Origin of the sequence: Enterococcus raffinosus (genome assembly GCF_001886185.1) — a bacterium.
Classification (GTDB): Bacteria; Bacillota; Bacilli; order Lactobacillales; family Enterococcaceae; genus Enterococcus_A; species Enterococcus_A raffinosus.
This window is the reverse complement of the sequence record NZ_JXLA01000022.1, coordinates 1-57,671: the sequence shown is the minus strand read 5'-3', so window position 1 is coordinate 57,671 and position 57,671 is coordinate 1. Positions and strand designations below refer to the sequence as shown.

Annotated in this window: 57 protein-coding genes (1 of these 57 running past the window's edge); 20 read left to right on the top strand and 37 right to left on the bottom strand. The window is 39.8% G+C overall.

Features of this window, described 5'->3' with window-relative positions:
* The 5 genes from RV13_RS12735 to RV13_RS12715 all read right to left on the bottom strand — a co-directional run.
* Nucleotides 1-1,525, bottom strand: the 5' portion of a protein-coding gene (locus RV13_RS12735; RefSeq protein ID WP_060789077.1) for a heavy metal translocating P-type ATPase. 593 nt of this gene lie to the left of the window's left edge; the window shows 1,525 of its 2,118 coding nt (coding positions 1-1,525); its start codon is at nt 1,523-1,525; its stop codon lies beyond the left edge, outside the window.
* Nucleotides 1,526-1,537: 12 nt separating this feature from the next.
* Entirely contained in the window at nt 1,538-3,673 is a 2,136-nt protein-coding gene (locus RV13_RS12730) for a heavy metal translocating P-type ATPase (protein WP_373278372.1), read from the bottom strand.
* 39 nt (nt 3,674-3,712) lie between these two features.
* Nucleotides 3,713-3,922, bottom strand: coding sequence for a copper chaperone CopZ (gene copZ / locus RV13_RS12725; protein ID WP_010745648.1), 210 nt, complete (start codon nt 3,920-3,922; stop codon nt 3,713-3,715).
* Nucleotides 3,923-3,950: 28 nt separating this feature from the next.
* Nucleotides 3,951-4,391: a CopY/TcrY family copper transport repressor gene (locus tag RV13_RS12720; RefSeq protein ID WP_060789079.1), complete on the bottom strand. Its 441-nt coding sequence runs from the start codon at nt 4,389-4,391 to the stop codon at nt 3,951-3,953.
* 157 nt (nt 4,392-4,548) lie between these two features.
* Nucleotides 4,549-6,606 carry a heavy metal translocating P-type ATPase gene (locus RV13_RS12715; protein ID WP_060789080.1) on the bottom strand — a complete coding sequence of 686 codons (2,058 nt, stop codon included), beginning with the start codon at nt 6,604-6,606 and terminating at the stop codon, nt 4,549-4,551.
* A 247-nt stretch (nt 6,607-6,853) separates the two neighbouring features.
* On the opposite strand from RV13_RS12715, the gene RV13_RS12710 reads away from it, so the two are divergent.
* The 4 genes from RV13_RS12710 (at nt 6,854) to RV13_RS12695 (ending at nt 8,275) form a co-directional block, all read left to right on the top strand.
* Nucleotides 6,854-7,492, top strand: a complete 639-nt coding sequence (locus RV13_RS12710) for a TetR/AcrR family transcriptional regulator (protein WP_060789081.1) — start codon at nt 6,854-6,856, stop codon at nt 7,490-7,492.
* Nucleotides 7,493-7,566: 74 nt separating this feature from the next.
* The gene (locus RV13_RS12705; protein ID WP_060789082.1) at nt 7,567-7,818 is read left to right on the top strand and encodes a hypothetical protein; all 252 of its coding nucleotides are present in this window, start codon (nt 7,567-7,569) and stop codon (nt 7,816-7,818) included.
* Nucleotides 7,819-7,856: 38 nt separating this feature from the next.
* Nucleotides 7,857-8,057 (top strand): hypothetical protein, encoded by a 201-nt coding sequence (locus RV13_RS12700; RefSeq protein WP_060789083.1) that lies wholly within the window; start codon nt 7,857-7,859, stop codon nt 8,055-8,057.
* A gap of 17 nt (nt 8,058-8,074) precedes the next feature.
* Entirely contained in the window at nt 8,075-8,275 is a 201-nt protein-coding gene (locus RV13_RS12695) for a hypothetical protein (RefSeq protein WP_060789084.1), read from the top strand.
* Between the two features lie 50 nt (nt 8,276-8,325).
* On the opposite strand, the gene asnS is transcribed toward RV13_RS12695, so the two are convergent.
* From asnS to RV13_RS12665, 6 genes are all read right to left on the bottom strand, one after another.
* Nucleotides 8,326-9,624, bottom strand: coding sequence for an asparagine--tRNA ligase (gene asnS / locus RV13_RS12690; protein WP_060789085.1), 1,299 nt, complete (start codon nt 9,622-9,624; stop codon nt 8,326-8,328).
* 39 nt (nt 9,625-9,663) lie between these two features.
* A complete protein-coding gene (locus RV13_RS12685; RefSeq protein WP_060789086.1) occupies nt 9,664-10,851 on the bottom strand; it encodes a pyridoxal phosphate-dependent aminotransferase in 1,188 nt (395 codons plus the stop codon).
* Nucleotides 10,852-10,877: 26 nt separating this feature from the next.
* On the bottom strand, nt 10,878-11,381 hold the full coding sequence (locus tag RV13_RS12680; protein ID WP_060789087.1) for a cell wall elongation regulator TseB-like domain-containing protein: 504 nt from the start codon (nt 11,379-11,381) through the stop codon (nt 10,878-10,880).
* Nucleotides 11,382-11,435: 54 nt separating this feature from the next.
* Entirely contained in the window at nt 11,436-14,189 is a 2,754-nt protein-coding gene (locus tag RV13_RS12675; RefSeq protein ID WP_010745639.1) for a helicase C-terminal domain-containing protein, read from the bottom strand.
* 271 nt (nt 14,190-14,460) lie between these two features.
* Nucleotides 14,461-14,661 (bottom strand): cold-shock protein, encoded by a 201-nt coding sequence (locus RV13_RS12670; protein ID WP_010745638.1) that lies wholly within the window; start codon nt 14,659-14,661, stop codon nt 14,461-14,463.
* Nucleotides 14,662-14,852: 191 nt separating this feature from the next.
* Entirely contained in the window at nt 14,853-15,956 is a 1,104-nt protein-coding gene (locus RV13_RS12665; RefSeq protein WP_010745637.1) for a baeRF6 domain-containing protein, read from the bottom strand.
* A gap of 591 nt (nt 15,957-16,547) precedes the next feature.
* Here RV13_RS12665 and RV13_RS12660 point away from each other — a divergent pair.
* Nucleotides 16,548-17,087, top strand: a complete 540-nt coding sequence (locus RV13_RS12660; protein WP_010745636.1) for an SHOCT domain-containing protein — start codon at nt 16,548-16,550, stop codon at nt 17,085-17,087.
* Nucleotides 17,088-17,122: 35 nt separating this feature from the next.
* Here the strand turns inward: RV13_RS12660 and RV13_RS12655 are convergent, their stop codons facing one another.
* The 11 genes from RV13_RS12655 to dnaX all read right to left on the bottom strand — a co-directional run bounded on the left by RV13_RS12655 (nt 17,123) and on the right by dnaX (nt 25,813).
* A complete protein-coding gene (locus RV13_RS12655; protein ID WP_010745635.1) occupies nt 17,123-17,467 on the bottom strand; it encodes a P-II family nitrogen regulator in 345 nt (114 codons plus the stop codon).
* Between the two features lie 20 nt (nt 17,468-17,487).
* Nucleotides 17,488-18,702, bottom strand: coding sequence for an ammonium transporter (locus RV13_RS12650; RefSeq protein ID WP_010745634.1), 1,215 nt, complete (start codon nt 18,700-18,702; stop codon nt 17,488-17,490).
* Nucleotides 18,703-18,853: 151 nt separating this feature from the next.
* Nucleotides 18,854-19,714, bottom strand: coding sequence for a 16S rRNA (cytidine(1402)-2'-O)-methyltransferase (gene rsmI / locus RV13_RS12645; RefSeq protein ID WP_035016309.1), 861 nt, complete (start codon nt 19,712-19,714; stop codon nt 18,854-18,856).
* A gap of 146 nt (nt 19,715-19,860) precedes the next feature.
* A complete protein-coding gene (locus tag RV13_RS12640; protein ID WP_028021248.1) occupies nt 19,861-20,208 on the bottom strand; it encodes a DNA replication initiation control protein YabA in 348 nt (115 codons plus the stop codon).
* Complete coding sequence (locus tag RV13_RS12635; protein WP_010745631.1) at nt 20,208-21,020, bottom strand: PSP1 domain-containing protein; 813 nt, start codon at nt 21,018-21,020, stop codon at nt 20,208-20,210. Before RV13_RS12635 ends, RV13_RS12640 begins: the two co-directional genes overlap by 1 nt.
* Nucleotides 21,021-21,046: 26 nt before the next feature.
* Entirely contained in the window at nt 21,047-21,985 is a 939-nt protein-coding gene (gene holB / locus RV13_RS12630) for a DNA polymerase III subunit delta' (protein WP_010745630.1), read from the bottom strand.
* 1 nt (nt 21,986) lies between these two features.
* On the bottom strand, nt 21,987-22,316 hold the full coding sequence (locus tag RV13_RS12625; RefSeq protein WP_010745629.1) for a cyclic-di-AMP receptor: 330 nt from the start codon (nt 22,314-22,316) through the stop codon (nt 21,987-21,989).
* A 12-nt stretch (nt 22,317-22,328) separates the two neighbouring features.
* Entirely contained in the window at nt 22,329-22,973 is a 645-nt protein-coding gene (gene tmk / locus RV13_RS12620; RefSeq protein WP_010745628.1) for a dTMP kinase, read from the bottom strand.
* A 63-nt stretch (nt 22,974-23,036) separates the two neighbouring features.
* A complete protein-coding gene (recR, locus tag RV13_RS12615) occupies nt 23,037-23,633 on the bottom strand; it encodes a recombination mediator RecR (RefSeq protein ID WP_010745627.1) in 597 nt (198 codons plus the stop codon).
* A 28-nt stretch (nt 23,634-23,661) separates the two neighbouring features.
* Nucleotides 23,662-23,976 carry a YbaB/EbfC family nucleoid-associated protein gene (locus tag RV13_RS12610; protein WP_082718843.1) on the bottom strand — a complete coding sequence of 105 codons (315 nt, stop codon included), beginning with the start codon at nt 23,974-23,976 and terminating at the stop codon, nt 23,662-23,664.
* Between the two features lie 91 nt (nt 23,977-24,067).
* On the bottom strand, nt 24,068-25,813 hold the full coding sequence (dnaX, locus tag RV13_RS12605) for a DNA polymerase III subunit gamma/tau (protein WP_010745625.1): 1,746 nt from the start codon (nt 25,811-25,813) through the stop codon (nt 24,068-24,070).
* Between the two features lie 182 nt (nt 25,814-25,995).
* Here dnaX and RV13_RS12600 point away from each other — a divergent pair, with 182 nt between their 5' ends.
* The 4 genes from RV13_RS12600 to RV13_RS12585 all read left to right on the top strand — a co-directional run bounded on the left by RV13_RS12600 (nt 25,996) and on the right by RV13_RS12585 (nt 30,562).
* On the top strand, nt 25,996-27,231 hold the full coding sequence (locus RV13_RS12600; protein WP_010745624.1) for an SPFH domain-containing protein: 1,236 nt from the start codon (nt 25,996-25,998) through the stop codon (nt 27,229-27,231).
* Nucleotides 27,232-27,261: 30 nt separating this feature from the next.
* On the top strand, nt 27,262-28,335 hold the full coding sequence (locus RV13_RS12595; RefSeq protein WP_010745623.1) for a TFIIB-type zinc ribbon-containing protein: 1,074 nt from the start codon (nt 27,262-27,264) through the stop codon (nt 28,333-28,335).
* Nucleotides 28,332-29,126, top strand: coding sequence for a TPM domain-containing protein (locus RV13_RS12590; protein ID WP_010745622.1), 795 nt, complete (start codon nt 28,332-28,334; stop codon nt 29,124-29,126). Before RV13_RS12595 ends, RV13_RS12590 begins: the two co-directional genes overlap by 4 nt.
* Nucleotides 29,127-29,269: 143 nt before the next feature.
* Nucleotides 29,270-30,562: a serine hydrolase gene (locus RV13_RS12585; RefSeq protein WP_010745621.1), complete on the top strand. Its 1,293-nt coding sequence runs from the start codon at nt 29,270-29,272 to the stop codon at nt 30,560-30,562.
* An 85-nt stretch (nt 30,563-30,647) separates the two neighbouring features.
* Here RV13_RS12585 and RV13_RS12580 read toward each other — a convergent pair whose 3' ends face one another.
* Nucleotides 30,648-31,133, bottom strand: coding sequence for a GyrI-like domain-containing protein (locus tag RV13_RS12580; RefSeq protein WP_010745620.1), 486 nt, complete (start codon nt 31,131-31,133; stop codon nt 30,648-30,650).
* Nucleotides 31,134-31,338: 205 nt separating this feature from the next.
* On the opposite strand from RV13_RS12580, the gene RV13_RS12575 reads away from it, so the two are divergent.
* Nucleotides 31,339-32,532, top strand: a complete 1,194-nt coding sequence (locus tag RV13_RS12575; RefSeq protein WP_010745619.1) for a YdcF family protein — start codon at nt 31,339-31,341, stop codon at nt 32,530-32,532.
* A 43-nt stretch (nt 32,533-32,575) separates the two neighbouring features.
* Here RV13_RS12575 and RV13_RS12570 read toward each other — a convergent pair whose 3' ends face one another.
* Complete coding sequence (locus tag RV13_RS12570; RefSeq protein WP_010745618.1) at nt 32,576-34,924, bottom strand: ABC transporter ATP-binding protein/permease; 2,349 nt, start codon at nt 34,922-34,924, stop codon at nt 32,576-32,578.
* Nucleotides 34,925-35,054: 130 nt separating this feature from the next.
* Between RV13_RS12570 and RV13_RS12565 the strand changes: the two genes are divergently transcribed.
* The 3 genes from RV13_RS12565 (at nt 35,055) to RV13_RS12555 (ending at nt 37,171) form a co-directional block, all read left to right on the top strand.
* Nucleotides 35,055-35,729: a response regulator transcription factor gene (locus tag RV13_RS12565; protein ID WP_010745617.1), complete on the top strand. Its 675-nt coding sequence runs from the start codon at nt 35,055-35,057 to the stop codon at nt 35,727-35,729.
* Nucleotides 35,726-36,775, top strand: coding sequence for a sensor histidine kinase (locus RV13_RS12560; RefSeq protein ID WP_010745616.1), 1,050 nt, complete (start codon nt 35,726-35,728; stop codon nt 36,773-36,775). The genes RV13_RS12565 and RV13_RS12560 overlap by 4 nt, the downstream gene beginning before the upstream one ends.
* Nucleotides 36,776-36,862: 87 nt before the next feature.
* Nucleotides 36,863-37,171 carry a hypothetical protein gene (locus RV13_RS12555; protein ID WP_010745615.1) on the top strand — a complete coding sequence of 103 codons (309 nt, stop codon included), beginning with the start codon at nt 36,863-36,865 and terminating at the stop codon, nt 37,169-37,171.
* Between the two features lie 32 nt (nt 37,172-37,203).
* Here the strand turns inward: RV13_RS12555 and RV13_RS12550 are convergent, their stop codons facing one another.
* A complete protein-coding gene (locus RV13_RS12550) occupies nt 37,204-37,521 on the bottom strand; it encodes an AzlD domain-containing protein (RefSeq protein WP_010745614.1) in 318 nt (105 codons plus the stop codon).
* Nucleotides 37,514-38,269 carry an AzlC family ABC transporter permease gene (locus RV13_RS12545; RefSeq protein WP_010745613.1) on the bottom strand — a complete coding sequence of 252 codons (756 nt, stop codon included), beginning with the start codon at nt 38,267-38,269 and terminating at the stop codon, nt 37,514-37,516. The genes RV13_RS12550 and RV13_RS12545 overlap by 8 nt, the downstream gene beginning before the upstream one ends.
* Nucleotides 38,270-38,729: 460 nt before the next feature.
* On the opposite strand from RV13_RS12545, the gene RV13_RS12540 reads away from it, so the two are divergent.
* A complete protein-coding gene (locus tag RV13_RS12540) occupies nt 38,730-39,419 on the top strand; it encodes a YoaK family protein (protein WP_010745612.1) in 690 nt (229 codons plus the stop codon).
* A gap of 78 nt (nt 39,420-39,497) precedes the next feature.
* On the opposite strand, the gene RV13_RS12535 is transcribed toward RV13_RS12540, so the two are convergent.
* From RV13_RS12535 to RV13_RS12525, 3 genes are all read right to left on the bottom strand, one after another.
* Nucleotides 39,498-40,013, bottom strand: a complete 516-nt coding sequence (locus RV13_RS12535; protein ID WP_010745611.1) for a VanZ family protein — start codon at nt 40,011-40,013, stop codon at nt 39,498-39,500.
* 27 nt (nt 40,014-40,040) lie between these two features.
* On the bottom strand, nt 40,041-40,856 hold the full coding sequence (locus RV13_RS12530) for a DUF4097 family beta strand repeat-containing protein (protein WP_010745610.1): 816 nt from the start codon (nt 40,854-40,856) through the stop codon (nt 40,041-40,043).
* A gap of 87 nt (nt 40,857-40,943) precedes the next feature.
* Entirely contained in the window at nt 40,944-41,894 is a 951-nt protein-coding gene (locus RV13_RS12525) for an aromatic acid exporter family protein (protein WP_010745609.1), read from the bottom strand.
* Nucleotides 41,895-42,062: 168 nt separating this feature from the next.
* On the opposite strand from RV13_RS12525, the gene RV13_RS12520 reads away from it, so the two are divergent.
* The 5 genes from RV13_RS12520 (at nt 42,063) to RV13_RS12500 (ending at nt 46,033) form a co-directional block, all read left to right on the top strand.
* Entirely contained in the window at nt 42,063-42,524 is a 462-nt protein-coding gene (locus RV13_RS12520) for a DUF441 domain-containing protein (protein WP_010745608.1), read from the top strand.
* 115 nt (nt 42,525-42,639) lie between these two features.
* Nucleotides 42,640-44,382, top strand: a complete 1,743-nt coding sequence (locus RV13_RS12515) for an ABC1 kinase family protein (RefSeq protein ID WP_010745607.1) — start codon at nt 42,640-42,642, stop codon at nt 44,380-44,382.
* 263 nt (nt 44,383-44,645) lie between these two features.
* Nucleotides 44,646-45,221: an alkaline shock response membrane anchor protein AmaP gene (gene amaP, locus RV13_RS12510; protein ID WP_010745606.1), complete on the top strand. Its 576-nt coding sequence runs from the start codon at nt 44,646-44,648 to the stop codon at nt 45,219-45,221.
* Between the two features lie 11 nt (nt 45,222-45,232).
* A complete protein-coding gene (locus tag RV13_RS12505; protein WP_010745605.1) occupies nt 45,233-45,421 on the top strand; it encodes a DUF2273 domain-containing protein in 189 nt (62 codons plus the stop codon).
* A gap of 75 nt (nt 45,422-45,496) precedes the next feature.
* The gene (locus tag RV13_RS12500) at nt 45,497-46,033 is read left to right on the top strand and encodes an Asp23/Gls24 family envelope stress response protein (protein ID WP_010745604.1); all 537 of its coding nucleotides are present in this window, start codon (nt 45,497-45,499) and stop codon (nt 46,031-46,033) included.
* A gap of 87 nt (nt 46,034-46,120) precedes the next feature.
* Here the strand turns inward: RV13_RS12500 and RV13_RS12495 are convergent, their stop codons facing one another.
* The 4 genes from RV13_RS12495 to RV13_RS12480 all read right to left on the bottom strand — a co-directional run bounded on the left by RV13_RS12495 (nt 46,121) and on the right by RV13_RS12480 (nt 50,012).
* Nucleotides 46,121-47,071 carry a P1 family peptidase gene (locus tag RV13_RS12495; RefSeq protein ID WP_010745603.1) on the bottom strand — a complete coding sequence of 317 codons (951 nt, stop codon included), beginning with the start codon at nt 47,069-47,071 and terminating at the stop codon, nt 46,121-46,123.
* A 90-nt stretch (nt 47,072-47,161) separates the two neighbouring features.
* The gene (locus RV13_RS12490) at nt 47,162-48,166 is read right to left on the bottom strand and encodes a nucleoid-associated protein (RefSeq protein ID WP_010745602.1); all 1,005 of its coding nucleotides are present in this window, start codon (nt 48,164-48,166) and stop codon (nt 47,162-47,164) included.
* A gap of 102 nt (nt 48,167-48,268) precedes the next feature.
* A complete protein-coding gene (locus RV13_RS12485) occupies nt 48,269-48,940 on the bottom strand; it encodes an ABC transporter ATP-binding protein (RefSeq protein WP_010745601.1) in 672 nt (223 codons plus the stop codon).
* Nucleotide 48,941: 1 nt separating this feature from the next.
* Nucleotides 48,942-50,012 (bottom strand): ABC transporter permease, encoded by a 1,071-nt coding sequence (locus RV13_RS12480; protein ID WP_010745600.1) that lies wholly within the window; start codon nt 50,010-50,012, stop codon nt 48,942-48,944.
* Between the two features lie 113 nt (nt 50,013-50,125).
* Here RV13_RS12480 and RV13_RS12475 point away from each other — a divergent pair, with 113 nt between their 5' ends.
* Nucleotides 50,126-50,716, top strand: coding sequence for a TetR/AcrR family transcriptional regulator (locus RV13_RS12475; RefSeq protein ID WP_010745599.1), 591 nt, complete (start codon nt 50,126-50,128; stop codon nt 50,714-50,716).
* 88 nt (nt 50,717-50,804) lie between these two features.
* Here the strand turns inward: RV13_RS12475 and thrS are convergent, their stop codons facing one another.
* The 4 genes from thrS to RV13_RS12455 form a co-directional block, all read right to left on the bottom strand.
* Entirely contained in the window at nt 50,805-52,712 is a 1,908-nt protein-coding gene (gene thrS, locus RV13_RS12470; RefSeq protein ID WP_010745598.1) for a threonine--tRNA ligase, read from the bottom strand.
* 371 nt (nt 52,713-53,083) lie between these two features.
* Nucleotides 53,084-55,765, bottom strand: coding sequence for an ABC transporter permease (locus RV13_RS12465; protein ID WP_010745597.1), 2,682 nt, complete (start codon nt 55,763-55,765; stop codon nt 53,084-53,086).
* 134 nt (nt 55,766-55,899) lie between these two features.
* A complete protein-coding gene (locus RV13_RS12460; RefSeq protein ID WP_010745596.1) occupies nt 55,900-57,243 on the bottom strand; it encodes a PFL family protein in 1,344 nt (447 codons plus the stop codon).
* 12 nt (nt 57,244-57,255) lie between these two features.
* The gene (locus RV13_RS12455) at nt 57,256-57,525 is read right to left on the bottom strand and encodes an ACT domain-containing protein (protein WP_010745595.1); all 270 of its coding nucleotides are present in this window, start codon (nt 57,523-57,525) and stop codon (nt 57,256-57,258) included.
* Between the last annotated feature and the right edge of the window lie 146 nt (nt 57,526-57,671).

The following is a 57,671-nucleotide window of genomic DNA, read 5'->3' as shown; positions in this document are numbered from 1 at the left end:
TCGTATTTCCTTGTGCTTGATAATCCTTCAGCTTTTCTTGATCAACGCTTAGTTTCCGCTTTTCTACTTCCTTCTGGTTGGCCAAAATCACTTGATGTCCTTCAACCGAGCCGCTTACGCCGATCCCTTTTAAAGTCGACACATCCTGTGCTTGATAAGGTTCGATCTTTTCAGACTTCAAGTAGTTCATGACACCCACCGCTAACGGATGATTGGTTTGACTTTCCAAAGCACCAATGTATTTTAGGACTTCTTCTTTATCCATATCAGTCAGCACTTCCACACCAGTTACTGTAAATTTTCCTTCTGTCAATGTTCCCGTCTTATCAAGGAAGACATAATCCAATTGATTTCCTTGCTCTAAGGCCTGTCGACTTTTCAGCAATAGCCCATTTTTTGCAGCCAAAGAAGTCGAGCGTGCAATAACTAAAGGAATCGCCAACCCTAAAGCATGAGGACAAGCAATAACGAAGACTGTCACCATTCGATCCAAGGCTTCTGGCAGGTCTGCTACGATCAGCCAAGCAATAAACGTTAAAATCCCCGCAGCTAAGGCAACATAAAACAGCCATTTTGCCACTTTATCAGAAATAGATTCTAGTTTTGATTTTTCTTGCTGAGCTTCCTTCACCATCGTCATAACTTTGGCCAAGTAGCCGTCTTCACCGGTTCCTGTTACTTTTACTTGAATGGTTCCGTCACCATTGACTGAACCACCAATAACTTTATCACCGACGTTTTTCTGAACACCTTTCGATTCCCCTGTCACTGCTGACTCATCGACGATTGTGGAGCCATCCATGATTTCTCCATCCGTTGGCATCTTATCTCCGGCGCGAACCAATAACCGGTCGCCAGAATGAATGTCCTGCAGCTTCACTTTTTTCGTCGAACCATCTGCTTCAAGCTTATTGACTTCATCTGGCAGCAATTCTGCTAATTTCTTCAAGGCATTGCTAGCATTCGATACCGCACTCATTTCCACCCAATGCCCTAATAGCATAATGACAATCAAAGTAGCTAGTTCCCAGAAAAAGTCCATTACATGCTCATGAGGGTTTATCTTATTGACAATAAAGGAGTACAAGCTATAAATATAAGCTACGGATATCCCCATCGCGATCAAGGTCATCATAGCAGGACTCTTCATTTTCAATTCCATTTTGGCACCGCTCAAGAAAGGCTGACCGCCATAAATAAAAAGAATCGTGGCTAAAACCAATACGACCCATTCAGATCCAGGAAAAGTAAATTGGAATGGCAGCTGCATCCCCATCATAGGGGATAGCACGATGATGGGGATCGATAAAACAAGCGAGAGCCAAAACTTCTGTTTGAAATTCCCCATATGCATCGAATGATCCATTCCTCCATGATCCATATCCTGATGATCATGTCCACCCATTCCATGATTCATATTGTGATGATCGTGGTCATCCATCCCATGATCCATCTCGTGATGTTCATGCATTGAATGATCCATTCCCATTGATTCATTCATTTGTTTTTGTTCTCCCTGTTTCATCAGAAATCACTCCTACAATTTTTTCTGATTTAAACTAAGCGAGTTTAGCAGTACACTAACCGAACTAAAGGCCATGGCACCACCAGCGATGATCGGATTCAAGAAGCCTAATGCCGCAAAAGGAATACCGATCACATTGTATAAAAACGCCCAGAATAAATTTTGTTTGATTTTTCTTAGTGTTAACTTGGATAAACGAATACTTTTTTCAACCGATAGAAGATCGCTGTTCATTAAGGTAATGTCCGCTGTCTCCATGGCGATATCCGTTCCGCTGCCCATCGCAATCCCGATATCTGCCAAAGCTAGTGCAGGAGCATCATTGATCCCATCTCCTACCATACCTACCGATTCGTTCTTCCCTTGGAGCTCTTTTACAACCTGTGCTTTGTCTTCAGGTAAAACCTCAGCGACAATATCAGACTCTTGAAGTCCAACCTGGGCTCCAATAAAACGAGCTGTCTGAGGATTATCCCCCGTCAGCATTTTTACATTGATTCCAAGCTGATGCAGCGCGTCAATCGCAGCTTTAGAAGAATGTTTGACTTGATCCGTTACTGAAATCATCGCCAGAACGCGTTCCTGATCGGTTAAAAACATGACTGTTTTTCCTTCCTCTTCTAACGCTAGCACACGTTCTTTGGAAAATGAAATATTTCGCTCCTTCAATCCCCGTTTTGACCCGACAAAATAAGAGGTCCCGTCGATTGTTCCAGTCACTCCCTGTCCTGTCAAACTCTCAAAATTTTCAACTGGCAAAAGCTCTGTCTGCTCTTTCCCATACTGATAGATTGCTTTGGCTAAAGGATGTTCAGAGTATTGTTCCAAACTCGTTAAGTAAGCCAAGGCCTGCGGATCAGAAGAGTCAAAATCTGCCACCACAGGTTTTCCCTCAGTAATTGTTCCTGTTTTATCTAAGACAATCGTTGTCAAATGAGCAATTTTCTCCAAGGCACCGCCGCCTTTGATTAAAATACCGGATTTTGCCCCTAAGCCGGTCCCAACCATGATCGCTGTTGGCGTTGCCAGACCTAATGCGCAGGGACAAGCGATTACTAGAACGGAAACACTGTGGACGATCGCTTGTTGCCAATCGCCGGTGAATAAACCCGTAGCAAGCAATGTAAGTAAAGCAATTCCTAAAACTGTTGGAACAAATACCTTTGAGATTTTATCTGCGATTTGTTGGATTGGTGCTTTTTCTCCTTGCGCATCTTCCACCATCCGAATGATTCGTGAAAGGACCGTCATACTACCGACTTGAGTAGCATTAAACTGGATACTGCCTGTCGTGTTAACTGTTCCGCCAAACACCTGATCGTCAATTTGCTTATCCACCGGTAAGCTTTCACCAGTCAGCATACTTTCATCAATCGTCGTTTGACCAGCAACTATTTTTCCATCTACTGGAATCTGTTCCCCCGGCCGTACCCGCAGCAGATCACCTGCCTGCACTGTCTCGATCGGTACCTCTTTTTCTTCGCCGTCAACGATGATCGTTGCCGTCTTCGCCTGTAAACTCATGAGCTGTTTAATCGCATCGCTTGTTTTTGTTTTGGCTTTTTGTTCTAAATACTTTCCTAGCAAAATCAAAGTAATGATCATACCGCTGCTTTCAAAGTATAGATCGGAATTGTATGGATTAAAGAAGCCATTATAAACACTCAAGGCAAAGGCCGCCGTTGTTCCCATCGCTACCAAAACATCCATATTCGGAGCTTTAGTTTTCAAAGCATGATACGCGCCGCGATAAAAACGCATTCCGACACCAAATTGAACGGGTGTTACTAAGATCAACTGAACCCAAGGCAGATGAAGAAAATGAACCCAGCCCGCATGACTTCCTAGCAGCATCGCAATCATAGCGATCATCAGCGGTGCAACTAAAACAGCACTCAAAATCAGATCCCGTTTCATTTTTTTTAGACGCGCCGCTTTTTCCTGCTCAATTTTTTGTTTATGGGCATCGTCAAAAAGAATCGCGCCATAACCAATTGCTTCGACTCGTTGAATTAAGTTTTCTGCCGTCAATGTCTCATCAAATTGAACGGTGGCCTTTTCCGTAGCCAAATTGACATTCGCTTCTAATACACCTTCTGTCGCCTTCAATTCCTTTTCTACTCGAGCAGAACAGTTGGCACAAGTCATACCTGTGATCGCGAATGTTTCTACTGTTGCCTCTGCCAATTAGATCACCTCAGTTTCATACCCTGCTTCGGTCACTGCCGCAGCGATTTGATCTGCTGAAACCTGTGCTTCATCAAATTTTACAACCCCTTGATTTTTCTTTAGGTTGATTTTTACTTTATCGATCCCATCCAATTGATTGATCGCCTTTTCCACGTTCGCTACGCAGTGATTACAGCTCATTCCGTTGATTGCAAATTGTTTTTTCATGATTGTTTCTCTCCTTATAATTGTTTTTTTATTTATGGTGATTGCATTCGCATTGTCCAGGAATGCAATTACATTCGATTTTTTCAACAGTCTTCTTATTTACTAACTGCTCTTTGATCAACGCCACATCTGCATCCGTCAATTCTGCCTCGGCTACAAGCTCAGCAATGGTTTCCCCGATTCTCTTTGCACAGATATGAGAAAACAAATTTTCTGTCGCACTTTTAACTGTCTCGCCTTCGCTAATTGCAGGATAATAAATATATTTTTTTCCTGACTGTTCCGTTCGCACAGCTTCCTTTTTTACTAGGCGACCTAACAAAGTCTTGATTGTCGCAGGCTTCCATTCCATCGTTTGCCCAAGAATAGCAATAATTTCCTGTGCTGTAGTAGACCCCTGTGTCCAAATCACCCGCATGACTTCCCATTCCGAATCACTAATCTTGATTGGTGTAACCGTCATAGTCATAAGTATCACTCCTTTCGTTTACATTTGTAATCCACACTTTTAGTTTACAATTGTAATCGTTCGCCGTCAACCAATAAGACAGCTTTTTTTCAATTATTTTTTATGGAGCACAAAAAAAAGCTTTGCAGCAACGATTGCCACAAAGCCTTTGTATTAATTATTTGATTTTCAAACAACGCATTGCATTCAAAACAGCGATCACAGTTACACCGACATCTGCAAAAACAGCGGCATACATAGTAGCAAAACCTAATGCACCTAGGATCAGGACGAGAATCTTCACACCGATTGCAAAGACAATGTTTTGTTTAACGATTCCCATTGTTTTACGCGCGATACGAATCGCAGTAGGAATTTTCGCCGGCTGATCGTCCATAATAACCACATCTGCCGCTTCAATCGCTGCATCGGAACCAAGTCCACCCATAGCGATCCCAATATCCGCCCGCGCAAGTACTGGTGCATCATTCATGCCATCACCGACAAAAGCTGTTTTTTGTTCACGTTTCAATTCATCTTCTAAATGAAGAACTTTATCTTCCGGTAACAACTCACTATAGACTTGATCGATACCGATTTTCTTGCCGATTGCCTCCGCAATTCCACGGTTGTCCCCAGTCAGCATCACTGTCCGCTTCACACCAAGATTTTTTACTTCAGTCAAAGCAGTCGTCACATGATCCTTCAATTCATCCGCTATGACTAAATGTCCAATGTATTCTTCATCCATTGCGACATAAACGATCGTTCCGATTTCATTAACCGCTTGGAAGGAAATATCATATTTCGCTAATAGCTTTTCATTTCCAACTAAGAAGTGATGTCCTTCAATCTCAACAGAAATACCAAAACCGGCAATTTCTTCCAGTTGGCTAACTGCTGCCAAAGGCTGATCCACATATTTTACGATTGACTGTGCGATAGGGTGGCTTGAACTTTGCTCCGCACTCGCGACATAGCGTAAGAAATCTTTTTGATCAATCGTTGTTTCAACTGTTTGGACTTCAAAGACACCTTTTGTTAAGGTTCCTGTTTTATCAAAAACCAACGTTTCTACATTGGCTAAGGTTTCAATATAATTACTGCCTTTGATCAAGACTCCAGCTTTACTTGCCCCTCCGATCCCACCAAAGAAACTTAATGGAACGGAGATAACCAATGCACAAGGACAAGAAATAACTAAGAAGGTTAAGGCACGATAAACCCAATCATAAAAAGGTTCGCCCGTAACAAGTGGTGGAACCACCGCCAACAAGACTGCCAATCCAACCACGATTGGTGTATAGTAGCGTGCGAAACTGGTAATAAAATTCTCAGCCGGTGCTTTTTTACTGCTGGCATTTTCTACCAAATCTAAAATCTTGCTAACTGTCGATTCGCCAAAGGTGGTTGTGACTTCTACCGTCAATTGCCCACTTTGATTAATGAAGCCACTAAGAATCTGTTCATCAGGATGGATACTGCGGGGAACAGATTCTCCAGTTAAGGCTGACGTATCCAACATGGAGTTTCCTTCCTTCACAATCCCATCCAATGGAACCTTCTCCCCTGGCTTAATCAAAATACGATCACCAACTTTGATAGCTTCTGGGGCAACCTTTTTGATTTCGCCATTTTGAATTAAATTTGCTGAATCAGGACGAATCGCTAATAATGAAGTGATTGATTTTCTTGATTTCGCTACGGCATAATCCTGGAAAAACTCTCCTACTTGATAAAATAGCATCACCGCAACAGCCTCCGGATACTCACCAATCGCAATCGCTCCAACCGTTGCGATCGCCATCAAGAAGTTCTCATCAAAGATCGCTCCATGGAAAATATTCGTAATAGCTGTCTTCAAAACATCATATCCGATCCATAGATACAGAATCAGATAGGCAATCAGCTTCCAAGGCATTGGTGGTGTAAAGATCGCAAGTAAGGCTAAGGCAGCAATTGCCACACCAATCTGAATAATCTTGCCTTTAGAGCTTTCTTCTACCTTTTCGGTTTGGACACTGTTAACTTCAACATCAGGCTCTAATTTATTAACAATCTCTTTTGCCTCATCGCTGATTCGATCAATATCTTTTTCTGGAGCGACAATCGTGAGCTTCGTACTCATAAAATCAACCTGTGCTTTCTCAACCCCAGTAATTTGTTGGACCGAACGTTCAATTTTTGCTGCGCAGTTTGCACAATCTAATCCATCTAATCGATATACTTTTTCCATGAGATACCCTTCTCTCTAATTACATATGAATGTTTCTTCATGTTTATTATATATGAATGATCACTCATGTGTCAAGCATAAAAAGAAAGCTTTTTCAAAAATAATTCAGCTTTAAAACCCTGATATAATAGGGTTTATAAAATAAAATAATTTTTTATGCGAAAAAGTATTGACAACTAGACCATCGGTCGGTATTATAAAGATACAAACAACGACCGACAGTCGGTTTAGAGAAAGGAGTTAGTAAATGCGTATCGTAAAGGAACATGATGAACGAAGAAATGAAATCATCGCAACTGCCGAAGAATTTTTCCTAACAAAAGGATTCAACAAAACTACAATCAATGATATTTTGAAACGAATTGGCATCGCTAAAGGAACCTTCTACCATTACTTCGTTTCTAAAGAGGAAGTTTTAGATGCCGTTATCGGACAAATCATTGACCAAGAAATCCTTCGAGCCAAAGAGATTCAAAAGTCCAATGCTACAGCTTTACAGAAGCTGATCACTTTTCTTTCACAGAATAGTTCAGAAGATACTCGCAAAGAAGAAATCGTCGATAAGTTTCAAATGCCTGAAAACGCACTAATGAAACAACGAGCGCTTGAAGGAACGATCAATCAAGTTTGTCCATTCTTAGCAGAGATTATTGAAGAAGGAAAACAACAAGAAGAATTCAGAACAGACTTTCCACTTGAAAGCATTCAATTTCTTATTGCAGGAATTCAAACCATGTTTGACAACATTGAAAAATTGGCGCCTGAGACAATCCAAAGCCGAGTCATTGCTGCTACCGATCTGATCTATAAAGTCTTAGATATTAATCCAACCGTCTACCCTTATGATGAGACAATGACAGAATTACAAAAAATCTTTATCCCATAGCTCAACAAACACTGTTGAGTTTAACTATTAAACTAATTTAGACCGACAGTCGGTCAAGAAAAGAGGAACCCATCATGAATCACACACAAACAATCAAAACATTAGCTAGCCAAACAAACGAATCGATCCACACCGTTGAATGTATCACAAAAAGTTATGAAAACTATTGCGATAAAAACATCACCCGCTACTCTCGAAAACATTTAACCGACATCGTTGAATTTATCAGTAATGAAACCTTGATACCAGTCGAAACCTGTTCAAAAGTAATGACACAATTCTTTAAGTTAGTAAAAAAAGAACTCAAAGGTAAATTTTTCAAATAAACTATCCCACAATAAAACCATAAAAGGAGAACATTAACATGAAAAAACTAACTATTATTGCATTGACACTGATTACTCTTGGGGCTGCTTCTCAAATCGTTGAGAAGAATATTGACAAAGAAGAAGTGAAAACTGTGGTTACGACTAACCTCAAAGAGCATGACGAAACAGACAGTGACATTGATTTTGGACATGACCACGATGAAGAAAATACTTTCGCTGAAAAAATCGGATTTTAATTAGGAGGAGATTTAACATGAAAAAACTAACTATTATTGCATTGACTTTAATCACTCTTGGGGCTGCTTCTCAAATCGTTGAGAAGACTATTGACAAAGAAGAAGTGAAAACCGTGGTTACGACTAATTTGAAAGAGCAAGACGAAAAGAACGAAGAGCTCTATTTCCAACATGACAACGACGAGAAAGCATCTTTAATAGAAAAAATTGGGTTTTAAACAAAGAAAAAACGCCGAGACTCTTCTCAGCGTTATTTCTTTGTCTTCTATTATGGGTAAATTCGGTTTAATAAACGAGGGAAAGGAATAGCTTCACGCACATGGTCAATACCAGCAATAAATGTTATTGTCCGTTCTAGCCCTAGACCAAAGCCAGAATGTGGTACCGTTCCATATTTACGTAAGTCTAAATACCATGAATATTCTTCTTCGTTTAGACCTGTTTCACGAATTTGTTCTAACAAGTAATCGTAATCCGTCGCACGTTCTGATCCGCCAATGATTTCGCCGTAACCTTCTGGCGCGATCAAATCCGCACAGATGACAACATCCTCACGAGTTGGATGTGGTTTCATGTAGAAGGGCTTGATTGCCTTTGGATAATTCAAAATGAAGACAGGACGATCGAACGAGTTTGCGATAAAGGTTTCATGTGGCGAACCAAAATCTTCTCCCCACTCGATATCATCAAAACCATTTTTCTTCAGCAACTCAATAGCATCATCGTAAGAAATTCGTGGATAAGGAAGTTCGGTGTAATTCTTTAAAATTTCTTTATCCCGACCCAAAACATCTAGTGCGTAGTCACAGTTATCCAGAACATTTTGTACTAAGTAGGCTACATACTGCTCTTGAACTTCTAGACTATCTTCTTGATGCATGAATGCCATTTCAGGCTCAATCATCCAAAATTCGATCAGATGACGACGCGTCTTCGATTTTTCTGCGCGGAAGGTTGGCCCAAATGAGAAAACTTTTCCTAACGCCATAGCCGCTGCTTCCATGTACAATTGGCCACTTTGAGATAAATACGCTTTGTGATCAAAATAATTCGTCTCAAACAAGTCACTAGTTCCTTCAGGAGCAGAACCTGTTAAAATTGGCGGATCAACTTTTACAAATCCATTATTGTTGAAGAATTCGTATGTCGCACGGATCACTTCGTTACGAATTAGCATGATGGCATGTTGTTGTGATGAACGCAACCAAAGATGACGATGGTCCATCAAGAAATCTACCCCATGTTCTTTAGGTGTGATTGGGTAATCATGGCTTTCACCAATGACTTCGATTTCCTTTACCCCTAACTCATACCCAAATTTTGAACGAGTGTCTTCACGGATTTCTCCAGTAACGATGATGGATGTTTCTTGTGTCAATTCTTTGGCTAAATGAAAGACCTCTTCAGATACTTCACTTTTCACAACAACGGCTTGGAAATACGCTGTTCCATCACGTAATTGTAAGAAAGAGATTTTTCCGCTTGAACGTTTATTAGCGACCCAAGCGCCGATTTTTACTGTTTCGCCAACATGATTCTTGGCATCGATGATTTGAATTTGTTCCACAAATGTCTCTCCTAACATATTTATCCCGAAATGATGTTTTTACTTCTTACTATTTTCAATAAAGCGGCGAATCCGCACAACAGCTTCTTCTAAATCCTCCATACTAGCTGAATAACTCATTCGTACACTGTCAGATGATCCAAAACCTTCACCTGTGACTAAGGCAACCTGCTCTTGTTCTAGCAAATCATTGACCCAAGTCGTCACGTTGTCGTAACCACCCATCTCCATCGCTTCCTTGATGTTCGGAAACAGATAGAATGCACCTTGGGGTTTTTTTAGATTAAATCCTGGTAAATCAGCTACCTTTGGATAGATCGTATTTAACCGTTCTTCAAACGCTTGACGCATTTTCTCAGCTGTCTCTTGTTCACCAATCAAAGCCTCTACTGCTGCCACTTGGCTAACGGCCGTTGGATTACTGGTGGCCTGTGACGCAATTGAAGTCATACCACCAATGATTTCTGCATTCCCAATCGCATAACCAATTCGCCAACCGGTCATAGAATAGGTTTTTGATACACCGTTGATGATCACTGTATGATGGAATATCTCGTCAGATAAAGAAGCAATGTGCGGTGCTTCGTTCCCATTATAAACAAGATGATCATAAATATCATCCGCGACAATCAATAGCTCGTGACGGACTGCCCATTCTCCAATTTCACGCAATTCTTCCTCTGTATAAATCATTCCCGTAGGATTTGATGGTGAATTTAGAATAACTGCCTTCGTCTGCTCAGTGCGAGCATCTTCAAGCTGCTCAATCGTGATTTTATAATCATTGTTTAGGTCTCCATTGACAAAGACTGGATTCCCTTGAGCTAATTTGACTTGTTCACCGTAACTCACCCAATAAGGAACTGGGATGATCACTTCATCTCCCGCATCCAAAATCGTTTGAAACAATGTATATAATGCAAATTTTGCACCGCTTGTCACGATAACGTTTTTGGGTTCAATCGTCAAATCATAATTTTTCTTAGTGAAATCAACGATTGCAGACTTCAACTCAGGTGTTCCACCTGCAGCGGTATAAAAACTTACTTTTCCGCTTTTGATCCCGTCAATCGCGGCTTGTTCAATATTCTCCGGTGTTGTAAAATCCGGTTCTCCGACAGTCAAACTAATGACGTCTAATCCTTGGGCTTTCAATTCTTTGGCTTTAGCGGTCGCTGCTAATGTGACGGACGGTTCTAAGTTTGTTACACGCTGTGATAATTTCATAACTGATAACTCCCCTACCAAGATTTTTAGATTTTTTTGATGGCTTTGATCGTCTTGCCGTCATTGAAGGCCAGCAAGTAATAATGAATCGCGCCTTGATCGTCTTTTGCCGTGATTTCCCAAGCTGTTTGATCACGGTAAATGCCCAAATTGGCCTTTTCAAAAACCAAATCTGGGTAATCACTCTCAAAGCGTTTTTCCGCTTGTTGTTCCGTTAGCCCATCCTTTTGATTAAGGACGCGAATTTTTTCACCCGATTTTGGAACAATCACAATGATCGATTCGCCGGTGTTATTTTCACCGGTAACGGTAAAATAAGTCTTTTCTCGGTTAAACCAATAAAATTGATCCACCGTTTTTAAGTCGGCATATTTCTCTGCCATTTGAACAGCTTCTTTTTTGGCCTGGTGCATCGGACGATTTGAACGGATAAAAATCATGGTCGCTGCCACAATAATGATCAATAAAAAAGTCACGATTCCTAATAGCCAGCGATTGAGCTTCTGTTGTCCTGCACTATTCGTATCCAAAATCATACTCCTCTCAGACAAGCTACATTATACCAAAAGAAGGGCGTTCACTCATTAATTCTCTTCACTTTTGTCAGAATTTAAAAATTGATCAGTTTCTGCCAAAATTTCTTCTAGTGGTAATTGTTTGATCGGCAATTCTTTAGGTAACGCCTTCCTCAATTTTTCCCCGTACTTGGCAGTGATGAAGCGCTGATCTAAAAGCAGCATAACTCCCTTGTCATTATCTGATCGAATCAGGCGCCCAAGTGCTTGTCGTAAACGCAAAGCAGCATGGGGAACTGCCTCTTGGAAAAATGGATTTATCCCTTCAGAGGCCAAAAAATCATTGCGAGCCTTAACCTGCAGCCGCTGAGGATTTTCAAAGGGCAAACGGGTAACGATCAAAATCTGCAGAATATCGCCAGGTAAATCAATGCCTTCCCAAAAACTATCCGCTCCAAACAATAGCGCATCCTTGGACAACAAGAAACGTTTTAGCAGCTTTTCTCGACTGCCGCCGATTCCTTGAGCTAATACTTCCCTTCCTTCATTTAATAAAGGGACGCGTACACGTTGATAAACACGATTCAAAATATCATGTGAGGTAAATAATACCAATATCGGGCGTTGCTGATTTTCTGACATTTTTTGAACGACACCGGCGACGTAATTCGCATACTGATCAGGCGATGTTGACTGAACACTGATACTATTAGTTGGTAAGTACAATCGCGCTTGTTTCGCATAATCGTAGGGACTACTGATAATCTTCAATGGCGTATCAGGAATTCCCCAGCGTTTAGCAAAGTAATGACGATCACTCCCGATTTTCAACGTTCCACCTAGATAAAGAATCTGCCGATACCGTTCATACCATTTTGTTTGACTAATCAATGAAGCCTCTAAGTCCTGAACCTGAAACGTTTTTCGTTTAGCATTGAACCAATGAATATATCGAGCATCCCATTTTTCACTGAACGTTTCAAAAGCCACCTGCTGTTGCTCTAGATTCTCTAGTAATGCCTGGAAATCACTCCAATCAGCTTGTTCTTTGATACCAAACGTCTCTTTATGCGTTCTAAAATAACCTTGGATCTGATCACCTAGAGTCAAGGCGTCTTGATACAATCGTCTGATTCGCTGCAATACTTGTTCTCCAGCTAAGGATAACTGATCGATCATATCCTTCGTAATTAAACGTTCATCTTCTGTAGGATACTCATCTTTAAAAATCTGATAAAAATCTGTCAAATCTTCGTTCAATTCTTGGATGACATCTTGAAGTATCTCAAGTACATGCAGTGTCTGATGATCCTTCTGGACTAGGCTTTGCCAAACAGCAAATTGCTGATCATCAAACAATCGATGAAATCCTCGCTGGATCGCCAACAAATTAAACTGCTGGCTGCTGATTTTCTCCAAAACACGGTTCAAATGATGCGCCTCATCAATAATGAGATAGAGACTTTTAGGCAGTTGTGGTTCCTTTCGCTGATCTTCTTGAGCCAAATAGGAATGATTCGTAACAATTAGATTGCTCTGTGCTAGTTTCCTCTGACGATGACGAATGAAGTCCACGTCGTAAAAAGGACTGCTGGAATTCAATGTGTGCGGACCTAAGTGGGAAACATCCTGCCAGAATGGATGCTTCAAACTAGTCATATTCAATTCATCAAAATCCCCTGTTTCAGTCTGGGTCAACCAGACAAGTAGGGCCATCTGGTAAAACGTATACTGTTTTTGCTTGGATTTCTTTTGAAAGCTTTGATAGAAACGCTCTAAATCTATATAGTGTCGACTGCTTTTCATTACTACAGCCTGCAGCGGCTGATCCAATAATCGATTAATCAGCGGTAAATCATGATTTATAATCTGTTCCTGCAGCAGCAAAGAGACCGTACTGACAATGATCGGTTTTTCAGGGGTTGCCAAAAAACTCATTGGCAGTAAATAGCCTAATGTCTTCCCGATCCCTGTCGCCGCTTCTACTAAGATGTTCTTATCCTCTTTTTTATGAAAGAAATCATAGACAAGATTCATTAAGCGAGCCTGTTCTTTTCGAAACTCCAATTCATCCTGGTAAACTTTTTCTTTTGCCTTTCGAGAGCGAGGATACGCCTTTGTTCCAAAGTAATTCTCTGAAAACAGCGGTACGCTTTTTTTTCGCAGAGCGAAACCTTGTACAATAACTAAATCTTTTGATAAGGGTCTAGGATCAGCCTGCATTTCTTTTAAACAATCTTCTAAATAATCCTTCGTTTGAAAAGCCATCTGATCGGCGGTTTCGATAATCTTCTCTAAGGTGACAATCGGCAACTCTTTTATTTTTGATTCTAGGTTCAATAATAGTTGAGCAGTAACATCTGCATCACTATCTGCTTGATGAGGATTTTCATGGACTAAATGCAACTCTTCAGCCAAATCCTTCAGTCGAAAGCTCAATGACGTAGGCATGAATATTTGTGCCAATTCCACCGTATCAATCCCTGGTATTGCTAACGGCGGCATACCGCAACGTTCCAACTCATTACTTAAAAAGGGATAGTCAAAATGGATATTATGGGCGACAAAAACCGTATTCTCCAATAAATTGGTAATCGTCTGAGCGACATCTTCAAAATAGGGCGCCCTTCGAACACGCTGATTCGTAATTCCTGTCAGTGTCTGAATTTGTGGTGGGATAGATTGATCTGGATTAATATCCGTTGAAAAATGGGTAACGATTTTTCCTTCTTCAATCAATACACAACCAAATTGAATGATCCGATCCGTTTTGGGGTCAGTTCCTGTCGTTTCGATATCAACGACTGCATAATTTTTTTTCACACTCACCCCTCCTTCCCCGAACTCGTGCGTTGATTTTATCACTTTCGATGAATAACCTTAATAGACTTCTCATTCGAAAATACACTCTTAAATCAAAGATAATTATTAAGACCTTCCTCACGCATTATATCTGAATAGTACCACTTTCTACAAGAATGATCTTTGTTTAAAACGATTCCAAAGAAATTCTCTATTCAATAAATCTCTATAATCAAAATTTAGGCAAAAAAAAGCCAGATGCTCGCGCATCTGGCATAAAAGTCTACTATAATTAAGCTTTGTTAACGTTTGTAGCTTGAGGTCCACGTTGGCCTTCTTCAACGTCGAAAGTCACTGCTTGACCTTCTTCTAAAGTTTTGAAGCCGTCGCCTTGGATAGCTGAGAAATGTACGAATACGTCATTTCCGTTTTCAGCTGTAATAAATCCGTAGCCTTTTTCTGAGTTGAACCATTTTACTGTACCTTGTTCCATGTTAAACATCCTCCTAGGATAAAAATTAATTTGTAATTACTTGAATGGTGAAATAGGAAAGATGTTGTCTGAAACAAACTTGCCAATATTACCGTACAAAAACTACAATTAGAAGTATAACACATATGAAGCGATAACACTAGGTTATCGCTCAAAAAGTTTTTACTTAATAAATTTGACCTGTTTAAGGATTAATAGCGTAAAATCGCCAATAAGCTTTTCTCATCCGGTGCATCCTTTTGGTCTAGAACAAAGACCTGTCCACCATTTTTGATAACATTGTCGGCAATTTCATTCAACACTTGACGACGGTCATACTCAACGTCTGGGTCCTCTCCAAAGCCGTCCACAAGATTAGAAGTTGCAATAAATAGATGGGAAATTTTTCCTTCTTTTGCGGCTGGCACTATATCAACCAATTGATCAATAAACTTGCGATTAATCAATTTTTGATAGGTTTGCGTCTCTACCTCTGCTAGTTGCTCAGAAAGCTTTTGCGCTTCTTCCTTGATTTCATTGAAGCTAGCCTGAGCTGGTGAACCACTGATTGCTGCTTTATCCGAGTAATAAGAATTTTTCGCAACCTTTTTGAATTGCGTTTGATTTTCTGGTAAAGCAAAAAGATACAGTGGCAGCTGATCAGGATTATCTAGCTCTTTTATAAAATTATCAACTGTTTGGTAATAATTTACCCAGTCAATTTCAACCTCTTCGTCTTTCGTGTTCACTCCATGGTAACTACCCACTTCTCCACCACGAGCAGAAACATTTAGATTGCCGCCTGTCAACTCGTCGCCTAAGGCCGTTACAATATCTTTTGGAGCGTCATCTGGAAGTTCAACCACTTTTACTTCTTTGTTTCGGACAAAGTAAAGTTTCATAGAATCTCTGTTCAATGCCATCAAGTAATACGCATAATTGAATTGGGCATTTTTTATGATCGCTAATAAATAGGGTAAGTCGCTCACATAGTATTGATCATCGACAGAAATGCTCAATCGATGAATATAGCTTTCATTTGCGGTCAAGATCACCGCAACACTTTTCGTACCGCTGCGCCAAAAATCTCCATCAGCGAGTAATTGATCGATTTTTTCTTGGAATGGTTCAAAGCTGTGATCAGTGTATTTCTTCTCAAAGCGTTTTTTCGCTTCTTTAGCAAAGTTTTTAAACATGATTTGATCTTTTTCAACATCTTGATGCGCGTGATGCGTGTTTAACATAAATGTGATAAACGGACCGGTTGCTTCTTCTGAAGTCAATTCAGTTAGTAACTTTTTACTGATATTTGCCATAAATGTACCCTCCTATATTAAATCTTCCAAATCAAGTGTACCATAGCTAGTAAATTCCTTAAAACGAAACGCAACCCTTACATTATGAAATTAACTGAAAAATTTTACTGGAATTTGCATAAGTTTTTTCTAATACATTTCTTAGTAATTAACAAACGGGTATTCATGAATTCATTGACTCTTTGCTTTATCATAAAAACATACCAATTATCCCGAATTGGTTTTTCATACTTACTCCTACCAAGAGTAAATAACAACCTTCATTTCCACCATAGTGACGGCTATGGTGGTTTTTTGCGAGTTCCACTTCTCACTTTTAGCGCGTTAGTGGAATCCTATGCGCACGAAAGTCTTTTGATTTTTTACGTTAGAAAAATTCACTCCTCCCTAATGAACTAGCTGTCAGTCTTACCTTTCACAGTTACTCAAGCCAGTCTGACAAAATAGAATCTCAGACTTTATCTTCGTCTGTAACCTTTAGTTAGATGATAGGCGCAATGAAAATCAAACAAATTTTTGTGCTTTTCAAAAAAATTTGTTTGCGTTTCCAAGTTTTGCTAAACTGAGACTAACAAAACAAAGGAGTACCTTATGAAAACTGCTGAAGAAATGTATCAATTTTGCCAAGACACTGGATTTTTCTCAGGTTCGGATCGCCAATGGGCGGTGAAGCTTTTTTCTGTATTAGAGAAACACTTAGGAGTAGATGAAGAAATCTTGGTTTGCTTTATCGGCCTGCACAATCGAACCTCTCCCACTAAAAATGACGGCTTTTACGCTTATGGTCTAACCAATCAGCGCTTTATCATGGGGCAAAAGAAAATGATTGGCGATGATTTCAAGGTCATTCCATTAGCTAATATGCAGGGACTTCGTTTGTTGAAAGAAACAAGTTTAGATCTTTTGGAAATAACTTCTTTAGAGGGGGCTATCAAGATCGTCTTAACAGAGGAAGAGGCTCCAAAGGTTTTGACTAAATTGGAAGATACTATTCAGCAGATAACGAAAGAAAATAACACTGAGGATTCCTTAAGTAAAGCTGAACAGCTTTTAAAAATGAAAGAATTACTAGATCAAGGAATCTTGACGGAAGAAGAATTTGCTAAGATCAAAAAAGATATTCTCCAATAAAAAATCTGTCCAAGAATAATTCTTGGACAGATTTTTTATTGGATAGCTGCCTTACCCGTTTCCCGTGTACGAATACGGATAGCTTCTTCAATCGGATAAACGAAAATTTTTCCTGTTCCACATTCTTCCGATTGACACGTTTCTAAAATCAAGTCAATCACACGCTCCACATCTTCATCAGCCAAGATGAAACTCACTGAAACCTTAGGCAATAGTGTAGTGATAATTTCTTGTCCTCGAACATGAGTCTTTTGACCTTTTTGTAAGCCGCAGCCTAATACTTGACTGACTGTCATCCCATTTACTTCAATTTCCTGGTCAATCGCCGCTTTTATCGCTTCTAATTTTTCTTGTCTAATAATTGCTTCAACTTTTTTCATCGCATTCGCCTCCTGCTATTTTAAGAATCCATTCCCATAAATGTTGGATAAGCATTCTCATCATGTTCAATTTTATCCAATCCCAGCGCTTCTTCTTGTTGAGAAACTCGAATTGGCATGAATACTCTGATTAAGGAAATAATCAAATAACTGGCTACACCGGCAAAAACTAGTGTAAAGAGCACGCTCTCTATCTGTGCAATAAATAAATGTGTGTCGCCATAAATTAGACCTGTTCTGCCACCAATCGCTGGATCTGCGAAAATCCCCGTTACGATACCACCAAAAATACCGCCAACTCCATGACAACCAAATGCATCTAAAGCATCATCAAAACCTAGTTTCTGTTTGATTACTGAGATAAAGAAGTAGCAAAACGGACTTACCAGAGCACCAATTAATAGACTTGACCAGATAGACACGAAGCCTGCGCCAGGCGTAATTGCAACCAACCCTACGACAGCACCTGTACATGCACCCACCACTGTCGGTTTCCCATTTAAAACTTTCTCAATCAACATCCACGATAGCATTGCACATGCCGCTGCTGTGTTCGTAGTAATCATCGCGTGAATTGCTAATCCGTCTGCGGCTAAAGCTGAGCCGCCATTAAAACCAAACCAGCCAAACCATAAAAGGCCTGTTCCTAAAACAACAAACGGAACATTATGAGGACGATAACCGCCAAGGTGATACTCCCGTCGGCGACCTAAAACGATCGCTAAAACTAAACCTGAAATACCTGAACTGATATGCACCACATTTCCACCGGCAAAATCGATCGATCCGATTTTATCGAGGAAGCCGCCGCCCCAAACCATATGTGCCATAGGGAAGTACACGACCACCAACCAAACAGCAATAAACAAGAAGATTGCAGAAAAACGCATCCGACCAGCAACTGATCCTGTTAAAATTGCTGTGGTAATTAATGCGAACATCATTTGGAAGAAGGCAAATAGCCCTTCTGGAATGCTATTACCTTTCGTCGTAGAAACTCCATTGAAAAACACCTTATCTAAGTTCCCAATAAAATCTCCCCCACCGCTAAATGATAAAGAATACCCAATAGCTACCCAAATTAAGGAAGCTAATCCCATCGTACAGATTACCATCATCATCGTGTTCAAAATGTTTTTCCGCCGTTCTAACCCTCCATAGAAAAAAGCCAGTGCGGGTGTCATAAGAAAGACTAACCCTGAACAAATCAAAATAAATGCAATATTTGCAGCCATCAAATCACTCCATTTCTCTTTATGTTAAGTATTCTAACATCAATCCTGGATAAAAAAAGAGTTTTTTCTCATTTTTTTCACTTTTATCTAATTTAATAACTTCTCATGTCATAAAACTTAACATAAAAAGAGCAGAAGGAACCTTCTGCTCTTACAACTCATGATATTCTTTGTATACATCTTGTTTCTTTAGCCCCTGTCGTTTCGCTACTATTTTAATTGCTTCTTTAGAAGACGTTCCATCCAAAATCAACGCTTCGACCTGCTCTTTCAAGGTTCCTTCAAAGACTTCCTCTTCTTCCGCATCCGTTGCACCAGAGACTAGTAAGCAACATTCGCCCTTCAAGGCATGTTCAGACAAGTAGTCGATTACTTCTTCGGCTGTTCCTCTTAAATACTCTTCGTAAAGTTTGGTTAATTCACGACAAATGACTACTTCACGATTACCGAGAATTTCTAATAGATTTTTCAGTGTCTCTTTGATTCGATGGGGGGACTCATAAAAAATCAGCGTTACCTTTTGTTTTTTTAATTCCTCTAGTTCTCTCTTTTGAATGCTTCTCTTTCGTTGCAAAAAGCCATAAAAAAGGAAAGGCTGCGGCATTAACCCAGAGGCAATGAGGGCTGTCATCCCAGCAGTTGCACCCGGTAAAGCGACAACAGGAATATTTTCTTCAATGCAAGCAACAACGAGTTCATGTCCTGGATCACTAATTGAGGGCATTCCCGCATCACTTACTTGAGCAATTGAGTTCCCTTCTTTTAAAAAATTCATCAATTCAGGGATACGCTCATTATAATTATGTTCATGCAAACTTTTTTGCGGCACTTTTACTTCGAAATGATTTAATAGCTTTTGTGTATTACGCGTATCCTCACTAGCAATCAAATCCACTGTTTGTAATGTCTTAACAGCGCGAAAAGTCATGTCCTCCAAGTTACCGATTGGTGTAGGAACTAAATACAGTGTACCTGTCTGCTGCGCAAAGCTTTTTTGAATCTTCACGGTCATTCTCCTTTTTTCGCTTTTATACAAATTAATGTAGGTATATCTAAACAGTCATAAAGAAAAAGCGGGTGTGACTAAGCAACGTCATACCCACTAATATTGAATAAAAAGCGATTTTGAAGCAATTTACTTCAGAAACGATTTTCTATTTATTTTTGTTTGCTCTCACGATAGATGACATCTAAACAAAATGCGCATGGCTCATCCTGTTCTCGACGTGATCCGTAGAGCAAATTGCATACATGGAATCCGTCTTCGTAAATCTTTTCAAGATTTAAACGAGATTCTGAAAGCTCCTGGCGCTCATCTAAGACAGGCGAGTTCTTTTCATCAATCTCGCGAATTCGTTCCCGCAAGCGTTCATTTTCCATTTCCAATGTCGCGTTCTTCTCAACAAGATCAAGCAAGGTTTCTTTCATAGATACCAAATCTTCAAGATTTTTATTCATCTCTTGCTCTAATTGATTTAAGCCATCGTACAAGGAACGTCGATCCATCATGATACATCACCTGCTTCAACCAGTTCTTGATAATCAAAATCTACTGTCGCATCGCGACCGAACAGCCGTACTTTTACTACCTTACTCAGTAGATTCAAGCCGATGACTTTCCCACGTCCTTCAGGTGTATTGATTTCTTTACCATAATCAGGCATTTCCTTTTTTGCTGCCTCGTATTCGCCGTTTTCATATTTCAAACAGCACATTAACCGGCCACAAAGTCCAGAAATTTTCGTTGGATTCAACGATAACCCTTGATCCTTAGCCATTTTAATCGAAACTGGAATGAAATCCCCTAAAAACGTCGAACAACACAATGGCCGCCCACAAGGTCCGATTCCTCCAAGAATTTTCGCCTCGTCGCGTACACCAATTTGTCGCAGTTCAATCCGTGTGCGGAAAACACCTGCTAGATCTTTTACTAATTCGCGGAAATCGATCCGCCCATCAGCCGTAAAATAGAAAATCATTTTACTGCGATCAAAAGTATATTCTACTTGGATCAGCTTCATTTCTAGCTCATGGGCACGAATCTTTTCCTTCGCGACTTTAAAAGCTGCTTCTGCATCAGCTTCATTTTGAGCTACCTTTTTTAATTCCTTATCAGATGCTTTATGTAAAATCGTCTTTAAATCATCCGATAAATCCTTTTTTGCTATCTCTATTTTTGGAATTGCCACTGTCGCAATCTGGTGCGCCTGCTGCGACTCGACCAAGACTTTATCATTATAAAAATATTCATTTTTCCCCGATGCGTAATAATAAATATGACCGGCATCACGAAAACGAACACCCACAACTTCAACCATGGTTCTCCCTACTCTCTTAAATAACGCTAAGCAAACACAATGCGCAACGTTATTTGTTCTGCGATATTTTGGAATGATACGTTCGCTTCTAGTTTTCGACTGGCTGACAAAACTTCTTCCAACAGATAATTGTACGTCTTTAGAGCTGTTTGATTTTGTTTCATCACTTGATTACGTTTTTCTTTAACGAAATACGCTAACATTTCAAAGGCAAACTGCTGTTGCGTTTTGTCCTTGAATGTCTTTACCAATTTCTTTTGAACATAGATAAACGCTTGCGGATCATTTTTTTCGAGATAATTAAACCATTGAATAACAACATCTCTAGATTCATTAAACCATTCATCTTTTGAGATTTCAACAGCTTTTCCGTAACTATTTGTTAAATTTGCTAATAGTTTCGCGGTTTTCGCAGGGATTTGTTCAGATTCCAAACGTGATTGTAGTCGTTCTGTGGACAACGCCTGAAAATGAATGGTTTGACAACGCGAACGAATTGTTGGGAGTATTTTTCCTAGTGATTGAGTTTCCAAAATAATCATAAAGTTCGCAGGTGGTTCTTCTAAGAACTTCAATAGGCTGTTCGCTGAGTTTGAATTCATTTTTTCAGCCTGGTGGATAATCACGACTTTTTTCGCAGATTCAAAGCCGCTTTTAGCCAGTTCACTTTGCAATGCACGAATTTGATCAACCTTGATAGACTGACCATCAGGTTCAATTTCTACTACATCGGGATGATCTTTACTAGTAATTCGCAGACAATTATTACATTTTTCGCAAGGCATTTCATTTTGTAAATTTAAGCAAAACATATGCTTGGCAAACCATAGCGCCAGCTCCGCTTTACCGGTCCCTTGATCGCCCTCAAAAAGATAAGCATGGGCCAAACGCCCATGCTCAAAACTATTTTGTAATTGACGAAAAACAATTGGCTGAATTGACTGCAGTCTTTGTGCTTCTTCCATTTTAATACTGGTGAAAGCCTTCGACAGGCAAGACAAAGACTGTCGCACCGCCGACTTCAACTTCAACAGGATAAGGGACCTGTCCATCTAGGGAAATATCCAATGTCACTGGTGTCGTGACGTATTGTGTACGCGCTTGACATGTTTCTTTGATCAACGCCAATGTATCTTCTACTCGTTCGTCTTCAATCCCGATAATGAATGTACTGTTACCCGCTTTTAAAAAGCCACCAGTAGAAGATAGTTTTGTTGCTCGAATGTTGGCATCAATAAATTCATTGGCTAAGCGGTTAGAATCCTTGTCTTGAACAATCGCTAAAATAAGTTTCATAGTTTACACCTCTCATGATTGGAAATAGTCTGGACAACGTGTCAACAATTCGTAAAAACAATCTCTCACGACTTCATCTAAACGTTTCCGAGCATCGATTTTTATGATCCGATCTGGATTTGCATCCGCTAATTTTAAATAAGCATGTCGGACCCTCTGATGAAATTGTAACCCTTCCGAGTCCAAACGGTCAATTTGATTGGTTCGGTTCTTCATGATTCGTTGTAATCCAGTGTCTGAATCAACATCTAAATACAGCGTGATATCAGGGATTGTTCCTTCAATAGCAAATTCATTGATCTTGGCAACTTCTTCTATGCCGATCCCTCTGCCTGCACCTTGATAGGCTAACGAGCTGTCAACAAAGCGGTCGCATAAAACGATTTTATCTTCATCCAGTGCGGGCCATACTTTTTCTACTAGATGCTGACGGCGCGCTGCTGCATAAAGCAACGCCTCTGTTCGATCATCCATTCGGTCATTACTTGGGTCAAGGATCACGTGACGAATTTTTTCAGCGATCGGGATGCCTCCAGGTTCTCTCGTTTTGACAATTGATCGTTTCGCCGTCAATTGTAATTTTGGATAAAGTTCATTCAGTACACTCGTTTTTCCTGCACCGTCTGGCCCTTCAATCGTAATAAATAATCCGTTCACTTTTTTTATCCCCCAAATAATTTTGATCTTCTGTCTCTTTTTCAAAAAGACACCGCAATATATTTATAGTTCGCGGCGTCCTTCCACTGCTTTTAACAACGTGATTTCATCTGCATACTCGATATCACTGCCGACTGATAACCCATGAGCTAATCGTGTTACTTTGATTCCAGCAGGCTTAATTAAACGTGATAGATACATAGCTGTCGCTTCGCCTTCGGTGGTAGCATTTGTCGCTATGATCACTTCTTTGACCTCATCATCATGAAGCCGTTTGATTAATGGCGCGATATTAATATCTTCTGGTCCTGTCCCTTCCATGGGGGATAGCACCCCATGAAGCACATGATATAGACCGTGATATTCACGTACTTTTTCCATTGACATAACATCTTTAGGTTCTTCTACAACTAAGATCGTGCTGCGATCACGAGTCGTATCCGAACAAATCTCGCATGGATCTTCCTCGGTAATATTTCCACAAATACTGCAGAAACGCAAATCTCGTTTCACACTGATTAATGAGCGTGCAAACTCGTTGACCGATTCATCCTTCATATCAATCGTAAAAAAAGCTAAGCGCGTCGCGGTCTTCTGTCCGATTCCCGGAAGCTTCATATAGCTTTCAATCAGCTTTGCAATTGGTTCTGGATATTGCATTCTGTCCTTCCTCTCTGAACAAAGTCGCTTACATTCCAGGAAGTCCCTTTGTGTATTTCCCCATTGTTTGATCAGTTTCCTTTGTGATCTTAGTAATCGCATCATTAACCGCTAAAACGATCATGTCTTGCAGCATCTCAGGGTCTTCCGGATCAATCAACTCAGGATTGATGTTCATTGATTTCATCGTTTTATCTCCAGTGAACGTCACTGTTACTAAATCATTGGTCGCGCTGCCTGTAAATTCTTTCGCATTCAACTCATCTTGAGCCTTTACCATTTCTTTTTGCATTTTTTGCATTTGTTTCATCATGCCTTGCATATTTCCCATTCCGCGCATCATTTTATCTATTCGCTCCTTCTTCGTGTTTAACTTAATTTACGATTCATTTTTAACATGCTATTTACTATCTTTACGAAAACCGTGTCCGTCTCTAGTCATCCTTAATTGTTACAAGTTCACCAAAGAGGCTTTTGGCTTGTTCTACGACTTCATTTGTTTCTTCCGGTATCAGACTGATCTCTTCTTCAGTATCATTTGATTCCGCCGCTACTGGACGGTCATGATGCTGACTGACAAACGCTTTTCTTAGACTTGGCCAGCTCTCCCGAGTAATGAAGACAAAGTCCGGGGTATAATCTTTGACCATCATACTCAAACTGTTCTGCATATTCAAGCGCAGTTCCTCGCTACTGTCCGCTCTCTGACAAACAATCTCATAATCAAAAGCGACTAGTAATAAGCCCGGACCAGCAGCCATCGGTTCACTAGCTTTTAGCATCGCACGCTGCGTCACAGGTAAAGCCATCAATAGATCTTCCCAAACATTTTTTACATTCATCAAATGATCTTTCGTTGCTTCACTCAGTACCTGATAAACTCGCTCAGTTGGTACGCGATAGCTGGTAGTTGTTTTCTTCGGCGTTACTTTCCGCTCTTCTTTTTCAACTGTTGGATTGGCTTTTAATTGCTGCAAGTCATTCTGTAATTGCTGCAATTGACTTTTCAATGCTACTAATTCTGATTGATCCGTTGGGTTTGTCACAGTTGGTGCCGCTGAACTCATCGGCTGTTCTATTGATAGAGCACCCTCAGTCGTTTGCGGTGTTGCCAATTTAACAGTGGCCACTTCCAAATAGACATTGGCGTGGTTTGTAAAGCGAATTTCGTTTTGTGTTTCGCTTAAAAGCTTAATCATCACATATAGACGTTCAGAAGGTGTCGATTCCGCTAGTTGTTTGAACGTATCTGTTAAGTAAGCAGCACGGTTCTCCAGAAGCTTGGGGGCTTGCTGATAAATCAACAGATCTCGACAATACAATAGTAAGTCTTCTGTCAATCGACGAGCCTCTTTTCCCTCAGACAGGATGCCCTCTAAGACCTCCAGTGCCCCGCTGACATCCTGATGTAGACAAGCTCCGATGAAGCTATCCATCATTTCAGTCGTCAGGCTGCCAGTCACAGCCAAAGCATCTTCCAAAGTAATGGTTTCATTACTAAAGGAGATTGCTTGGTCTAAGATACTCAAAGCATCCCGCATACCGCCTTCTGCCGCACGGGCGATCACGGATAAGGCCTGCTCTTCATAGGGTTGATTACTTTGTTCCAGAATATAGGCCATCCGCCCAATGATTGCTTGAACATCGATTCGCTTGAAGTCAAATCGTTGGGTTCTTGAGATAATCGTTGCAGGAATCTTATGAGGCTCTGTCGTCGCTAATACGAAAATCACATGTTCTTTAGGCTCTTCCAGCGTTTTTAGCAACGCGTTAAAGGCACCTGTCGAAAGCATGTGGACTTCATCAACAATATAAACTTTATAGTTAGCCGCAGTTGGCGCGTAATTCGCGCGATCACGAATAAAGCGGATCTCTTCCACACCATTATTGCTTGCAGCATCAATTTCAATCACATCTTCTTGCCGTCCTTCAGTAATAGAACGACACATCTCACATTCGTTGCAAGGCTCACCATCAACACTGTTGGGACAATTGATGGCTTTGGCAAAAATTTTCGCCGCACTAGTCTTCCCTGTTCCGCGTGGGCCGGTAAATAAATAGGCGTGGGAAGTTTTCTGCTGCTGGATCGCATTTTTCAGTGTCTTTGTGATTGCCTCTTGTCCGACTAAATCATCAAAACGCTGCGACCGCCAAACGCGGTAAAGTGCTTGATACGCCATAATTTTCCTCTTTTCTTTCAAAATCACTGCTTTTTATTATACGTGATTTTGTACAAAAAAACTATAGAAACCAATTGTTCGCTTCAATTGTTTAACGTCTTTTAATCTGTCCGGTTGCATCCTTTCTGTTTCGAAAAAACCCTGTGGTATAATAGAAAAAACGTTTTTATGGAGGGATATTCATGGGACTATTTAAAGCAGCAACTAGCAGTATCGGCGGAGGCCTTGCTGATCAGTGGCTAGAAATTATTGAACCAGCCAATATGGGACAGTCTACGGTCATGTCAAAAGGCGTCGCCGTAAGAAAAGATGACAAACGCGGCAGCAATAAAAAAGGAACCAGTGACGTGATTACAGATGGCTCTGTTATTCACGTTTATCCAAATATGATGATGCTTCTTGTCGATGGCGGAAAAATCATCGACTATACTGCTGAAGAAGGCTATTACACGGTGGAGAACAATTCTGCTCCTTCAATGTTTAATGGCTCATTAAAGGAAGCTGTTGCTGAAACCTTTAGCCGTTTCAAATTTGGCGGTGTGACACCACAGAAACAACAAGTATTCTATATAAATCTGCAAGAAATTAAAGGCATCAAATTCGGAACTAGTACACCTTTGAATTATTTTGATAATTTCTACAATGCGGAGCTATTCTTGCGAGCACACGGAACGTACTCGATTAAAGTAACAGACCCAATTCTATTTTTCGCTAATGCCATTCCACGAAACATGGACCAAGTGGACATCAGCGATATCAATGAACAATATCTGCAAGAATTTCTAACTGGGCTACAAGCGGCAATTAATCAAATGTCCGCGGATGGTCAACGTATTTCTTATGTACCGTCAAAAAGTATGGAGCTAAGTAAATACTTATCTGACGTACTGGATGACAGTTGGAAGGAACTGCGTGGCATGGAGATTGTATCTGTCGCTGTCGCCAGCATCTCTTACACAGATGATTCCACAAAATTGATCAATATGCGGAATGAGGGCGCTATGCTAGGAGACCCAAATGTTCGTGAAGGCTATGTTCAAGGCTCAGTCGCCCGAGGTATGGAAGCTGCTGGTAAAAATGACGCAGGAGCCGCTACAGGCTTCTTCGGAATGGGGATGGGGATGAATGCTGGCGGTGACTTCCTTAACCAAGCATCGCAGAGTAACAATCAGCAAATACACCAGAACCAACAAGCACAACAAAAATCTGCAGGCGATCAATGGACTTGTCCAAAATGCGGAGAAGAAAATACTGGTAAATTCTGCAGCAACTGCGGCGAACCGAAACCTGCTCCAGCTACAGCAGCAAAGATTCAAATGAAATGCAGTGAATGCGGAGAAGTTGTTGATCTAAGCAATGGTGTGCCAAAATTCTGTCCTCATTGCGGCAAACCCTTTAAAGCTGTTCCATTAGACTAAAACTACCACTATCTACAGGAGGGCTTGTACATGGCAGACGTATTAACACATCACTGTCCCAACTGTGGCGGACCTTTGACGTTTAATCCCACTGATCAAAAATTCCACTGTGATTATTGTCTGAGTATTTTTACTGTAGCAGATATTGAAAAATTTGAAGCGAAGAATCCTGATACGACCGTAGAAGCTTCTTCTGAGCCGACAAGCTCTACTGAAACAACTGATAGCGACATGGATCTTTTTCTCTGTCCCAGTTGCGGTGCTCAAATTGTTACGGATCATACTACTGCCGCCACCTATTGCTACTTTTGTCATAACCCCGTTGTCTTGTCGGGACGTTTGACTGGTGAATTTTTACCAAATAAAGTATTGCCTTTCAAAATTGATCGCAAAAAAGCGGTCGCTGATTTTTTGGCATGGACTCAGAAAAAACGGTTCGTACCGAAAGATTTCTTTAACGAGCAACAGATTGAGAAGATGACGGGTGTCTATTTTCCTTATTGGGTCGTAGATGCTGAAACCTCTGGAAATTTGACTGGCAAAGGAACTTCTCTGCGTGTATGGATCGTTGGTGAGATCGAATATACCGAAACGAAAGTTTATCAGATTTTTCGTAAAGGAAAAGCAAAAATCAAGCATCTGACTAAGAACGCGCTGAAGAAAAATATACAGCAAAAAATGGTTGAAGGCGTCCAGCCATTCCCAATTGATCAAGCTGTAGACTTTCACACAGAGTACCTATCAGGTTTTCAAGCGGAAAAACGAGATATAGAAATCCAAGATCTTGCTGAGCAGATAAACCATGAATTGAAGGACTACACGGAAGATTTACTGCGTGATACCGTTTCTGGTTATACTACGTTCACACCAAGTAATAAATCCGTTGATGTTGAAAAGCAAGATAATCATTATATGCTGCTACCTGTTTGGCTGGTAACGTATCAAAATGCCTCTGATAAAACGTATTACTATGCCATGAACGGACAAACAGGGAAAGTCAGCGGCGTGCTGCCAATCAGTAACAAACGCTTAGGCCTGTTTTCTGGTGGGATATTCGCGACTGTTCTGATAATCGCAATGATTGTGGGGTATTATTTGCTATGAAAAAACTCCTTTTACTCTTAGGCTTTCTCGCACTGTTCAATCCGTTAAGAACTTTTGCTGCCTCAGATACAGTAGAGGATCAAGCAAACCTGCTGTCTCCAGAAGAACGAACAGAGCTATCGAAGCAAGCAGATGCCATCAATAAAGAAATCAAAGGCGAAGTCTTTATCCTAACAACAACGACTAATTCCGAAGAACCTCGAAAGTACGCTAATGATCAATTAATGGATCGGGTTGGAAAAAATAATAATGGCGCGTTGCTTTTATTGGATATGAATCAACGGGAAATTTATCTATCAACATCAGGGAATATGATCGATTTTATTACTGATAAGCGAAGAGATCAGCTTCTAGATGATGTGACCGCTGCGATGAAGGATGGCAATTACTACCAAGCCAGTGCCGCTTACCTATCTAATGCTAAAGATTTTGTTGATGCCGGTGTCCCTGGCGGTTCCTATCGAAAAGATGAAAAAACTGGTAAAATCACTTATTACAAATCAATCACCCCTGTTGAACTTACAATTGGTGTGATCATTGCAGCAGTGGCGGCAATTGGATTCTTCGTCTCTGTGCGCTTACGTTATCAACTAAAGACTGGAACCTATCACTACCCTTACCGTCAAAATGCCCAATTGGATCTAACTGAACGCCAAGATCAATTGGTTAACTCCTTTGTCACTACTCGTCGAATTCCAAAGCCTTCCAATAACAACGGAGGCGGAGGTGGCGGCAGCACGACAAATTCCAGTGGAGGCGGAACCTTTGGCGGAGGCGGACGCAGCTTTTAAACAAATAAAATAAAAAATGTTATCATCTGACACTAGAGTCTTTCAGAATTAATGAAAAACTCTAGTGTTTTCATGTATTTTCTTGAATTCACCCTATGATTTTGCTAAACTTTTATGGTTAATAGAAGTAAAGGAGCCCACCAATGAATAAAAAGAAAAGATTCCCCTTTGTTTTGGTCGTCCTGGTACTTTTTTTCCAAAGCCTCATAGGAATCTCCGCCCGAGCAGCTGACGACTTTTCTGTCAATGCTAATGCGGGGTACGCCATTGACGCTGACTCAGGAAAAGTTTTTTTCAACCAAGACGGTGATACTCCCAAAGGCATTGCTTCCATCACTAAAACGATCACGGCATACCTCGTTTTAGACGCAATTAAACAACAAAAAATTACCTGGGAGCAAGAAGTACCGATTTCAGAATATGCTGAAAAACTGAGCACAGTTCCTGATTTATCCAATGTTACGTTAGTCCGTGGTCAAAAATACACGGTCAAGGATCTTTTTGAGGCTATGATCGTTCAATCAGCAAATGCCTGTGCGGTGGCTTTGGCTGAATTAATTGCTGGCAATGAGCATACATTCGTCAACCAAATGCGCGAGCAGCTTGTGAAATGGGATATTAAAGATGCGACTATCATTAATTCTTCTGGCTTAAGTAATGTCTACCTCGGTGAACATATGTATCCAGGAACGCAGGAAAACGATGAGAATTTGATGTCTGCTCGTGATGTAGCCATTGTTGCGCAGCATTTGATCAAAGATTTCCCTGAAGTCTTAGAAACTTCAAAAATCAAAGAAAAAACTTTCGCTCCCAATACCTCTCAGCCAGATGAAATGAAGAATTGGAACGTCATGCTATTTGATGGCCCCAACTATAAAGAAGGCGTCGATGGTCTAAAAACCGGAACAACCGATCTTGCCGGTGCTTGTTTTGTCGGTACGATCCAAAAAGATGGTCGCCGTGTCATTACCGTCATCTTAAATGCTTTAGATCAACCAAACGATGAAAATGCGCGCTTCGCAGAAACGAGCAAGTTGATGGATTACTGCTTAAATAATTGGAGTCAGCAGGATGTGACTGTCGCAGGTCAAACACCGACAGACAAAAAAGAACTGAAAGTCACTGAAGGCAAGGAAAAAACAGTTGGTCTAGCTATGGAGAAACCCGTCAAACTTTGGGTACGAAATGACATGGACCCAAAAAACTTAACGATTAAGACTACCTTAGATCAATCTTTATTAGACAATAATGCTGTCATTGCTCCTGTTCACAAAAATGAAAAACTCGGTACTGTCAGTGTTTCCTTGACACAAGATACCTTAGGTTATGTTCAAGCAAATGAGGCGGCAACGACTGATCTTGTAACAAAGAATGAGGTTCAAAAAGCCAGCACCTTTGAATTAATTTGGCAAAAAATTACTGGGCTGTTTGCTTAATAAAAAGCTTTTGACATCGTTTGAAAAGACAGGATGATAAAAAAATCGACTTCACTCCAAGTATTCGAGAGTGAAGCCGATTTTTTTATTTTGCTTTGAAAGGAAAATATAATTCAACTTCACCTTCTGCAAAATGCGGTAAATAATGTTCCTGGATTGCTCCAGCAAGTTCTAGCTTTTCTAGAGGAAAGATTTCTCCCAACATTAGATTGGTCGCTTCCTCAATTTTTTCTGCACTGGCCATTACTGTCAAGTAGCTCATTGGCGCCAGTTCCCAACGTACCCAACCTTCTGGAGCTTTAGCCTCTTCTGGTACTTGAACGCCAGCCAAATAGCGTCCTTCTTCTTGCCATGGCTCTAACCAGTGTTCGCTGTCACTCATCAGTCCCCATAGATGCAAATCTTTCATTTCCTGATCCTCTAAAAGATCCACTATTTCTTCAAAATGGCTATTCATCTGATCCCATAGCAAAGGGACCCATGATGCGCTATCTTCTGATAAGCCGCTTCCTTCTTTACCGATGACAAAAGTCGCAGGCAGATCTACACGATTGACTCCTTTTATCTCCATGCTCATTCCTCCTCCCCCACAATTTTACTAATCTTCCAAAATAAAACCAACTAATAGTTCCTAACTAAGTATTTACTCTTTTCTTTGGTATACTAACATAGAGAAATAAATAGACAATTTTATCGAAATTTTATTAAATACGATATGGAAGCAGAACAGCATTCATAAATTGTCGTATCTTTAAACTTGGAAAGGCGTGATACACTTGGGCATGCAAAGAGATTTTATTGCTATGGCTCTTTATTTTATTGTACTAATTGGCTTGTGGATTCGTTTCAAAGGAAAGCGGCTAAGTCGATTTCTTATTTGGACGGGGATTTTTATGCTCTTATATTTTTGTATCCTTGAAATACAAAATCGGACATTCTTTATTTTAATTCCATTATTTTTTCTTTTACTATTCTGCTATTTCTACTTTAAAGAAAAATGTCGCTTAAGAAACGGGTGGTTGTTTAACTTAATGCTCATTAGCTTTATGGGCTATGTCGCTATTGTTACAGCTACAAATGGCTCACTGATTGGCGCGGGAATTCTTGCCATATTAGCTGTCCTTTTCTTAATTGTTATTCTATTTGGCTTATATGCGGCGATTATTTTTTTGATTGGGAATAGTTTTATTGTTCTCCGACATGAATCGCGAAGACTGCCGAATTTGTTAACATTAATCTTAGCATTGGCAATTATTGCACTGATAGTCATGCAAATTTATGGACCGAAAATTCTACCAAACTGGTCAGTCATTTTATTATCCATTCCTACCACCATTGCTTTTTATTTTTTTGTTGTCTTTTGGAACTTTTTATCCATCTCTATCATTTATCAATTTAATCAACCAAAATTCAATCAAGATTATATCGTTGTTTTAGGTGCTGGTTTAATTGGTGGTGAAAAGGTTACTCCTTTATTAGCAAAACGGATCGACCGAGCCATTCAATTTTATAAAAAGCAAAGCGAAGAGACGTTATCGCCGCCGCAGCTTTTAATGTCCGGTGGACAAGGGCCGGATGAAAAAATTCCGGAAGCACAGGCTATGCGTGAATATGCTTTGGAGCAAGGAATTCCAGATGAAGATATCCTAATGGAGGCTCAATCAACGAATACGCTTGAAAATATGCGTTTCAGTAAAGAAATTATGGAACGGGAAAACCCGTCAGGCTATCACGCGATCTTCACTTCTAACAATTACCATATTTTCCGTGCAGGGATGTATGCTGAAGAGGTTGGCTTAAAAATCGACGGAATCGGTTCAAAAACCGCACGCTATTATTTGCCGAATGCGTTTCTAAGAGAATTTATTGCCGTTGCCTTGATGAATAAACGCCTTCATCTCTTTGTCTGTGGACTGATTGCCTTAGGTTTTATTGCTCTGGCAGTAATCAATTATTTTTTTATCGGATAAAATCAAAAGAAGGAATGCCTTAATCTTGGCATTCCTTCTTTTTCTATTCAGCTCGTAAAGCAATTGCAGCATCTTTTTTCGCTGCCATTCTTGCCGGGATATGTCCGCCAATCATCGTCAAGACTGTTGAAACAACAATCAAGATAATTCCATGAACGGGATTCAATTGGGCAACATTCTTTAATTCAGTCATGTTGTATAAAATCGCGTTGATAGGGAATGTCGCTAGATAAGCAATGACGACACCCAGTGTTCCTGAGGCAACTCCTAAAATACAGGTCTCTGCATCAAATACACGTGTAATATCCTTTTTCCGCGCTCCTAAAGCTTTTAATACACCAATTTCTTTCGTCCGCTCAATTACTGAAGTATACGTTATGATCCCAATCATGATCATGCTGGTTACCAATGAAATACCAGCGAAAGCTACCAAGACATACGTGATGGCATCCATCAATCCCCCGGTTAACTCTGTCATTGTTCCTGCTAAGTCAGTATAGATGATTTTATCTTCTTTTTTCTTGCCTTTATTATAGTCATCCAAATAACTCAAAATTTGTTCCTTATCCTTATAATTATTCGGATAAATCATAATACTGCTTGGAATGCTGCTTCCACCTAGAAAAGCAATTGTACTATCTTTCGTTGTATCATCTAATTTCTCGTTCGTCATAACGTTTGTATCGGTCTCTTTTTGCGCTTTAACAATTTCTGAGTTCTCATTGTCTTTTACGATTTTCGAGGTTAGCTCATTACTATAAGCAATCCCCGGTGCTAAAAGATTCATCGTTGAAGATTGTTTTACTCGTAAAATACCAGAGATTTTCAGCGTATCATTATTGGCATTATCATACATCGCTTTGTAATCATTGTTGGGAATAAAATTGCCTGTTGGAAGTTTCGTGTAATACTCATTATTATTAATCAGCTTAAATTCCGTTCCCACGATTTTATCGAAATCAATTTTCTCGCCATCTTTGACATCAAAGCCTAGATTCTTCAATGAGTTGATATTGGTGCTGTTATTCGCATCCACAATTAATACAACATCTGTATCGCTTTTTGGATAAGCTCCTGACAAAAGCTTGTAGTTGTCCTCTAAGAAATTCCCTGAATTCTTATCTAACTGTGTTGGAAAAGAGGAAACGCCCATTCCTGTCATACTAGACATCGCACTCATCATCGAAGGACCACTGTCAGGTGCTTCGTTCGATAATTTTACTGGTTTTACATCGCCGTCTACATCGCGCAGAAGATTCATTCCCACAACACGAGTAAACCCGATATTATTGCTCAGCTTAGGATCTATATCATTAATGTAATCTACATAGTCTTGATTAATTTTATTTGTATGCTGCGCCTTATCCTCATCACTAATTTTCGCAACAATATTGTTCTTATTTTCTTTACTTGCCCCACTGGCTTTTTCCGACCCCAGCGCTTGATTTCGATTGGCTGTTTGATCAGTGGTTGTTTTTGAGATTGTGATTGGATACTTCGCCATCGTTTCGGCTTGGGTACTATCAATTTGCTTTTGGAAGCCGCTTGATAGAGATAGGACGATCCCGATGCTGATGATTCCAATACTTGAAGCGAAGGCTGTTAAGAAGGTCCGTCCCTTTTTCGTCCGCAAGTTATTAAAGGAAAGCTTCAAGGCAGTCATGAATTTCATTTTCGTGCGTTTTAGCTGAAATTGTTCACCTTTTTTCCCTTCAATATGAGGATGAGAGTCATCCATAATCCGACCATCAGAAAATCGAATGGTACGGTCCGCATATTTACTTGCCAATTCAGGATTGTGGGTTACCATAATAACCAATTTTTCCTTTGATAACTCTTGGATCAAATTCATAATTTGTACACTGGTTTCTGTGTCCAATGCACCAGTAGGCTCATCACAAAGTAAAATGTCTGGATTGTTGGCTAATGCTCGTGCAATCGCGACCCGCTGCATTTGTCCGCCAGAAAGCTGATTAGGCTTCTTATGCATGTGATCCTCTAAGCCGACACGTCTCAGCGCATCTTCAGCCCGTTGTTTCTTTTCTTCTTTCGAAACGCCACTCAAGGTCATTCCAAGTTCCACATTATCAATAATACCCAAATGACTGATTAAATTATAGCTTTGAAAAACAAAGCCAATAGAATTATTTCGGTAAGCATCCCAATCTGAATCCTTAAATGTTTTCGTCGATTTCCCATCGATCACCATGTCCCCTGAGTCATAGTTATCTAATCCCCCGATTACATTCAACATAGTGGTCTTACCAGAACCGCTGGCACCTAGAATCGCGACAAACTCCTGTCGACGAAATGCGACAGATACACCATCTAAAGCTTTCGTGGTGGTATCCCCCACATGATAATATTTTTTTATATCCTTTAACTCTAACATTGCGTCACCCTTTTTCTCTTAGTTTACTTTGCCAAGATAGCATGGCATTATTAACTCAAAATGAACAAAAATTCATACTAGGTTCACAGTGATTTGATACTATTATTAAGCAAAAGGGAGGGCAACGCAAATGAATCGAATACTTATCGTGGAAGATGATGAAAACTTATCCTTACTTTATCAATCCGCTTTAAAAAACGAACGCTTTGAAGTTTTTCGTGCGATGAACGGCATAGAAGCCTTAGATATTTTGGACAAACAATTTATAGACCTAATCATCAGTGACATCATGATGCCTGACATGGATGGCTATGAATTGGCTGAAAGTTTGCGAGAAGCAGACTATGATCTTCCGATTCTTTTTATCACGGCAAAAGATTCTTTTGAAGATAAGAAACGCGGCTTTAAGATCGGTATTGACGATTATATGGTAAAGCCGATTGATGTAAATGAGATGCTTTTACGTGTCGACGCCTTATTAAGGCGAGCACAAATTGTTCATACGAAAGAGTTGACCATTGGTGATACCCGTCTTGATCAGGAAACCTATCAAATTAAAACACCCTCACTAACTGAAACGTTACCACAGAAAGAATTTTTGCTTCTTTATAAACTACTTGCCTACCCCAATAAAATTTTTACTCGGCAACAATTAATGGATGAAATTTGGGGGCTAGATTCGGATACTGATGAACGAACGATTGATGTTCACATCAAACGGCTTCGTACGCGTTTAGAAACAAATCCTAATTTTTCGATTGAGACCATTCGCGGGCTAGGCTATAAGGCGGTCATCCACACATGAGAAAAAAATTGTTTTCCCAATTATGGATTTACTTTGTCGCAATTACCTTTTTAATGATGGTCATCGTTCTGTCTGTTTTCGTGGGTCTGCTTTTTACGGTCAATCACTATCAGCTGCTAGCCCCCGAGCGAGAAGGTCACCTTTTTCCATTTTATTTCATCATTTTTTTGAGTTTAGTGATTGGTGCTGCCCTTTCATTCTTTGTCGGCAAACGTATTTTGCAGCCTATCGGTGATTTGAGACAAGCCATGAGTAAAGTGTCAAAGGGCGACTTCGCAATCCAATTAGATGAACAACAGCAAATGGAGGATGTGAAGGAACTCTATCATGATTTTAACGTTATGGTAAAAGAACTCAGCAGCATTGAAACCTTACGAAATGATTTTGTTTCTACCGTCTCTCACGAATTTAAAACACCTATTGCTACAATCAAAGGATACGTACAGCTGTTGCAAGACGACTCTTTATCTAAGGAAGAACGTCAAAATTATTTGGAACGCATGCTAGATGGCACTCAGCAGCTGACACATTTGACAGATAACATATTGAAGCTTAGCAAACTTGAAAATCAAGGCTTGGGATTAGATTTTCAACACTTTCGATTAGACGAACAAATTCGTGAAGTCATCCTATTCCTTCAGCCGAAGTGGGAGCAGTTAAATCTAACATTGGATTTAGATTTGCCTCATACGATTTACAATGGAAATGAAGAATTTCTTTACCAAGTGTGGCTGAATTTAATGGATAACGCCATTAAATATAGTCAAAAAAATAGTAGCATCCATGTTCATTTAAGCGATGTAGAAGATGGGAAAGTAATCACTCTCAGTGATGAAGGGATCGGTATGACCAACGAGGTGTCGAGTCGCATTTTTGATAAGTTTTACCAAAGTGATACGAGTCGAAAAACCAAAGGCAATGGTTTAGGCTTAGCTTTAGCAAAACAAATCATCGAGCTACACCAAGGAACAATAAAAGTCAACAGTTCCCTCAATCAAGGAAGTGTTTTTAAAATATTTTTGCCAAATAACCCAAAAAATTCATAATTATTTGAGTCGAAGCGGCTTAAAATTCACAGTTAGTTAATATTTGTTTTGTATGCTATGAGTAACTTATAAGAAAGGATGACTCATATGATGGAGGGACAAAAAATTACTAAATCAGTCTATTTTGTCGAAGAAACACAAAACATCGAAGGCGCTTATGTTGAAGTCAATACTCTTTTTGTCGCTGATAATCCAGAGCAAGCAACTGAGTTTTATGAAAAATTAGTCAAAGAAAAACCAAAAAAATCTTTTGGTCTTTTATTAAACGAATACATTATTAATGCTGAAGGAGGTTTTTTCCACAATCTTTTGGAATCGTGGAAAAATCTACCAGCTGATTTTTACCGAAAAATGCAGGTCTTAACTTATCGGCCAATTGCTGAATATCAAAATTAAAAAATAGACATCCATTTAAGGATGTCTATTTTTTAAAGCATCGATAATAAAAACACAGCGGCTAAACCGGTAATCACTGAAATAGCCATCGAGCGAGTCTTATAGGCAACACCAGCCACTAAAAACATTGCAATGATTCGAGTATTGCCAATCAAATCAAAGCTATTATTACTGATAAATACATCCTTAAAGACTAATGCCGCAAACAATGAGATCGGCACATATTTCATCCAATCACTAAACCACTGAGGCACTTGTCGTTGCGAAAAATATAGCATTGGAAAAAGTCTCGGTAAATAGGATGCCCCAAATAGGCAAAGAATTAACAAAAGCAATGAAGTATTACTCATGGTGGACCTCCTCGCCAGTCAAATCATAATGGTCCGGTCCATCATTTTTCTTATCAGCAGTTTTACGAAACCGCTCGATAAGATAACCAGTGAACGAAGCTAATAATGTCGCCAAAATCAAACCAAAAGTATTTTTGATTACTAACATAAAAATGACTGCCAAACCGCCAGATAACAAACCAGTAACAAGTAAAAGACCATTGTTCAACTGCATCATAAACATAAAGATAAACATTGCTGTTAAGGCAAAATGAACCAATTCTGTATCCACATGGATCACAGAACCAAAAATATTGCCTACTACGGTACTGGCTGTCCACGAAGCCATTGAAAACCAATTGACAAACAAAGCTTTTTTTCGATTCCATTCAGGATCAGTAGAATATTTTAAATAATTTACCGCATAATTCTCGTCATTCATTGACTGAGAAAACAGTGCAATAAATGATCGCTTTTCCTTTTTAAAAAATTGTGACAAACTGGAGCCCAGTAATGCATAACGCAGCTCCAAGAAAAAAACCATTAAGATTGTGGACACAAATGACGCATGCACACTTATCATTGAGACGACTAAAAATTGTGCGCCTCCAGAGAAAACAAGCATCGAAAGTAAGACAGTTAATAGGATGTTAAATCCCGCTTTTTGCAGCAACATGCCACAGGCCAAGCCAACCGGAATATAACTCAAACAAAGCGGCAATGCCGCGTAAAATGCCTCTAACCATGGTGTCCTTTTTTTTACAGGCATGGTGTGTTCTCAATTCCCTTCACGTTCACAGGATAAAAAGCATTTTCATTCTAACACATTCTTTATAAAAAAGTAGCACCTTGTGAACAACTTGTTACTTCAGTAAATTTTTACCCAACCGTTCGTAAAATCCTATGCTTTTCACAATAGCTACTACTATAAACAAGGTTCAGCGACAATAATCCGAATTATAAAATAAAAGAAGAAGCAATTATTTGCTTTTGCTAAAGAAAAAGAGGAAAGTTTTAAAGTTTTCTTATGAAAACTTCATGTAGATTTTCACCCGTTTCTTGTTTATATACTGAAGAATTATTCCCAAATCATGGTAATCCACTATTTTTTGTACGAGTTATCATGGAGACGCAGATTCTTGTCCTATCATTTCGAAGCAATCGTGAAACTGATTAACGGTTTTCTGAAAAATATGGTAAGATAGTCAGCGAAAAGAGATGAATCATAGATGGAGAATAGTTTTCATGAGAATCGTTCCGTAGGACTAGTGCTGACTTTTATTGGTGGGATGGTTGATAGCTATACTTATATTCGTTATGAAGCTTTCGCTTCTGCTCAAACTGGGAACTTAATTTTAGCGATCATTCAAGCCTATGAGCGACAGTGGAATATGGTTGGAAAAAAATTGCTTTCCACTTTATTCTTTTTTATGGGTATTCTTTTAGCAAAGTTCTTAATTGATTACTTTAAAAGAAAAGAAAAACATTTTTGGCGTTTGTTCTTGCTTTATTTCGAAGCGATTGTCTTTTTTGTTATCAGCCTACAGGTCTTACAACCACACCCTGCAGTCATCACAATCATTATTGCTTTTACTGCCGCAATCCAGTGGGTGTCCTTTGATAAAATCAATGGACTTGCTTACACGAATCTGTTCACTACAGGAAACCTTAAAGGAGTGGCAACAAATCTTTACGACTATTTAAGCACGAAGGATCAAGCAGCTAAAACCGGTTTCATCCATTTTCTTTTAGTCGTCTTGGCCTTTATCGCAGGAGCAATTTTGTCTGTATTTTCTTATCGAAGGTTTGGAACAGATGCCGTTTTAATCATTGCGGGATTATTCCTGTATTTGGCTATTTCGGAAACAATTTTAGTTTGGCGCTTTCAACGAAAGACAAACATCCTGCAAAAAAAATAGAAGATTCTCTAGAACACCGTTTATACAGAAAAGGGAGTAGTGACAAGTTTTTTTGTCACCACTCCCTTTCTTATACGCCTAACGATTGCCAAAAATCAATAACAGAATTACTCCTAGACAGAAAATACCTGCTATTGTCCCGATTACGATCAGTCGTTTATCTAATTTCGTCTCTGGAATAACCTGTTTTAGCCCCTGGTAGAAAATGAGTCCTAAAAAGCCGCCAACAAAATTCATCAATAAATCTGTAGCATCCGTCGCACCAATCCCCAAAATAAACTGCAGCATTTCTATGACAAATGAAAACAAGAAAATAAAACCAATTTTCCTTAAGAAGGACCAATTTTTTGCTGAAATGCCTAGAAGAACACCTAATGGCGCAAATATGACTGCATTTAACAGGATCTCATTTAATGCAACCTTTCCATTAACGATCATCGAATCTTGAAAAGGGATAAGATTAATGGATCTCATGGGATGGGCCAAACTTTCGGTAATTTCTGAAAAAGACAAGGATAGTTTGAACAACAAAATCCAGATCAGCAACAATGAATAGATGAGCAGCAATATTTTACTTAATTTCTTAGTAGCCATTAGGTCTCCTCCCCTTAAGAAAACTGACTATCGAACAAAGGCAATTTCAATATCTCCATTGCTGGTTCTCACTTCTAACTCCTTTGAGCCGCTATCACGATTGTCTAAATTATTCGAGGCATTGCTTGTCTTAGCGTCCGTTGCAAAATCCTCTTTGCTTCCAATGATCGTTCCGTTTATTTTTGAGTTGCTTGTTTTAAGCGATAAAGACTCCGTCGGCTTCAAATCCATCAAGTCAATTTTGCCATTTGAAGTTTGAAATTCGCCTTCTCTAAACTCCAGATTGTGCAAACTCATTTTACTATTGCTGGTTTCAAAAGAGCCGTCCTCAAATTTCATTTGCGCGAGCTCTAGTTTTCCATTACTGGTTTCTGCATCAACAGAATGCGCATCAACATCATTGATAATCATCTTGCTATTGCTTGTTTCCAAATCGAGATTGTCCAGAGACAAATTCTCTGTCGAAATCTTACCGTTAGATGTTTCAACCTGTAAGTCCTTGAGCTTCGCTCTCGGAATTTCGATGGTTACTCTTGGATTACTGTTCCCAAGATTGAAGAAGCTAAAATTAAACCCTATCGTTCTTTTACGTTCTAAATGCAGAGAATTGCTTGTTTGTTTGATTCGATATTTGATATCTCGGCTTTTCTTATAACTGATCCGTGTCTTGTTTCCAGAAACACCCACAACATCAATCGGCATATTACGATCGTCCACAACTAATTTGTTCACAGCTTTTGTTGTCGTGAAGGTCTCGTTACTCATTCGATTATGAAAAAACATACTGCTTATACTTACTAACGCAGCCCCAACTAAAATTAACCCAATAACCACTCTTTTCATTTTTTATACCCCTTATCTATTTTTCTTATCTTTATCATAAAGAATTTATCAACCGTTTACATGGGACAAAAGACTGATTCTTTCTCATTACTTTTTCCGATTAAAGCCGGCTTTAATTTCAATAAAATCTTGAAAAAGTTGAAAGAGCTGAAAAAGCATCGCGCGCTCTTCAAAAGCCTGACGGCTTTCCGGTAATTGTTTTTGCTGATACCGCTGATCTGTCTCAGCAATTTTCGTTAAAATTTCAGAACCGTCATTTTCCTCAGCTAAAGTTCGTGAGGTAAATTCAAATAATTCCCTTAATTCCTGAACATCTTCAGGGGCAGCGTCCAACCGATTTAGAATTTGTAGCATGTCTGCGAGTACACGTAGCTGCAAACGGCGCATCGCAAAATATTCGAAATAATAACTATTACCAGAAAAGAAGCGGTTTTCTTCGAATTCCTGCGCGCGAACTTGCGCTTCCCGAACGAAGTCCCGCAAAGTTAAGCACTCGTGGCGTAGTTCTTCTTCTTTCGCCGGCTGATTCAAATATGCAGACATTTGCCCCAACATCTTTTTCATCGAAACCTCTACCACCATCTGATCTTCTTGAATCTTCTTCTCTGTATTAGGCATATACAGATTGGCTACTAACGCACAACCGACACCAAGGATCATCAGCAGGTATTCATTGATAATCAGGCTTATAGGCATCTCTCCAGCAACCAGATAATGGGTGATCAGAACCGAGCTAACCGCTATTCCTTCCGCTAAATCAAAGCGAATCGATAATGGGATGAATACTAGTAAATAGAAACCAAAGACTATTGGATGAAACCCTAAAAGCGAAAAACAGACTGCCGCAATCAATGTCGCCAAGGTCAAAGAAAAAAGCCGATTCAAAGCTGTCTTAGCAGTAGAACGTTTCGTATTTGTTACTGTCAAAATCGTAATAATTGCAGCCGAAGCAGCCGATTCCAGATGTAATCCACTAGCTAATAATAAAGCAATCGGTGCTGCAACGGCTGTTTTTATTGTACGTAATCCTATCTTCATTTGCTTCCCCCTTTCCATTAAAAGCTTACACTAAAGTGGCTTTGGAAAAAAGTCGCAACTTCCTGAATAATCTTGTATAGTAGATACGTTGAAAAATTTACCTATTTCTTGGAAGCTATGACTAGTTTATTTCTGAGAAAATTGCAGGATCATAGAAGGTGTGAAGAAATGGAAAGCTGGCTTTTTTTAGGAGTTATTTTACTGATTGCGTTTATCGCAAAAAATCAAAGTTTATTGATCGCGACCCTAGCGATTTTACTTTTAAAACTAATTCCCCATTCAGATAAATTTTTATCCCTTTTAAACAAGCAGGGGATCAATTGGGGCGTTACCCTGATCTCGGCGACCATCTTAGTTCCGATCGCCACTGGTGACATCGTTTTGAAAGATTTACTGAACACATTAAAGTCTCCTCTCGGCTGGGTCGCTACAATCTGCGGTGTGTTAGTCGCTGTCTTATCTTCAAAAGGAGTGGGACTGATCAATCAATCCCCAGAAGTTACTGTCGCTTTAGTTTTTGGTACAATCATGGGCGTTGTCTTCCTCAAAGGGGTCGCTGCAGGTCCTGTAATTGCTGCGGGAATCACCTATTGCATTATGCAAGTCATTCAAGTAGTGACCAATCATTAATCTTCCCCCTCTGCTTCTACAAAAGAAACAGAGGGGTATTTGTAACTAGGAAAGTTCTCTTGTAAGATAGAAGCATACTATTAACTATCAATCCTAAATGTGGGAGGTGTTAACGATGGGGAAACAATCTAAAGCGGCGCGTTTGCGTCAAATCGTAAAAATCGTTAACCATTACAGCGTCGTTAAAAACATTACTCAGCAAAAGAATCCTGAAGAAGTCCGAAAAGCCTTTGAGGAACTCGGGCCTACCTTCATTAAAGTTGGACAAATGATGTCTGTTCGTACAGATATTTTTACACTGGCTTTCACTAAGGAATTACGCAAGCTGCAGGATGATGTGAAAACAGATTCCTTTGAATCCGTTAAATCGCTTGTTGAAAAAGAACTAGAGCTCCCTTTAACCGAGATTTTTGACAATTTTGATGAACAACCCTTCGCCTCAGCCTCAATTGCCCAGGCACATCACGCACGATTGAAAAACGGTCAGAAGGTCGTCGTGAAAGTCCAGCATCCGGGGATCGCCTCCGAAATTGAGTTGGATTTGTCTTTATTTGAAAAAGCCATTCCAATTGCTAATTGGGTACCGGAAAGTAAAGTCATTGATCTAAAAAACATTTTGAAGGAAATCCGTGAATCTCTACAAAATGAGTTAGACTTCAAAAAAGAATTAGTTCTAGCAGAAGAATTTTATCGTTTGAATAATGGTTGGAAAGAAATTCGGTCTCCTCAAATGGTCCCTGCTTACTCCACAAAAAAAGTCATTGTCATGGAATTAATGCCTGGCAACAATTTAAAGGAATTAATCAGTGCCGAGGATGCTAAAGTTGCACATGGCGAAACGACATATAAAGAACTAAAAAAGACAATCAGTGAATTGCTGATAGAACATTTTATGAAGGAAGTATTCGAAGACGGATTCTTTCACGCCGATCCTCATCCTGGCAATATTTTGCTGCAATTAATGAGCAAGGAAGAAAATCAAAAAGATCAGCAAATGAAAACAAAGAACCGCCAGGGGAAAATGGGGCGCTTTCCATATGAATTTACGTATGCAAAAAACGAAAAACTCCGCCCTTTCCGTCTGAACTTTATTGATTTTGGTATGATGGGCACGATCAATCGTGAAATGCAGGCAAAAATGAGCAACACGATTATTGCGATCTATAGCAAAGATAATCAACGGATCACGAACGCGGTTCACGCAATCTGCAAACAGGTCGGCAGCTTTGACGAAGAGAAATTTACCTATGAACTGGATGATTTTTTAAATCGATATTTGAACTTACCAGTTAAAGAAATTGATTTACAAAAAGTTTTTTCTCAGGTCGTCATTATTTGTCATGAGAATAACCTACAGATCGATGACTCGGTCACCATGCTGATCAAAGCCTTTGGTACGCTCGAAGGAGTGATTGAGGATCTTAATCCAGATTTGTCCTTATTTGAAGTCGTTGCGCCGTTCGCTCAAAAATACTTTCTCCAACAGCTGAACTTGAAAGATGAGTTACAAGAAACGGGATTGGATTATCTCACAACATTAAAAGCCTTACCTAAAATTCCAAGTCACGCCTTAAATGCTCTAGACACCTTTGGAAAAGGCAAAGGAAAATTGAATTTAGAATTGAAAAATCAACGGAACCTATTAGAGCGTGCGGAAGCAATGGTTAATCGGTTAGTGATCGGTCTGATCCTTTCCGCTTTAGTAATCGGTTCATCGATACTTGTTCAAACCTCTTCTGAAGGGAATACCTTTATTTCTGATTTAGGAATCTTTGGTTATTCTGTCGCAGCCCTCTCCATTCTCTTCCTAATTGTCGAGAGTCTTTATCGACGATACCGAAAATGGAAGGATCGTTAATTAATTACTTAAAAAGAAGTGTGCACAATTTCTAGCACACTTCTTTTTTTTTCGCAAAAAAATTGCTCTATCATTTTTTTCTCCAAGTATAAAAAAACCGAAAAATGGTCGAAAAGATTATTATTCTTTGCCTTATTCTCTATTAACCTATATAAAAAAGATTTTTTTAATCTGATGATAAGCAGATTTTTTTACAAAAAAGCAATAAGATTCTATTATTTTACTGTAAACAGTTAAATAATAGTGAAGTGAGGAGGTACGGTATGAACAAATTTCTTAAAACCATTTTAATTATTTTCTCATTGGTTTTACTTTCTATTTTTCTATCCGTCGTAGCAATCTATTACTTTATCGCTTCAAATCCGTTAGACCTAAGTGCCCTGCAACAGTTCGTGTTAACGAATAATTATGCTCAGATTTATTTATTCTGGGTTGCAGCAGCTTTAGCAATTTTAACGGTAATCGGGATTTTCATCATCCTGTTTTATCCAAAGAGAGTGACCAAGTTCGTTTTACAGGAAGAACGTGGAAAACTAGCTTTAGACAAGCGTGCGATTGAAGGGTATGTCCGGACAAGTATCAAACAGGAAGACTTTATGGATAATCCCAAAGTAAATGTAGCAGCGACGAAAAATAAAATTAAAGTGAATGTTCGCGGTCAGTTGAAAAAAACATCTGGTTTAGTCGGTCAAACAGATCGTTGGGCTAAAAACGTGGAAACAAAAATCAAGCAATTAGTGGGGGCTGATGAAAAAGTTTCTATTAAGGTAAAACTTCAAGCACTTGAGCCAACACCAACAGAAACAACGGTGACACGAACAGAGCCACGAGTAGAATAGGAGGAATAGCGATGCAAGAATTTTTAACACGAGACAAGCTACCTGCAATCTTCGGTATTCTCGGTTTTATCTTAGCTGTACTATTCTTTACCATCGGCTTTTTTAAAACGATTTTACTAATTTTGATTACAGTTATCGGTGTTGCTCTCGGCATTTACCTAAAAAACAATCATATTTTAGATGACTATTTAAAGAAATAGGAATGAATCAGCTTTGGAATAACTTTTTCTTTTTGAAAAAGTTTATACACTAACACACTCAGGAGGAGAAAAATTATGGAAAACACAACAATCAAACCAACAGAACCAAAAAAAGAAGTTAAAGGTGAATTAACTTACGAAGATAAGGTCATTCAAAAAATCATCGGTATTGCTTTAGAACACGTCGATGGTTTATTAACCGTAGACGGCGGTTTCTTCTCTAACATCAAAGACAAATTAGTTAACAGTGATGATGTAACTTCTGGTATCAGCACTGAAGTCGGTAAAAAGCAAGTAGCCGTTGATATGGATGTAGTTGTTGAATACGGCAAAGACATCGAAAACATTTATGATGAAATGAAAAAATTGATTTCTGAACAAGTAGATAAAATGACTCATCTTGATGTCATTGAAGTAAACGTGAACGTTGTAGATATCAAAACACGTGAAGAATATGAAGAAGACAGCGAAACGGTTCAAGATAAAGTAACTAGCGCTGCACAAACAACTGGGAAATTTGCATCAAAACAAACGAATCGTGCGAAAAACGCAATGAGTAATCAAGCCGATAAAATCGGAGACAACTTAGAATCTGAACCTCGCGTACAATAAGCCATTCTTCCCCATTGACTAGCTGAAACTTGGCTAGTCTTTTTTAAATATCTAAAAAAAGTCATTGCCGTTCGGCAATGACTTTTTCTATAGGTCTTTATAGCTTAAATACTCCTGATACGTATCTGAAGCCTTGGTACCTTTTACAATCGCCTGACGAACCGCTTCGACTGCAAGGATAGATACAGCTTCAAAGCTGGCTTCGATTTGATTTGCACCTAACACAAAAAGAGTATCTCCATCATAAGTTGTGTGGGACGGACGTATTGCTCGCGCAATTCCATTGTGACTGATGTCAGCTAGCTTGTTCATTTTTGCTTTTGGGAACGTCGCATTCGTCATCACACAACCAATCACTGTATTGCCATCAAACAGAGCAGCTTCATTCTGATAATGTTCAAGAAAGAGTTCTTCTGAAAAACCGATTCTTGTCTCTCCCACTTTTCGAGCGCCAGCAATAATTTTTCCTACTTGCTCATCAAAAACATCTCCTACAGCGTTAACAGCGATTACGGCAGTTACCCACAAATTGCCATGTTGCATTGTATGAAGACCGATACCGCCTTTCATCGCATTTTGAGACCCATTGATCGTCCCCACCGTACAGCCTGTTCCAGCACCATAATTTCCCGCTTGAAAAGGTTGTTTTTTAAATGCGGCCTCGCAGGCGCTGCGTCCAGCTTGGTAGTTTGGTCGAACATCAGAACGGCCAATCCGTAAATCAAAAAGACTTGCTCCTACCACATTAGGAACAAAAGTAATTTCCATATCCCTTCCGATATGCTTTTCCTCTAAAAAATCTACGACGCCAGCATTTGCTGCTAAGCCAAAAGCGCTGCCCCCAGACAGCGTCACCCCGTGAACAAACTTCCGATTATTCTCTGATTTCAGTGCATCGGTATCCCGTGTGTTCGGTGAACCGCCGCGAACCGAAACACCGCCTGTAACACCATCCTCACAAAGAATGACGGTACAGCCTGTCATCGCCTCGTTGTCGGTATATTGTCCAATACGAAAAAACTCTTGATATGCGTCCATCTTGTCCCTCCACTCATTTTCTCTATTTTAGCTGATTCTTTGAACCAGCTCAATTTTCGATTTTCTTGCTCATAAAAAACAACCGCCATTTTACAGGCGGTTGATGACTTCATCAACATTCTTGATCGTTACAGAAATTGTTCCGTCAGGATTATTAACAAACTCGATTAGTTCGGGATTACGATAAACATCCAATGGAACAATCAACTCAATTCCGTTAGACAGCTTCAACTTTTGTTTGCCGTACTTCTTCTCTGTGATTTCTCGAACGTCTTTTAATAGCGGGGCTTGATCTACGTACCCCTTTTCAACAACCTCTTCTTGAAACGCCATTTGTGCTGAAACATTATCCTTAAAGACCTTCTGAGCTACAACCTTGGCATCAATTTGTCCGCTTTCCTCTACGATATCGTAGACAGCTTCTTTCACATCAGCGATCACATCATGCTTTTGATTTTCAAATTTTGCACCAATTTTTTCGGCAGCTTTTTTGATCACACGAACGTTTTCTTCTAACGATGGCGCTGGACGACTTTCGATTACTTGCGTGGAGAAGTACAAGCGCTTTTCACCAGAAAAAGGATATTTTTTTTCGATCATTTCATAGCTTAAATTACTTAAATGTACGACGATTCCCTCATCTGCTTTTTGCGATTTGCTTGAAAGCAATGCACGATGAAGGATCAACTCGTTCTTTAGACCTGCCTCGTCTGAATCAACTAGATGTGTATAGCCCTCATGATAATTCACCTTCAAAAAGGCTAAATATAATTGTGTGTCTTCTTCAAATAATACGACAAAGACATCGGCGCTAGGTGCCTCTTCACTTTCTTTATAGGCTTCATACCAACGATTCACGATTTTTTCGCTAGCAGGTAAGAAATCATGCTCTGCTTGTTGGCTTAACAAAGCAAAGGTTGAATCCTCTGCTAAGGTGCCTGTTTTGGTTTGCGCTGAAGATAATTTTTGAATTTTTTTGGTTAAGTAGTCTCGAATATATTCGGTTGCCAAGTCCAATTCACTTTGGCTATATATCGGATCGCCAGATTCCCGATCCACGATATGAAGAGCGGCTTTTTTTAAATAGATATCCATAAATTCCCTGCTTTCTAAAACTTGTATCTTTTACTTCTGTCCATGATTAAAATGAAAACTGTCAACCTGACTATCATACACAGGAAACAGGGAAAATGGCAACTATTGTTTTAGTAAAAGTTCACCGTCTTTCATTTGATACACATTATCGCTCCATTGCGTCATTCGTTCATCATGAGTAACCATCACAATTGCCTTGTTGCGTTCGTGGGTTTCTTTTGCTAATAGTTTTACAACATCATAAGCGTGGTCTGAATCTAGACTGGCAGTTGGCTCATCCGCTAAAATTAATTGCGGATCATTGAATAGCGAACGAGCAATAGCTACTCGCTGACGTTCGCCCCCAGATAAAGCTTTCGGATATTGTTCACGTAGCTCCCAAATATCCAAGGATTTTAACAGTTCTTCGATTTTAGCTGCATTTTTTTCCTTTTCAATTTTTTCTACTAATTGAAATTGCTCCTTCACCTTTAAAAAAGGAATTAGATTCGAGCTTTGTAAAATAAAACCAATTTCCTTAAAACGGGCTTTGGATCGTTGCTTTTCATTCATTTGACTAAAGTCTGCGCCATTAATCGTAATCTTTCCTTCTGTTGGTGTTTGAAGGCCTCCCGCGATTGTTAAAAAGGTACTTTTCCCTGAACCTGAGGGACCGATGACACTAACAAACTCGCCTTGTGCCACATTGAAATCTACCTTCTTTAACGCTGTCACTTCTGTATGACCTTGTCCAAATTTTTTCACGATTTTTTCCATCATTAAAACATCACTCATCTTATTCCCCTCCAATCGCCGTTACTGGATCAACCTTGGTAACCGTGCGCATTGAGAACAATCCACCGATCATCGCAACGACTACCAAAATTAAGCTATAAAGTATCCATTCTGTCCAGTGAACCGCAAACGGCATTGCACTTGGCAAAGCCAAACTCGTCAAAACACTTAATCCTACCGCGATCGCTACTCCGATCACACCAACTAAAAAGGCCTGCGCTAAGATCGAACGAACCAAGTAACTTGTCGCCACTCCTTGAGCCTTCATTACGCCAAAGATGGCCGTTTTTTGCAACGTGATTACATACATAAATATACCAATGATCGCTGTCACGACAACAAATAGGAAATAGATCATCGTATTTAATGTCAATTTTTCTGGGGTATATCCTGGGATATTTTCAATAAACGTCTCAGGTGTCATTTTGTCTAATTTTGTTTGTCCCGATGGATTCTCAATAGATGTCTTGCCCTTTGTCGCTATCAAACTAATAGGCTCATTTCCTGTTGGCTGAGATCCATATTTCAATGTTTTGAATGCTGCTTGATTCAAATAAATTACTGGTGCAAGTGTATAGGTTGTTTCTTTTGTCACGCCAACGATTTTCAGAGTTTGATCATTTACTTTTATCTTTTGATTTAATTTGTATCCTTCAGACAAAAGATTTTCTGATACGATCGCTTCATCATTGGCTTTATATAGTCGGCCCTTTATAACTTTTGGTACGACAAATGCGTTACTTGCTGTACCAAAGATTGAAACGTTGGTCTTTTCCCCACCGCTCTTCTTTTCTACAGCTGTAGAATAAATCCCGATTCCTGCTTTTTCTTTCGCTGTTACTCGTTTAGTATCTGTTTTTTGTAACTGAGAAGCATTAGCAATTTTATTGCTGTCCTCTGATAATATGATAGAGGATGCCCCCCAATCATCTATGGCTGTTCGATTTCCATCTGCTAAACCGTTGGCCAATCCTGACAACATGAACACCACATAGCCCACTAGAATCATGATCCCAACAATCAAGCCATATCTTAATTTCGCATAGCGAATTTCTTTCCACGCTAAAAACATATCATTCACCCTTTCTGACAACAGAATACTCTTCCGGTGACAAAATGTCACCGATTTTGCTCATATGCTATACTATAGAAAAAAGTACCTAAGATATGTCAGGGAGGTAGCCCATGCCGAAAAAAACTTTTCTAAACTTACCGGAAACACGACAAGCGGAAATTCGTGATTTGCTATTGACCATTTTCTACGAAAAACCCGTTAGCCAAGTAAAAGTCAGCGAAATTGTGACTGCACTGCAGATGTCACGAGGGATTTTTTATAAATATTTTGAAGACTTAAATGATGCTTATGATTACTTGATTCACCATTATGCTGGGCAAATCCATGGAGAGATCATCGACTATATGACACGTCAAGAGGGAGATTTTTTCCAAGGAATTGAAGCCTTTCTGCTGCTGTATGTTGACCTAGATACACATACTACGCGCTATCGTCAATTAGTCCTTTTAGCACAAAACAGCTATCTATTTTCCTATCGCCCAGAAGCCGACCATGGAGTTGAAGCATGGGAAGACTTGCTGCAAAAAAATCACTTTGACATGCCGTCACCGGAAGAACAAATTAGTTTCTTATATTTTTCCATGAAACTAGTGATTGACTCATTAACAGACATGTTGGCCAATCAATGGGGAGCGGACGAATTGCTGAGGGATTTTCATTTTAAAACACGTTGGCTCCTAGAAGGCATCAAAAAACGCTGAAGCGAACTTCAGCGTTTTCTCAAAATTAATTCAAAGGGGTCCAAAAGTTGACAAAACTAGACTTTTAGGCACTTGTTACTTGTATTTATTAGTAATACTGATGATTTTTCTCCTGCAGCTGCTGCTTAAGCAGACTTAAAAATGCTGCCTTCGACATTTGCTTAACCGTGTTACTACCATGCTTACGAACGGCGAAAGTATCCTCCGTTAACTCCTTATCCCCAATGACTAAAATATAAGGAATTTTTCGTAATTCAGCTTCGCGGATTTTTTTACCTAACTTCTCATTTCTCAGATCCTTCTCCACGCGAATCCCAGCGGCATGAAACTCTTGGAACAATTCCTCTACTCCTGATTCATGAGTCTGTGCGACACTGATTAGGGCTACTTGTTTTGGTGCCAACCAAAACGGAAAGGCGCCAGCATAGTGTTCAATTAAAATTCCTAAGAAACGATCCAATGAGCCAAAGACCGCTCGATGAATCATTACAGGCTGCGCCTCCTGATTGTTCTCATCTACATAAGTCAAATCAAATTTTTCCGGCATTTGAAAATCCAATTGGACTGTCGCACATTGATGGCTTCGATTCAAAGCATCCTTGATATGGATATCGATTTTCGGTCCATAAAATGTACCGTCTCCCTCATTTATATTGTACTTATAGCCAAGGTCAGTTAGTACTTTTCCTAGAGAAGCTTCAGCTTCATCCCATAATTCGATCTCGCCCATGAAATCATCGGGACGCGTTGATAACTCTACTCCATATTCAAAACCAAAAATTTTGTATACTTCATCTATGATTTTTAATGCCAAGGCAATTTCTTGCTCGATTTGATTTCTTCGAACAAAGATGTGCGCATCATCTTGACAGAAGGTCCGAACCCGCAGCAACCCGTTTAAAGCTCCACTGAATTCGTGACGGTGAACTTGACCAAATTCAGCCATGCGCATCGGTAAATCGCGATAAGATCGTTTGCGATCCTTATAGATTAAGCAATGTCCCGGACAATTCATCGGCTTCAAGGCATAATCCTCATCTGCGACTTTTGTGAAATACATATTGTTTTTATAATGATCCCAATGTCCTGAACGCTCCCATAATCGCTGATTCAGGATCAACGGTGTCTTAACCTCTTTATAATCATACTTCGCCTGCAGCTCCCGCAAAAATTTCTGTAATTCATTGCGAATAGTTAAGCCATTTTCTAAATAGAAAGGCATCCCTGGCGCTTCTTCTGAGAACATAAATAGATCGAGTTCTTTTCCCAACTTTTGGTGGCTGCGTTTTTCAGATTCTTCTAAGTATTCTAAGTGAGCTAAAAGCTGTGCTTTTTCAGAAAAAACAACGCCCGTAACACGCTGAAGCATCTCGTTCTCTGGATTTCCTTGCCAATAAGCACCCGAAACTTTTAAAAGAGAAAAATATTTAGCCATCGGCAAGTCTAAAGCAGTCGGTTCCAGAAAATATTCCGTCACGTTGCCAAAGGAATAGACAAAGACCACTTGTTCAGCATCCAATTCTTCTAATGCTGAGAGCTTTAGTTCATTGTCCTTAAAAACTTCCTTCGCTTCTGAAACAGTCATTCTCGCACTTTTAATAGTTCTATTTGTTTTTATTTGCTTCTTGATATGGTGCTCGAGATCCTTCAAGATTAGTGCGCTTAGCGGTTGTTTCACTCGCAGATCGACCCAAATCGTCTGTTCTTCTCGATGAGCTTTTGCAAAGAGCGCCTCTGGATAGCACGCTTTTATCGCTTCCTGTAGTAAAAGACTGACCAATTGACAAATGGCCGTTGTCCCCTCGTTTGAAGCACAATCATAAAAAGCCAGCTCCGCGTTTTCACTGACTGGAGTTGATAAGTCAACAAGCTCGCCGTCAATACTGCCAACGACCGCTTCTTCCATCAATTGATTTTTTATCTCGAACAATGTGGTGCCTTTTGCCACCTTTTGTTTACTTCCATCTGGTAAAACAATCTCGACTTCCTTTGACATTCAACTCAACTCCGATCCGCATTTTCAATAAATAATACTGATTGCCGCCTTTTCCTTTTAATTTTAACAAAAGGGCTGAAGGGTTTTCAATAAAAAAACGCCCCTATAAATAGGGACGTGAATAAACGTGTTACCACCCAAGTTCCCAAAAAGTTTCCACTTTTTGGCTCGTAAGATACATAACGGGTATCCGCCGGACCGTTTTCGGTCACTCAAAGGGAGTAATTTGTTTCGCTCAATCAGAAGCTTCCAGCCATGACTTCTTTCTCTTAGAGTGAGCGTGGAAACAAATTTTGTCCTTCTCATTGCATTCAACTATTGATTAAAGCATAGACTTGCGTCAAATTTTTGTCAACGCTTTTCTTCTGGATTTATTCATTCGACTTCAGTGCGTCAATCATATTGATATGCTGTAAGCGAAAATGAGTAGCAACCATTACGATCACTGAAAAAAGAATCGTTAATCCACCTGCTAAAAGATAGGCACCTGCACGGATGACCAGTGGAAAAGTGATCGTTTCCATCGATGCCTGATCTAAAATAAACTTCGTTAAGATAATCCCTAAACCATACCCAAATAGGATTCCCAATATGGTGAAAACAAAGTTCTCCCGAAATATATACGACGTTACTTCTCGATCATAAAACCCTAATACTTTGATCGTAGACAGTTCTCGTAAACGTTCCGATACATTAATGTTCGTCAAGTTATACAATACGATGAAAGCCAATAACCCTGACAAAACCACAAAGATCCAAACGATTCCATCCAAATTATCCATAGAGTGTTCTTGTGTTTCAATCTGAGTAGAAATGAAAGAAGTATTGGTCACCTGTTCTGAATTCAGCAGTGTCTTTGACAGGTCCTCTTCTTCTGATTTGGACATTTTTTTACTCTTTAATAGATAACTGTTCACAGCAAAGCTTGTTCCACGAACTTTTTGGTAATAGTCTTTTGAAAGGTACAAGAAATTCCCTAGATAATTGTCGCTGATGTTCGCGATTCGAATCTTGAAAGGCTGCTGATCCTCATCATAGACTGTCAGACTATCCCCTTTTTTCAGGTCAAATAACTCGGCTATTTTTTGTGTGATTACTGCGCCTTCCTCTGGTAAAGTAAATTTCTTTTCTTGCTGTTTTAAATGAAGATATTGATCAAACGCTTTACGAGACTCTGGCACCATCATGGTCAATTTTTGATTGGCCTGTCCTTTCTGCTTTAATTCCACCGTTTGATTCATCATTCCCAAGTGACTGGTGATTTTTTCCTTGTCCGTGAAAATTTTCTCAACCGCAGCCCGATCTGGCTGATCCTTTAGTGTCACGATTGCATCGTAATCAATGATTGGACCAAATTGCTTATCCCCAACCGAACTCAAGGAGTCCTTTAGGCCGACGCCTGCAACCATCAAGGCCGCACACCCAGCGATGCCGATCACTGCCATGATCATGCGTGATTTGTAACGAAACAGATTTCGATAGCTCACCTTTGAATTAAAGCTCATCCGAGACCAAATTGGCGTGATTCGTTCTAGAAAAATTCGTTTGCCTGGTTTCGGTGCCTTTGGTTGTAATAATTCCGCTGGTTTTTCATGGAGTTCCCGCATAAGTACAAGCAGCGCTGCACCTAAACTAGCAAACAGAAAAGCAATGGTCGCCTGGACAATCGGTCTTGATAAATAAAAGGCCTCCACACCTGGAAAATTATAACGATCACTTGAAAGCTCAAAAACAAGTCGAGGCAAGGTATGTGTGCCGATCACCGAACCTAGAACAATACCGATAATCGCAGCCGATAAGGCGTAAATAATATATTTGATGGCTATTTCAAAGCGGGAATACCCAAGTGCCTTCAACGTACCGATTTCTCGACGATTTTCCTCTACCATCCGCGTCATTGTTGTAAAAGTGATCAAAGCGGCGATAAAAAAGAAGAAGACCGGAAAAACATTTGCAATCGCCGCAATTCGCTCCGAAAGGTCACCATACTCTTGAAACCCAGGATTCTCTGCCCGTTGGTCAAAAGTATAGCTGGGGGTTTTCAAATCGTGGATCGCTTGTTCATTCTCACGAATTTTTTTCTGTGCAGAAAGTAATTGTTCGCGGTTGTTGTCCAGCTCTTTTTGCTGGTTTTCGAGTGCGGTTTGCGCCTGTGCCAACTGAGGACTTTCCGTTCCTATCATGGCCTGCTGTTGTTCTAATTGATCTTTCGCTTGATCGATTTCCTTTTGACCCTCAGCCAATTTTGCCAAGCCGTCAGCCACTTCATTTTTCTTTGGAAGTAATTCAGCTTGAGCCTCTTTTCTAATTTCGGCGGCTCGTTCTTCTGGTCGATCCTTGAAGAGTTTTTCGCTTGCCGCAATGTTTTTATCCATTGTTTGTTCATAGGCTGACCCATAGGTTTCTTTCCCCTGTACATTCTTAAAACGCACATAGATAACTGATTTTATTTCACTAGAGAAATTGCTTTCCGGTAAGTAAGCAAAAAAATCAACATTTCCCTTGCCTACATTCGATAGGCCTCGTTCTTCTGTGCTTATATACATTGGAGACTGAACAAAGCCGACAATTTTAAACGTTTTTCGTTTTAATTGATCCGGCTGATCAATTTTATAGGTCTGATTCAGACGGTAGCCCTCTTCCTTGGCTTTCTCATCTAAAACAATTTCGTTTTCTTTTTTAGGCAGATGACCTGATTTTACGATCAACTGGTTTTGCTGACTCTTTTTATTGTAGGAATAAAGCTTAACTACCTGATTCTTTTTGCTATCCGCGTAAAAAAGCTGATAGCCACTCTCCACCTCTGCATCTGGAATCTCTGCTGCTGCTTCCTCATCCCTCTTGGTTAGCCCACCTGTAGAAACAATCTGAAGATTGGAGAGTTCTTGCTTATCCACAAATTGACTAGCCGAATGATTCAGGATTGGCCCCGTCGCCTTGATTCCCACATATAGTAATGTCCCTAGTAAAATAATTAGAACAATCGCGATAAATCGTCCTTTGGAATAAATGATTTCACGTAAGCTTGCCTTTAAATACGTCTTATTTTTCATCTACCTGCTCCTGCTTTTTTATCCATTACATTCTAACACAAAACGTTTTCATGCCTGCTATAAAAAAATTGATACAAAAAAACGCTGCACTTTTTCTATGCAACGTTTTTAATAAAATTCGTTTTATTACATGTTTAGTTTTTAAATGAATGAATAGGTGCGGGAATACGTCCACCACGGGCAATAAAGTCCTCAGAAGCGGCAGCATTGACAGCCATAACAGGCGCTCTCCCTAACAGTCCGCCAAATTCTACCATTTCACCAATTTCTTTGCCTTTGGCCGGAATAATTCGGACGGCGGTCGTTTTATGGTTAATGACACCAATCGCTGCTTCATCGGCGATCATCGCTGCGATGCTGCTAGCCGGCGTAGATCCAGGGATGGCAATCATGTCTAATCCAACAGAACAAATCGCGGTCATCGCCTCTAGCTTTTCAATCGACAGTGACCCATTATTCACAGCATCAATCATTCCTGCATCCTCAGATACTGGAATAAATGCGCCAGACAATCCGCCAACGTGATTGCATGCCATGACCCCGCCTTTTTTCACTGCGTCATTCAGCAATGCCAAAGCTGCCGTCGTGCCATGTGTTCCGACAGTTTCTAGTCCCATCTCTTCTAGTACATGGGCAACCGAATCTCCTACAGCAGGTGTTGGTGCTAAAGATAAGTCAACAATACCAAATGGAACTTCTAACCGTTCTGAGGCGATCTTACCAACCATTTGCCCCATCCGAGTGATTTTGAATGCCGTTTGCTTCACTACTTCAGCGACAACGTCGAAGGATTCGCCCTTCACTTTTTCCAATGCGCGTTTCACTACTCCTGGACCGCTGACACCAACATTAATGACACAATCAGCTTCTCCAACCCCGTGGAAAGCTCCAGCCATGAAAGGATTGTCTTCCACCGCATTGGCAAAAATAACTAGCTTCGCACAGCCTAAATCAGAAGCCTCGGCCGTTTCTTTAACAATACGACCAGTATGTGCAACAGCGTCCATATTGATCCCAGCTCTTGTTGAACCGATATTAACCGAAGCGCAGACAAAATCTGTCTCTGCTAACGCTTGAGGAATCGAATCAATCAAAATTTTATCTCCATGCTGATAGCCTTTTTCAACTAAAGCGGAGAAACCACCTAAGAAGTTTACACCAACAGCTTTTGCTGCTTTATCTAATGTTTTAGCAAATTTCACGTAATCTGTATCTGGCGTCGCAGCGGCAATAATACCGATAGGCGTAACCGAAATACGTTTGTTGATAATGGGAATCCCATATTCTGCTTCAATCGATTCGCCGACTTTTACAAGGTCCTTTGCTTTCGTCGTAATTTTTTGATAGATTTTTTCACAGGCGCGATCACTGTCGCTATCAATACAATCCAATAATGATATCCCCATGGTAATCGTCCGAATATCTAGATTTTCTTCTTCGATCATTCGAATCGTTTCCAGTATTTGATTGGTTTCCACAAAGAGCCCTCCTTATAATTTATGCATCGTGTCAAAAATTTCTTGATTTTGAATACTGATCTTCACACCCAATGATTGACCTAACTCATGAAGTTGTTCACGAGCTCCTTCAAAATCTACGGTAGCATTGGTTAGGTCTACTAACATCATCATTGTGAAATAGTCCCCCATAATTGTTTGAGAAACATCAAGAATATTAATTTTTTGTTCTGCTAATTTTTGACTGACACCAGCGACGATGCCAACCTTGTCTTTTCCGATAACCGTTACTACGCCACGCATTTGCATAACTCCCTTCAGATAATTGTTTCTCATTATAGCACAGTGATGGCAAAACGATTAGAATTTTATGAATTAAATCGGTTTTTTTTACCCAAACGTTCGTGTTTTGCCAGTCCTACTTTTCGCAGTTTGCTTGAATCGAAATC

Bases quoted from the DNA above. Each gene is read 5' to 3' on its own strand.
- RV13_RS12695 (WP_060789084.1), top strand. From the start codon at position 8,075: ATGAAAAAACTAACTATTATTGCATTGACTTTAATCACTCTTGGGGCT.
- recR (WP_010745627.1), bottom strand. From the start codon at position 23,633: ATGCAATATCCAGAACCAATTGCAAAGCTGATTGAAAGCTATATGAAG.
- RV13_RS12500 (WP_010745604.1), top strand. From the start codon at position 45,497: ATGGAAAACACAACAATCAAACCAACAGAACCAAAAAAAGAAGTTAAA.
- RV13_RS12555 (WP_010745615.1), top strand. From the start codon at position 36,863: ATGATGGAGGGACAAAAAATTACTAAATCAGTCTATTTTGTCGAAGAA.
- RV13_RS12580 (WP_010745620.1), bottom strand. From the start codon at position 31,133: ATGGAGATAAAAGGAGTCAATCGTGTAGATCTGCCTGCGACTTTTGTC.
- copZ (WP_010745648.1), bottom strand. From the start codon at position 3,922: ATGAAAAAACAATTTGCAATCAACGGAATGAGCTGTAATCACTGCGTA.
- RV13_RS12710 (WP_060789081.1), top strand. From the start codon at position 6,854: ATGCGTATCGTAAAGGAACATGATGAACGAAGAAATGAAATCATCGCA.
- RV13_RS12660 (WP_010745636.1), top strand. From the start codon at position 16,548: ATGAAAACTGCTGAAGAAATGTATCAATTTTGCCAAGACACTGGATTT.
- RV13_RS12730 (WP_373278372.1), bottom strand. From the start codon at position 3,673: ATGACTTGTGCCAACTGTTCTGCTCGAGTAGAAAAGGAATTGAAGGCG.
- RV13_RS12545 (WP_010745613.1), bottom strand. From the start codon at position 38,269: ATGCCTGTAAAAAAAAGGACACCATGGTTAGAGGCATTTTACGCGGCA.
- RV13_RS12700 (WP_060789083.1), top strand. From the start codon at position 7,857: ATGAAAAAACTAACTATTATTGCATTGACACTGATTACTCTTGGGGCT.
- RV13_RS12610 (WP_082718843.1), bottom strand. From the start codon at position 23,976: ATGATGCGCGGAATGGGAAATATGCAAGGCATGATGAAACAAATGCAA.
- RV13_RS12490 (WP_010745602.1), bottom strand. From the start codon at position 48,166: ATGGATATCTATTTAAAAAAAGCCGCTCTTCATATCGTGGATCGGGAA.
- RV13_RS12520 (WP_010745608.1), top strand. From the start codon at position 42,063: ATGGAAAGCTGGCTTTTTTTAGGAGTTATTTTACTGATTGCGTTTATC.
- RV13_RS12525 (WP_010745609.1), bottom strand. From the start codon at position 41,894: ATGAAGATAGGATTACGTACAATAAAAACAGCCGTTGCAGCACCGATT.
- RV13_RS12665 (WP_010745637.1), bottom strand. From the start codon at position 15,956: ATGGCAAATATCAGTAAAAAGTTACTAACTGAATTGACTTCAGAAGAA.
- RV13_RS12635 (WP_010745631.1), bottom strand. From the start codon at position 21,020: ATGGTTGAAGTTGTGGGTGTTCGTTTTCGTGATGCCGGTCATATTTAT.
- RV13_RS12720 (WP_060789079.1), bottom strand. From the start codon at position 4,391: ATGACTATGACGGTTACACCAATCAAGATTAGTGATTCGGAATGGGAA.
- RV13_RS12600 (WP_010745624.1), top strand. From the start codon at position 25,996: ATGGGACTATTTAAAGCAGCAACTAGCAGTATCGGCGGAGGCCTTGCT.
- RV13_RS12495 (WP_010745603.1), bottom strand. From the start codon at position 47,071: ATGGACGCATATCAAGAGTTTTTTCGTATTGGACAATATACCGACAAC.
- RV13_RS12560 (WP_010745616.1), top strand. From the start codon at position 35,726: ATGAGAAAAAAATTGTTTTCCCAATTATGGATTTACTTTGTCGCAATT.
- rsmI (WP_035016309.1), bottom strand. From the start codon at position 19,714: ATGACCGTGAAGATTCAAAAAAGCTTTGCGCAGCAGACAGGTACACTG.
- RV13_RS12655 (WP_010745635.1), bottom strand. From the start codon at position 17,467: ATGAAAAAAGTTGAAGCAATTATTAGACAAGAAAAATTAGAAGCGATA.
- RV13_RS12540 (WP_010745612.1), top strand. From the start codon at position 38,730: ATGGAGAATAGTTTTCATGAGAATCGTTCCGTAGGACTAGTGCTGACT.
- RV13_RS12565 (WP_010745617.1), top strand. From the start codon at position 35,055: ATGAATCGAATACTTATCGTGGAAGATGATGAAAACTTATCCTTACTT.
- RV13_RS12640 (WP_028021248.1), bottom strand. From the start codon at position 20,208: ATGGATCGACGTTCCTTGTACGATGGCTTAAATCAATTAGAGCAAGAG.
- RV13_RS12465 (WP_010745597.1), bottom strand. From the start codon at position 55,765: ATGAAAAATAAGACGTATTTAAAGGCAAGCTTACGTGAAATCATTTAT.
- RV13_RS12485 (WP_010745601.1), bottom strand. From the start codon at position 48,940: ATGAGTGATGTTTTAATGATGGAAAAAATCGTGAAAAAATTTGGACAA.
- dnaX (WP_010745625.1), bottom strand. From the start codon at position 25,813: ATGGCGTATCAAGCACTTTACCGCGTTTGGCGGTCGCAGCGTTTTGAT.
- holB (WP_010745630.1), bottom strand. From the start codon at position 21,985: ATGGAAGAAGCACAAAGACTGCAGTCAATTCAGCCAATTGTTTTTCGT.
- RV13_RS12570 (WP_010745618.1), bottom strand. From the start codon at position 34,924: ATGTTAGAGTTAAAGGATATAAAAAAATATTATCATGTGGGGGATACC.
- RV13_RS12455 (WP_010745595.1), bottom strand. From the start codon at position 57,525: ATGCGTGGCGTAGTAACGGTTATCGGAAAAGACAAGGTTGGCATCGTC.
- RV13_RS12585 (WP_010745621.1), top strand. From the start codon at position 29,270: ATGAATAAAAAGAAAAGATTCCCCTTTGTTTTGGTCGTCCTGGTACTT.
- RV13_RS12475 (WP_010745599.1), top strand. From the start codon at position 50,126: ATGCCGAAAAAAACTTTTCTAAACTTACCGGAAACACGACAAGCGGAA.
- RV13_RS12595 (WP_010745623.1), top strand. From the start codon at position 27,262: ATGGCAGACGTATTAACACATCACTGTCCCAACTGTGGCGGACCTTTG.
- RV13_RS12715 (WP_060789080.1), bottom strand. From the start codon at position 6,606: ATGGAAAAAGTATATCGATTAGATGGATTAGATTGTGCAAACTGCGCA.
- RV13_RS12535 (WP_010745611.1), bottom strand. From the start codon at position 40,013: ATGGCTACTAAGAAATTAAGTAAAATATTGCTGCTCATCTATTCATTG.
- thrS (WP_010745598.1), bottom strand. From the start codon at position 52,712: ATGTCAAAGGAAGTCGAGATTGTTTTACCAGATGGAAGTAAACAAAAG.
- RV13_RS12530 (WP_010745610.1), bottom strand. From the start codon at position 40,856: ATGAAAAGAGTGGTTATTGGGTTAATTTTAGTTGGGGCTGCGTTAGTA.
- RV13_RS12625 (WP_010745629.1), bottom strand. From the start codon at position 22,316: ATGAAACTTATTTTAGCGATTGTTCAAGACAAGGATTCTAACCGCTTA.
- RV13_RS12650 (WP_010745634.1), bottom strand. From the start codon at position 18,702: ATGGCTGCAAATATTGCATTTATTTTGATTTGTTCAGGGTTAGTCTTT.
- RV13_RS12480 (WP_010745600.1), bottom strand. From the start codon at position 50,012: ATGTTTTTAGCGTGGAAAGAAATTCGCTATGCGAAATTAAGATATGGC.
- RV13_RS12670 (WP_010745638.1), bottom strand. From the start codon at position 14,661: ATGGAACAAGGTACAGTAAAATGGTTCAACTCAGAAAAAGGCTACGGA.
- RV13_RS12515 (WP_010745607.1), top strand. From the start codon at position 42,640: ATGGGGAAACAATCTAAAGCGGCGCGTTTGCGTCAAATCGTAAAAATC.
- amaP (WP_010745606.1), top strand. From the start codon at position 44,646: ATGAACAAATTTCTTAAAACCATTTTAATTATTTTCTCATTGGTTTTA.
- RV13_RS12705 (WP_060789082.1), top strand. From the start codon at position 7,567: ATGAATCACACACAAACAATCAAAACATTAGCTAGCCAAACAAACGAA.
- RV13_RS12550 (WP_010745614.1), bottom strand. From the start codon at position 37,521: ATGAGTAATACTTCATTGCTTTTGTTAATTCTTTGCCTATTTGGGGCA.
- RV13_RS12590 (WP_010745622.1), top strand. From the start codon at position 28,332: ATGAAAAAACTCCTTTTACTCTTAGGCTTTCTCGCACTGTTCAATCCG.
- RV13_RS12685 (WP_060789086.1), bottom strand. From the start codon at position 10,851: ATGAAATTATCACAGCGTGTAACAAACTTAGAACCGTCCGTCACATTA.
- RV13_RS12505 (WP_010745605.1), top strand. From the start codon at position 45,233: ATGCAAGAATTTTTAACACGAGACAAGCTACCTGCAATCTTCGGTATT.